General features: G+C 63.6%; 55 protein-coding genes and 1 tRNA gene (2 of these 56 cut by a window edge). 36 read left to right on the top strand and 20 right to left on the bottom strand.

From position 1 onward, the window contains the following. From NKH89_RS07950 to NKH89_RS07940, 3 genes are all read left to right on the top strand, one after another. Positions 1 to 306, top strand: partial view of an ABC transporter permease gene (locus NKH89_RS07950; RefSeq protein WP_023721361.1) — the 3' portion only. It extends 669 nt beyond the left edge of the window; 306 of the gene's 975 nt are visible here — the last part of the coding sequence; the start codon falls outside the window, past its left edge; it ends in the stop codon at positions 304 to 306. Between the two features lie 2 nt (positions 307 to 308). Further along, a complete protein-coding gene (locus NKH89_RS07945) occupies positions 309 to 1,256 on the top strand; it encodes an ABC transporter permease (protein ID WP_023721360.1) in 948 nt (315 codons plus the stop codon). A 120-nt stretch (positions 1,257 to 1,376) separates the two neighbouring features. Then, positions 1,377 to 3,446: a 3-hydroxyacyl-CoA dehydrogenase NAD-binding domain-containing protein gene (locus NKH89_RS07940; RefSeq protein WP_023721359.1), complete on the top strand. Its 2,070-nt coding sequence runs from the start codon at positions 1,377 to 1,379 to the stop codon at positions 3,444 to 3,446. Positions 3,447 to 3,454: 8 nt separating this feature from the next. Here the strand turns inward: NKH89_RS07940 and NKH89_RS07935 are convergent, their stop codons facing one another. After that, a complete protein-coding gene (locus tag NKH89_RS07935) occupies positions 3,455 to 4,267 on the bottom strand; it encodes a response regulator transcription factor (RefSeq protein ID WP_352481005.1) in 813 nt (270 codons plus the stop codon). A gap of 114 nt (positions 4,268 to 4,381) precedes the next feature. Here NKH89_RS07935 and NKH89_RS07930 point away from each other — a divergent pair, with 114 nt between their 5' ends. The 10 genes from NKH89_RS07930 (at position 4,382) to NKH89_RS07885 (ending at position 15,417) form a co-directional block, all read left to right on the top strand. Beyond that, a complete protein-coding gene (locus NKH89_RS07930; protein ID WP_023721357.1) occupies positions 4,382 to 5,512 on the top strand; it encodes an ABC transporter ATP-binding protein in 1,131 nt (376 codons plus the stop codon). Then, positions 5,493 to 6,656 (top strand): ABC transporter substrate-binding protein, encoded by a 1,164-nt coding sequence (locus NKH89_RS07925; RefSeq protein ID WP_023721356.1) that lies wholly within the window; start codon positions 5,493 to 5,495, stop codon positions 6,654 to 6,656. Before NKH89_RS07930 ends, NKH89_RS07925 begins: the two co-directional genes overlap by 20 nt. 76 nt (positions 6,657 to 6,732) lie before the next feature. Then, positions 6,733 to 7,596 carry an ABC transporter permease gene (locus NKH89_RS07920; RefSeq protein WP_352481004.1) on the top strand — a complete coding sequence of 288 codons (864 nt, stop codon included), beginning with the start codon at positions 6,733 to 6,735 and terminating at the stop codon, positions 7,594 to 7,596. After that, positions 7,596 to 8,408, top strand: coding sequence for an ABC transporter permease (locus tag NKH89_RS07915; RefSeq protein ID WP_023721354.1), 813 nt, complete (start codon positions 7,596 to 7,598; stop codon positions 8,406 to 8,408). Before NKH89_RS07920 ends, NKH89_RS07915 begins: the two co-directional genes overlap by 1 nt. Positions 8,409 to 8,419: 11 nt before the next feature. Then, a complete protein-coding gene (locus NKH89_RS07910) occupies positions 8,420 to 9,181 on the top strand; it encodes an SDR family NAD(P)-dependent oxidoreductase (protein WP_023721353.1) in 762 nt (253 codons plus the stop codon). Between the two features lie 140 nt (positions 9,182 to 9,321). After that, on the top strand, positions 9,322 to 10,527 hold the full coding sequence (pcaF, locus tag NKH89_RS07905) for a 3-oxoadipyl-CoA thiolase (protein WP_352908565.1): 1,206 nt from the start codon (positions 9,322 to 9,324) through the stop codon (positions 10,525 to 10,527). Between the two features lie 167 nt (positions 10,528 to 10,694). Then, the gene (locus NKH89_RS07900) at positions 10,695 to 11,726 is read left to right on the top strand and encodes a BMP family protein (RefSeq protein WP_352908564.1); all 1,032 of its coding nucleotides are present in this window, start codon (positions 10,695 to 10,697) and stop codon (positions 11,724 to 11,726) included. A gap of 183 nt (positions 11,727 to 11,909) precedes the next feature. Then, the gene (locus NKH89_RS07895; RefSeq protein ID WP_352908563.1) at positions 11,910 to 13,421 is read left to right on the top strand and encodes an ABC transporter ATP-binding protein; all 1,512 of its coding nucleotides are present in this window, start codon (positions 11,910 to 11,912) and stop codon (positions 13,419 to 13,421) included. Further along, a complete protein-coding gene (locus NKH89_RS07890; RefSeq protein ID WP_352908562.1) occupies positions 13,421 to 14,476 on the top strand; it encodes an ABC transporter permease in 1,056 nt (351 codons plus the stop codon). The genes NKH89_RS07895 and NKH89_RS07890 overlap by 1 nt, the downstream gene beginning before the upstream one ends. Further along, complete coding sequence (locus tag NKH89_RS07885) at positions 14,473 to 15,417, top strand: ABC transporter permease (RefSeq protein WP_352480999.1); 945 nt, start codon at positions 14,473 to 14,475, stop codon at positions 15,415 to 15,417. The genes NKH89_RS07890 and NKH89_RS07885 overlap by 4 nt, the downstream gene beginning before the upstream one ends. A gap of 14 nt (positions 15,418 to 15,431) precedes the next feature. Here NKH89_RS07885 and NKH89_RS07880 read toward each other — a convergent pair whose 3' ends face one another. Then, complete coding sequence (locus NKH89_RS07880) at positions 15,432 to 16,199, bottom strand: SDR family NAD(P)-dependent oxidoreductase (RefSeq protein WP_352908561.1); 768 nt, start codon at positions 16,197 to 16,199, stop codon at positions 15,432 to 15,434. A 266-nt stretch (positions 16,200 to 16,465) separates the two neighbouring features. On the opposite strand from NKH89_RS07880, the gene NKH89_RS07875 reads away from it, so the two are divergent. After that, positions 16,466 to 16,621: a hypothetical protein gene (locus tag NKH89_RS07875; RefSeq protein ID WP_023678176.1), complete on the top strand. Its 156-nt coding sequence runs from the start codon at positions 16,466 to 16,468 to the stop codon at positions 16,619 to 16,621. A gap of 130 nt (positions 16,622 to 16,751) precedes the next feature. Beyond that, on the top strand, positions 16,752 to 17,699 hold the full coding sequence (locus tag NKH89_RS07870; RefSeq protein ID WP_023721346.1) for an LLM class flavin-dependent oxidoreductase: 948 nt from the start codon (positions 16,752 to 16,754) through the stop codon (positions 17,697 to 17,699). A 36-nt stretch (positions 17,700 to 17,735) separates the two neighbouring features. Here NKH89_RS07870 and NKH89_RS07865 read toward each other — a convergent pair whose 3' ends face one another. From NKH89_RS07865 to NKH89_RS07855, 3 genes are read right to left on the bottom strand one after another with little or no spacing between them, the layout of a single operon-like run. Further along, a complete protein-coding gene (locus NKH89_RS07865) occupies positions 17,736 to 18,686 on the bottom strand; it encodes a dihydrodipicolinate synthase family protein (protein ID WP_280940428.1) in 951 nt (316 codons plus the stop codon). Beyond that, positions 18,676 to 19,671, bottom strand: a complete 996-nt coding sequence (locus NKH89_RS07860; RefSeq protein WP_023721344.1) for a Gfo/Idh/MocA family protein — start codon at positions 19,669 to 19,671, stop codon at positions 18,676 to 18,678. The genes NKH89_RS07865 and NKH89_RS07860 overlap by 11 nt, the downstream gene beginning before the upstream one ends. Beyond that, positions 19,668 to 20,639 (bottom strand): Gfo/Idh/MocA family protein, encoded by a 972-nt coding sequence (locus NKH89_RS07855; RefSeq protein ID WP_352480996.1) that lies wholly within the window; start codon positions 20,637 to 20,639, stop codon positions 19,668 to 19,670. The genes NKH89_RS07860 and NKH89_RS07855 overlap by 4 nt, the downstream gene beginning before the upstream one ends. A 97-nt stretch (positions 20,640 to 20,736) precedes the next feature. Here NKH89_RS07855 and NKH89_RS07850 point away from each other — a divergent pair, with 97 nt between their 5' ends. The 7 genes from NKH89_RS07850 to NKH89_RS07820 all read left to right on the top strand — a co-directional run bounded on the left by NKH89_RS07850 (position 20,737) and on the right by NKH89_RS07820 (position 27,901). Next, entirely contained in the window at positions 20,737 to 21,450 is a 714-nt protein-coding gene (locus NKH89_RS07850; protein WP_031194640.1) for a FadR/GntR family transcriptional regulator, read from the top strand. Between the two features lie 32 nt (positions 21,451 to 21,482). Then, the gene (locus NKH89_RS07845; protein ID WP_352908560.1) at positions 21,483 to 23,063 is read left to right on the top strand and encodes an ABC transporter substrate-binding protein; all 1,581 of its coding nucleotides are present in this window, start codon (positions 21,483 to 21,485) and stop codon (positions 23,061 to 23,063) included. A gap of 65 nt (positions 23,064 to 23,128) precedes the next feature. Beyond that, positions 23,129 to 24,088 carry an ABC transporter permease gene (locus NKH89_RS07840; protein ID WP_352908559.1) on the top strand — a complete coding sequence of 320 codons (960 nt, stop codon included), beginning with the start codon at positions 23,129 to 23,131 and terminating at the stop codon, positions 24,086 to 24,088. Then, positions 24,088 to 24,990, top strand: a complete 903-nt coding sequence (locus tag NKH89_RS07835; RefSeq protein WP_352857104.1) for an ABC transporter permease — start codon at positions 24,088 to 24,090, stop codon at positions 24,988 to 24,990. Before NKH89_RS07840 ends, NKH89_RS07835 begins: the two co-directional genes overlap by 1 nt. 18 nt (positions 24,991 to 25,008) lie before the next feature. After that, positions 25,009 to 25,926, top strand: a complete 918-nt coding sequence (locus NKH89_RS07830; RefSeq protein WP_352788032.1) for a dihydrodipicolinate synthase family protein — start codon at positions 25,009 to 25,011, stop codon at positions 25,924 to 25,926. Then, positions 25,923 to 26,933 (top strand): ABC transporter ATP-binding protein, encoded by a 1,011-nt coding sequence (locus NKH89_RS07825; RefSeq protein WP_352481116.1) that lies wholly within the window; start codon positions 25,923 to 25,925, stop codon positions 26,931 to 26,933. Before NKH89_RS07830 ends, NKH89_RS07825 begins: the two co-directional genes overlap by 4 nt. Continuing rightward, positions 26,933 to 27,901, top strand: coding sequence for an ABC transporter ATP-binding protein (locus tag NKH89_RS07820; protein ID WP_352480991.1), 969 nt, complete (start codon positions 26,933 to 26,935; stop codon positions 27,899 to 27,901). Before NKH89_RS07825 ends, NKH89_RS07820 begins: the two co-directional genes overlap by 1 nt. A gap of 16 nt (positions 27,902 to 27,917) precedes the next feature. On the opposite strand, the gene NKH89_RS07815 is transcribed toward NKH89_RS07820, so the two are convergent. From NKH89_RS07815 to NKH89_RS07805, 3 genes are all read right to left on the bottom strand, one after another. Then, positions 27,918 to 28,631, bottom strand: coding sequence for a haloacid dehalogenase type II (locus tag NKH89_RS07815; RefSeq protein WP_023721334.1), 714 nt, complete (start codon positions 28,629 to 28,631; stop codon positions 27,918 to 27,920). A gap of 290 nt (positions 28,632 to 28,921) precedes the next feature. Continuing rightward, positions 28,922 to 29,254 (bottom strand): DUF167 family protein, encoded by a 333-nt coding sequence (locus NKH89_RS07810; RefSeq protein WP_023721333.1) that lies wholly within the window; start codon positions 29,252 to 29,254, stop codon positions 28,922 to 28,924. Further along, positions 29,251 to 29,553: a YggT family protein gene (locus NKH89_RS07805; protein WP_023721332.1), complete on the bottom strand. Its 303-nt coding sequence runs from the start codon at positions 29,551 to 29,553 to the stop codon at positions 29,251 to 29,253. Before NKH89_RS07805 ends, NKH89_RS07810 begins: the two co-directional genes overlap by 4 nt. 164 nt (positions 29,554 to 29,717) lie before the next feature. Between NKH89_RS07805 and NKH89_RS07800 the strand changes: the two genes are divergently transcribed. From NKH89_RS07800 to NKH89_RS07775, 6 genes are all read left to right on the top strand, one after another. Continuing rightward, positions 29,718 to 29,793: transfer RNA gene (locus NKH89_RS07800), tRNA-Ala, on the top strand. Between the two features lie 629 nt (positions 29,794 to 30,422). Further along, entirely contained in the window at positions 30,423 to 31,322 is a 900-nt protein-coding gene (locus tag NKH89_RS07795; RefSeq protein WP_023721331.1) for a DMT family transporter, read from the top strand. Then, on the top strand, positions 31,319 to 31,948 hold the full coding sequence (locus NKH89_RS07790) for a LysE family transporter (RefSeq protein WP_352480989.1): 630 nt from the start codon (positions 31,319 to 31,321) through the stop codon (positions 31,946 to 31,948). Before NKH89_RS07795 ends, NKH89_RS07790 begins: the two co-directional genes overlap by 4 nt. 65 nt (positions 31,949 to 32,013) lie before the next feature. Beyond that, positions 32,014 to 32,853: a hypothetical protein gene (locus tag NKH89_RS07785; RefSeq protein ID WP_031194636.1), complete on the top strand. Its 840-nt coding sequence runs from the start codon at positions 32,014 to 32,016 to the stop codon at positions 32,851 to 32,853. Positions 32,854 to 32,904: 51 nt separating this feature from the next. Continuing rightward, positions 32,905 to 33,591 carry an LOG family protein gene (locus NKH89_RS07780; RefSeq protein WP_084642899.1) on the top strand — a complete coding sequence of 229 codons (687 nt, stop codon included), beginning with the start codon at positions 32,905 to 32,907 and terminating at the stop codon, positions 33,589 to 33,591. After that, the gene (locus NKH89_RS07775; protein WP_023721327.1) at positions 33,588 to 33,809 is read left to right on the top strand and encodes a hypothetical protein; all 222 of its coding nucleotides are present in this window, start codon (positions 33,588 to 33,590) and stop codon (positions 33,807 to 33,809) included. Before NKH89_RS07780 ends, NKH89_RS07775 begins: the two co-directional genes overlap by 4 nt. Here the strand turns inward: NKH89_RS07775 and NKH89_RS07770 are convergent. From NKH89_RS07770 to NKH89_RS07755, 4 genes are all read right to left on the bottom strand, one after another. Then, a complete protein-coding gene (locus NKH89_RS07770; protein ID WP_023721326.1) occupies positions 33,806 to 35,860 on the bottom strand; it encodes a M3 family metallopeptidase in 2,055 nt (684 codons plus the stop codon). The two genes, NKH89_RS07775 and NKH89_RS07770, sit on opposite strands and share 4 nt — an antisense overlap. A 90-nt stretch (positions 35,861 to 35,950) precedes the next feature. Beyond that, a complete protein-coding gene (locus NKH89_RS07765; RefSeq protein ID WP_023721325.1) occupies positions 35,951 to 36,361 on the bottom strand; it encodes a hypothetical protein in 411 nt (136 codons plus the stop codon). Between the two features lie 11 nt (positions 36,362 to 36,372). After that, complete coding sequence (locus NKH89_RS07760; RefSeq protein ID WP_023721324.1) at positions 36,373 to 37,017, bottom strand: carbonic anhydrase; 645 nt, start codon at positions 37,015 to 37,017, stop codon at positions 36,373 to 36,375. Positions 37,018 to 37,172: 155 nt separating this feature from the next. After that, positions 37,173 to 37,961, bottom strand: coding sequence for a 3-hydroxybutyrate dehydrogenase (locus NKH89_RS07755; RefSeq protein ID WP_352481115.1), 789 nt, complete (start codon positions 37,959 to 37,961; stop codon positions 37,173 to 37,175). A gap of 211 nt (positions 37,962 to 38,172) precedes the next feature. Between NKH89_RS07755 and NKH89_RS07750 the strand changes: the two genes are divergently transcribed. Next, positions 38,173 to 38,967 (top strand): acetoacetate decarboxylase, encoded by a 795-nt coding sequence (locus NKH89_RS07750; protein ID WP_352908558.1) that lies wholly within the window; start codon positions 38,173 to 38,175, stop codon positions 38,965 to 38,967. Beyond that, positions 38,960 to 40,117 (top strand): patatin-like phospholipase family protein, encoded by a 1,158-nt coding sequence (locus NKH89_RS07745; RefSeq protein WP_352480985.1) that lies wholly within the window; start codon positions 38,960 to 38,962, stop codon positions 40,115 to 40,117. The genes NKH89_RS07750 and NKH89_RS07745 overlap by 8 nt, the downstream gene beginning before the upstream one ends. 24 nt (positions 40,118 to 40,141) lie before the next feature. Here NKH89_RS07745 and NKH89_RS07740 read toward each other — a convergent pair whose 3' ends face one another. The 3 genes from NKH89_RS07740 to NKH89_RS07730 form a co-directional block, all read right to left on the bottom strand. Then, positions 40,142 to 41,167: a transporter gene (locus NKH89_RS07740; protein WP_352908557.1), complete on the bottom strand. Its 1,026-nt coding sequence runs from the start codon at positions 41,165 to 41,167 to the stop codon at positions 40,142 to 40,144. An 84-nt stretch (positions 41,168 to 41,251) separates the two neighbouring features. Beyond that, positions 41,252 to 42,856, bottom strand: a complete 1,605-nt coding sequence (locus NKH89_RS07735) for an inorganic phosphate transporter (protein WP_352908556.1) — start codon at positions 42,854 to 42,856, stop codon at positions 41,252 to 41,254. Between the two features lie 120 nt (positions 42,857 to 42,976). Next, on the bottom strand, positions 42,977 to 43,513 hold the full coding sequence (locus tag NKH89_RS07730; protein ID WP_352641294.1) for a TetR/AcrR family transcriptional regulator: 537 nt from the start codon (positions 43,511 to 43,513) through the stop codon (positions 42,977 to 42,979). Between the two features lie 150 nt (positions 43,514 to 43,663). Here NKH89_RS07730 and NKH89_RS07725 point away from each other — a divergent pair, with 150 nt between their 5' ends. Next, complete coding sequence (locus NKH89_RS07725) at positions 43,664 to 44,941, top strand: efflux RND transporter periplasmic adaptor subunit (RefSeq protein WP_502896878.1); 1,278 nt, start codon at positions 43,664 to 43,666, stop codon at positions 44,939 to 44,941. Next, the gene (locus NKH89_RS07720) at positions 44,938 to 48,021 is read left to right on the top strand and encodes an efflux RND transporter permease subunit (RefSeq protein ID WP_352480983.1); all 3,084 of its coding nucleotides are present in this window, start codon (positions 44,938 to 44,940) and stop codon (positions 48,019 to 48,021) included. The genes NKH89_RS07725 and NKH89_RS07720 overlap by 4 nt, the downstream gene beginning before the upstream one ends. Before the next feature lie 70 nt (positions 48,022 to 48,091). Here NKH89_RS07720 and NKH89_RS07715 read toward each other — a convergent pair whose 3' ends face one another. After that, on the bottom strand, positions 48,092 to 48,556 hold the full coding sequence (locus NKH89_RS07715) for a L,D-transpeptidase (RefSeq protein ID WP_023721319.1): 465 nt from the start codon (positions 48,554 to 48,556) through the stop codon (positions 48,092 to 48,094). 603 nt (positions 48,557 to 49,159) lie between these two features. On the opposite strand from NKH89_RS07715, the gene NKH89_RS07710 reads away from it, so the two are divergent. Further along, positions 49,160 to 49,327, top strand: coding sequence for a hypothetical protein (locus NKH89_RS07710; RefSeq protein ID WP_352641299.1), 168 nt, complete (start codon positions 49,160 to 49,162; stop codon positions 49,325 to 49,327). Between the two features lie 78 nt (positions 49,328 to 49,405). Here NKH89_RS07710 and NKH89_RS07705 read toward each other — a convergent pair whose 3' ends face one another. Continuing rightward, positions 49,406 to 50,092, bottom strand: a complete 687-nt coding sequence (locus tag NKH89_RS07705) for a winged helix-turn-helix domain-containing protein (RefSeq protein WP_352788012.1) — start codon at positions 50,090 to 50,092, stop codon at positions 49,406 to 49,408. A 46-nt stretch (positions 50,093 to 50,138) separates the two neighbouring features. Here NKH89_RS07705 and NKH89_RS07700 point away from each other — a divergent pair, with 46 nt between their 5' ends. Further along, positions 50,139 to 50,918: a response regulator gene (locus NKH89_RS07700; protein ID WP_352788054.1), complete on the top strand. Its 780-nt coding sequence runs from the start codon at positions 50,139 to 50,141 to the stop codon at positions 50,916 to 50,918. A 39-nt stretch (positions 50,919 to 50,957) separates the two neighbouring features. After that, positions 50,958 to 53,045 carry a PAS domain S-box protein gene (locus NKH89_RS07695; RefSeq protein ID WP_031194628.1) on the top strand — a complete coding sequence of 696 codons (2,088 nt, stop codon included), beginning with the start codon at positions 50,958 to 50,960 and terminating at the stop codon, positions 53,043 to 53,045. Between the two features lie 93 nt (positions 53,046 to 53,138). Here NKH89_RS07695 and NKH89_RS07690 read toward each other — a convergent pair whose 3' ends face one another. Continuing rightward, entirely contained in the window at positions 53,139 to 53,543 is a 405-nt protein-coding gene (locus NKH89_RS07690) for a hypothetical protein (RefSeq protein ID WP_352480982.1), read from the bottom strand. A gap of 419 nt (positions 53,544 to 53,962) precedes the next feature. Here NKH89_RS07690 and NKH89_RS07685 point away from each other — a divergent pair, with 419 nt between their 5' ends. After that, positions 53,963 to 55,165, top strand: a complete 1,203-nt coding sequence (locus NKH89_RS07685; RefSeq protein ID WP_352480981.1) for an aromatic ring-hydroxylating oxygenase subunit alpha — start codon at positions 53,963 to 53,965, stop codon at positions 55,163 to 55,165. Between the two features lie 31 nt (positions 55,166 to 55,196). Here NKH89_RS07685 and NKH89_RS07680 read toward each other — a convergent pair whose 3' ends face one another. Further along, entirely contained in the window at positions 55,197 to 55,949 is a 753-nt protein-coding gene (locus NKH89_RS07680) for a DUF429 domain-containing protein (RefSeq protein WP_502896312.1), read from the bottom strand. Between the two features lie 107 nt (positions 55,950 to 56,056). Then, positions 56,057 to 56,059 carry the end of a pyridoxal kinase PdxY gene (pdxY, locus tag NKH89_RS07675; protein WP_023721311.1) on the bottom strand. The gene runs 882 nt beyond the window's last position, so the window shows 3 of its 885 coding nt (coding positions 883-885); the start codon falls outside the window, past its right edge; its stop codon occupies positions 56,057 to 56,059.

The raw sequence follows: 56,059 nt of genomic DNA, 5'->3' as shown, positions 1-56,059 counted from the left end.
CTGACCGGCCTGTTCGGCGTTTTGTCCGGCATGGCGCTGATCGGCATCACCACCTCGGCCGACGCCAATATCGGCAATGGCTACACGTTGCTTTCGATCGCCGGCGTCATCCTCGGCGGCGGTGAGTTCGTCGGCGGCCGGGTGTCGCCGATCGGCGCCGTCATCGGCGCGTTGACGCTGGCGCTGGCCGCATCGCCACTGCTGACGTTCATGCACATTCCGCCCGACTGGCAGGTTGCCGCCAATGGCGCCATCCTGATCATCGTGCTGGCGGCCCGGGTGCTGATCAGCCGCAGGGAGAGGTGAGCATGGTCTCGCTGCGGACACTGCTCGCCAGACCCTGGATCTGGTCGTTCTTCGGGGCGCTGCTGGTGTGGCTGGCGACGATCGCCTTCACCGGCGGCTATGGCGGAGGCGGGATGATCACGGCGGCGCTGTCGCTTGCCGTCTTCACCGTCATCGTCGGCGTCGGCCAGATGTTCGTCATCACGCTCGGGCCGGGCAATGTCGACCTGTCGCTGCCGGCCAATATCGGCCTTGCCAGTGCTGTCGCCATGAAGGTCATGGACGGCAATGATGCGATGATCGCGGTCGGGCTGCTGGCCGCGCTTGCCTGCGGCATGGCGATCGGTGCCGTCAACTACCTTCTGATATGGGCGCTGCGCATTCCGCCGATCATCGCGACGCTGTCGGCCAGCTTCGTCATCCAGTCGGTCGACATCAGCTATGGGCGCGGCTTGCAGATCAAGCCGCCGCCGGGCTTTGCCGATTTCACCAACTGGCAGGTGTTCGGCATCCCGGTGCTGGCGATCCTGACCGTGCTGTTCACCATCGGCGCCGGCATCGTTTTGCAGCGCATGATCTACGGACGCTCGGTGCTGGCGATCGGCCAGAACATCCGCGCCGCCTGGCTGGCAGGCGTCAATGTCGGCCGCACCCGCTTCCTCACCTACACGCTGTCGGGCGCGCTCGGCGGCCTCGACGGTGCACTGCTCGCCGGTTATTTCCGCGGCGCCAATGTCGATATCGGCAATGAGTATCTGCTGGCGTCGATCGCGGTCGTCGTCATCGGTGGCACGTCGGTAGCCGGCGGCAAGGCCAATGTGCCGGGGGTCTGGGGCGCGGCGCTGTTCCTCGTGCTGCTGTTGACCATGCTCAACACGTTCGGCGTAAGCGTCGGCGTGCGCCTGGTGCTGACCGGGCTGATCATCGTCGGCGTCATCACCGCGGCCGGCGGGCAGAAGGCGCTGCGCTAAGGCAAGGCCACCCGGCGGCGAGAGGATATCGATCCGGCCCGCAAACATGTGGTTCCCATCCGCATGCCAGCGCTGTAAATCCCGTCGGGCTCCTGGCCAACATCATTGTATGAGGTTTGCGTGCCCGATTTCGTCAGCACTACAAGGCACGGCAACGTCGCGCTGGTGACCATCGACAATCCGCCGGTCAACGCGCTGAGCTTCCATGTGCGCGAGCCGTTGATGCGGGCGCTCGTTTCCCTGCGGGACGAGCCGTCGGTGGGAGCAATCGTGATAGCCTGCGCCGGGCGGACCTTCGTCGCCGGCGCCGACATCACCGAATTCGGCAGACCGGCGCAGCAGCCGGAATTGCGCGCCATTGTCGCCGTGCTGGAAACCATCGCCAAGCCGACGGTCGCCGCCATTCACGGCACTGCGCTCGGCGGCGGCCTGGAACTGGCGCTCGGCTGCCATTTCCGTGTTGCCGACCGAGCGGCAAGGCTCGGCCTGCCGGAAGTCAAGCTCGGCCTGCTGCCGGGCGGCGGCGGCACGGTTCGCCTGCCGCGCTTGGTTGGTCCGCTGAAGGCACTCAGCATGATCGTTTCGGGAACGCCGATCAATGCGGCCGAGGCGCGCGCCGCCGGTCTGGTGGATGCCGTCTTCGATGGCGACCTGACCGCGCAAGCGGTGAGTTTCGCCAGCGAAACGGCCGCGAAAGGCGGTCCGTTCACGCCGGTGCGCGACCGCAACGATCGCCTCGACCAGGCCGACTTGCCGGCCTTCGACAAGGAGGCGGCAACGCTTGCGGGCAAAGCGCGCGGTCTCGAGGCGCCGATAGCCTGTGCGCAGTCGGTCCGCAACGCCCTCACGCTGCCCTTCGACGAAGCGCTGGCGGCCGAACGCGACCTGTTCGTCAAGCTTGTCGCCGGCGACCAATCACGCGCGCAGCGGCATTTGTTCTTCGCTGAACGTGAGGCGGCAAAGCTTGCCGGCAAGGATGTCGTCAGGCGCAAGATCGCCCGGGTCGGCGTCATCGGCGCCGGCACGATGGGCGGCGGCATCGCCATGGCGTTCGCCAATGGCGGTCTTCCCGTGACCTTGCTGGAAACAACGCAGGAAGCATTGCAACGCGGGCTGGCGACGATCGACAAGAACTATGCCGTTTCCGTCACCCGCGGGTCGCTGAGCGAAGACGCCAAGCGCCAGCGGCTGGCTTTGTTCAGGGGCAGCACCGACTATGCAGACCTCGCCGATTGCGACCTGATCGTCGAGGCTGTGTTCGAGGAAATGGCGGTCAAGAAGGAGGTATTCGGCAGGCTCGATGCGGTGGCCAAACCGGGCGCGATCCTTGCCACCAACACCTCTTATCTCGACGTCAACGAGATCGCCGCTTCGACGTCGCGGCCGCAAGATCTCCTTGGCATGCATTTCTTTTCGCCGGCTAACGTCATGAAGCTTCTGGAAATCGTCCGCGCCGACAAGACCTCGCCGGACGTGCTGACGACCATCGTCGATCTGGCGCGGCGGATCGGCAAGGTGCCGGTCGTCGTCGGCGTCTGCCACGGCTTCGTCGGCAACCGCATGCTGGCGGCGCGGGGTGCGGAACTGGAGGCGCTTCTGCTCGAGGGTGCAATGCCGCGCCAGGTCGACCAGGTGTTCACCGATTTCGGCTGGCCGATGGGGCCGTTCCAGATGAGCGATCTCGCCGGCCTCGACATAGGCTGGCGCAACCGCAAGGCGCGTGGCCAGACGGCTGACATCGCCGACACGTTGTGCGAACAGGGCCATTTCGGCCAGAAGACCGGCAGCGGCTTCTATCGCTATGAGAACGGTTCGCGCACGCCGCTGCCCGATCCGGAGGTCGAAGCGCTCATCCACAACAAGGCTGCTGAACGCGGCATTGCACCGCGGGCAATCGGCGCCGAGGAGATCATCGAGCGCACGCTCTATCCGATGATCAACGAGGGCGCCAAAATCCTCGAGGAACAGATTGCCGCCCGCGCGTCCGATATCGACGTCGTCTGGGTCAACGGCTATGGCTTCCCGGTCGGCAAGGGCGGGCCGATGTTCTGGGCAAGCCGCGAAGGCGTGGACAAGATCATCCGGCGGTTGGATCACTGGCACCAGCAGACCGGCGAGGACGTCTTCCGGGCGGCACCTCTGCTCAGGCAAATGGCCGAAACCGGTTCCTGGGACGGCGCTGCCGGCTGAACTTGGGACTACCGAATCCGTGCATCCATGATCTCGACAAAACGCGCGAATAGGCCCGCCTGCGATTTGATCTTGAGCTTGCGGTAGATGTTACGGCGATGGACTTTTACGGTTCCCGGCACGATGCGCATCGCCCTGGCGATTGATTCCGTGGAATGGCCCTGAAGCACCAGGTCGACGACATGCTGTTCGCGCGGCGTGAGCGAAAGGCTCTTCCAGATGTGAGCACGTTCGAACTCGCTGACTGGAGCAATCGTTTCGTCCTGCTTCGTCTCTGCCGGTTTGTCGGCCGGAAGATCATGCCAGCGCAGCCTGATGAGATTGATCACCGCAGGCGCCATGTCGCGCAGCAACCTCGCATCGGCGGTTCCGAAAGGTCCCGAAGCGCGCAATCGCATCAGCGAGAGCACCAGTGCGTCCTTTCCCGGCAGCGGCACAAAAAAGCCGACCTCCTCCGCAAGTCTGGTCTGGCTGTAATAGGAGCGGTAATATTCGCTGGCATAGAAGCGATCCGGCGCCAATTCGCGCATGCGCCAAAAGCCTTCCTTGCGCTCGACCGCAGCATGGTGGAACGGATCGAGCAGATAAGGCCCTTCCTGATAGAGCGCGACGAAGACGTGGCTGTCGGCCGGCGAGAATGTCTCGAACAGCAGCGGCGGGCGTAAGGCGCCGCGATAGCCGAAGATCACGCAATGATCGAAGCTGACATGCTGCCGGAGCCAGGCCACCATTGCCTTGCCGAAAAGCTCGCCGCTGGTCTCCCGCGTCGCTGCGATGAGCGCAGCGAGCCGGCTGTATTCATCGCTGCGCGAAACGCCCAATTCATACCCCTCCAGACGAGAAAATAGACAAAATATACCACCTGGGAGGTATATACTAGCCGCCATTGGCTCTGATAGCGTTTCGAGATCAACTAGCCGCTGGAGCCCGCAGCTTTGACCGCAGTGCCCGACATCGAGTTTCGCGGGGTCACCAAACGCTACGGCAGCGTGATCGCGGTCAGCGGCATCGATCTTGCCATCCCGCCGTCTGCCTTTGTCGCCTTGCTCGGGCCGTCCGGCTGCGGCAAGACAACCTGTTTGCGCATGATCGGCGGCTTCGAACAGCCAAGCGAAGGCGCGGTATTCATCCGTGGCCACGACATGGCCGGCACGCCGCCCTATCGGCGGCCGGTCAACATGGTGTTCCAGCAATATGCGTTGTTTCCGCATCTGGATGTCGAGGACAACATCGCCTATGGCCTGCGCCAGGCGCGGCCGCGCCTGTCGTCGCGCGAGATCAGCCTGAAAGCAGGCGAGGCGCTCGCCATGGTGCGGCTTGCCGGCTATGGACGCCGCAAGATCCATGAGCTTTCCGGCGGCCAGCAGCAGCGTGTCGCCCTGGCGCGGGCGCTGGTCAACAAACCGGCGGTGCTGCTGCTCGACGAGCCCCTGGCGGCGCTCGACAAGAAGCTGCGCACCGACATGCAGATAGAGCTGCAGAACCTGCAGCGCGAGATCGGCATCACCTTCGTCCTGGTCACCCACGATCAGGAAGAAGCACTGTCGATGAGCGATTTCGTCTGCGTCATGAATGGCGGGCGTATCGTCCAGCTTGGGCAGCCGAGCGAAATCTACGACGAACCCGCCGACCTCTTTGTCGCCGATTTCGTCGGCAAGACCAATCTGTTGAGCGGCAAGGTCGTCGGGCTCTCGGGCAAGCTCGTCGAGGTGGCGCTTGCCGATGGCACTGTCATTGCCGCGCGCAAGCGGACTTCGATGGCTCAGGGTGAAGCCGTTTCGGTCAGCCTGCGCCCTGAATCGCTAAGCCTCGGCGCGCCCGGAAGCGGCCGGCTGAACGGGCTTGTCCGCAACCGGATCTTTCTCGGTTCGACCGCGGAATATGCAATCGAGGTCCAGGGCATCGGGACGCTGCTCGCAAAGGCCGATCATCTGATTGGCGGTGGAAATCTCTTCAAGCCGGGTGAACCCGTTGCCATCGGCTTTGCAGCCGGAACGCCGCTGGCGTTTCCGGAGAATAACGGGACCAACCAGAGGGAAAACAAAAATGTCGAAATCATATCGTGACGGACTGCCGATAAGCCCTGAAAAGTTCGTCGATCAATTGATGCGCCTCAAGCGGGGTTCCATCGGCCGCCGCGAGTTCCTTGGCCTTACCGGCCTGGGCATCGCAACGGCGGTGATGGCCCGCGAGCTCGGCATCATGCCGACGCCGGCTTTCGCCCAGGAAGGTCTTGGCGACCGCATGTCGATTGCCACCTGGCCCAATTATCACGACCCGGCGACGTTCGAGAATTTCCAGGCCGAGACCGGCGTTGCCGTCGAGGTCAATGTGTTCGGCTCAAACGAGGAGATGCTGGCCAAGCTGCAGGCCGGCGCCTCGGGCTGGAGCCTTTTCGTTCCAACCAACTACACGATCTCGACTTACAAGAAGCTCGGCATCATCGAAGCGCTCGATATGGCCAAGCTTGCCAATTATGACGGCTCGCAAGAAGACCCGCGCTTCACTGGGGAAGGCACCATCGACGGCGTGACCTACGCTGTGCCGAAGAATTGGGGCACCACCGGCTTTGCCGTCAACACCAAGAAACTGGCCAAGCCGATGACGAGCTGGAAGGAATTCTGGGACACGGCGATGGCGGAGGGCGACGGCCGGACCATGGTTCATGATTACCAGCTGACCACGATCGGCAACGCGCTGAAATATTTCGGCTTCTCGTTCAACTCGCTGAAGCCGGACGAACTCGCCAAGGCGGAGGAATTGCTGCTGAAGGTCAAGCCGCATCTGTTCGCGGTCTCCAGCGACTACCAGCCGTCGATGCGTGCCGGCGACGCCTGGATGACGATGTGCTGGACCAATGACGGGGCGCAGCTCCACCGCGACATCCCCGAAATCGCCTACGTGCTTGGCAAGGAAGGCGGCGAGATCTGGACCGACTTCTACGCAATCCCCAAGGATGCGCCCAACAAGCCTGCGGGTTATGCCTTGCTCAACTATTTGATGAACCCGAAAGTCGCGGTCAGGGAGCACCTGGCCAACGGTGCGCCTTCCACCGATGCGCGGGTCAATGCGCTGCTGCCCAAGGAGGTGCTGGAAAATCCGATCCTCTATCCGGCGGCGGATCTGCTCAAGCCACTCGAATTCGGTGCAGCCGCGACCTTGACCGACCCGGGCCGGGCCGAATTGATGGCACGCTTCAAGTCGGCTTGAACCGGGCGGACCAAAGGTCCGATGCAGGCAACTCCCCCGGCGGACAGATGTCCGCCGGCATCGGGGCGATTTTTCAATGCGCAGCAATGTTCTTCGTCACAATCTCCTGACCGCCCTGCTGCTCGGTCCGGCGACCGCATGGCTGTTGGTGTTTTTAGTTTTGCCGTTCGTGGCGATCGCCGTTTTCAGCGTCGGCGAGCGGGCGCCGGAAGGCGGCTATCAGGCCGCTTTCACCTTGGCGCAGTATGCCAATCTTCCGGCGCGGGCGACCGCCTTCTGGAACACCATGGTGCTGGCGCCGGCCGGTGCACTGGCCTGTCTTCTCGTTGCCTATCCGGTCGCCTATTACCTCGCCTTGCGCGCGCCGGAGCGGTGGCGGCTGATCCTGCTTGCGCTTGTCGTCATCCCGTTCTGGACCAGCCTGCTGATGCGGACTTATGCCTGGATGTATGTGCTTGGCGGGCGCGGCGTCCCAGCTCTGCTGGCCTATGTCGGGATGGAGGATGTGCGGCTGATCAATACGCCGGGAGCGGTTCTGCTCGGCATCGTCTATGGTTATCTGCCGCTGATGATCCTGCCGATCTATGTCAGCCTCGAGCGGCTCGATCGCCGGCTGCTGGAGGCCTCCGCCGATCTCGGCGCGACGCCGATCTCGACATTCCTCGGCGTGACGCTGCGGCTGTCGCTGCCAGGTGTGATGACCGGCTTCTCGCTGGTCATGATCCTGTTGCTCGGCGAATATCTGATCCCAACGCTACTCGGCGGCGGCAAGGTCTTCTTCATCGGCAACGCGCTGGTCGATCTGTTCCTGCAATCGCGCAACTGGCCGTTCGGATCGGCAATCGCCATAACCCTTGTAGCGGTTTCCGTGGTCGTGCTGCTTGCCGCGAACCGCATTTCGACACGGCTTTCGGGTGCCCGCCGGGTGGACCTGATCTGATGCGTGCCTTCGTCGTTGCGGTCTTTGCCTTTCTCTACCTGCCGATCGCGCTGGTGGTGCTGTTCTCGTTCAACGCCGGCCACCACGCCAGCGAGTTCACTGGCTTCTCGGTGCAATGGTACGGCAAGGCACTGGCGAACCCGTTCCTGGTCGAAGCGCTGAAGAACAGCCTGTTAATCGCCACGACCAGCGCCTTGCTCGCGGCACTCTGCGGCACCGCGGCGGCGCTTGGCCTGGCGCGTGTCGGCGCGCGGACGCGAGCCGTCTTCGATGCGCTTTTGGGTGCTGCGATCGTCGTTCCTGGCGTCGTCATCGGCATCTCGACGCTGGTCGCGCTGGTCCAGCTATTCGGGGTGGTCAACCCGTTTGTCGCTTCGCTGTGGCCGAACGATCAGCCACCGCGCCTGGCGCTCGGCTATGGCTCGATCATCGCCGCGCACGGGCTGTTTTCGATGGCGCTGGTGGCGATGATCGTCGGCACGCGCCTCGGCAGCCTCGACCGCAATCTGGTCGAGGCTTCGAGCGATCTTTACGCCACCCCGCTGACGACGTTCCGCAGCATCGTGTTGCCGCAGATCATGCCGGCGGTGGTCGCCGGCTTCCTGCTCGCCTTCACATTCTCCTTCGACGATTTCATCGTCGCTTTTTTCGTCGCCGGCGCGCAGACGACATTGCCGATCTATGTCTTTGCCTCGATCCGGCGCGGGGTCACGCCGGAGATCAATGCCATCGCGACGATCGTGCTCGTCGCCTCCGTTCTGCTCGTGGTGCTCGCCCAATGGCAATTGCGCCAGCGAAAACCATCCCACTGAAAGACAAAAACATGATTCTGAAAGATCGCATCGCCGTGGTGACGGGCGCCGGGTCGGGGATCGGGCGTGCCGGCGCCATGATAATGGCCAGGGAAGGCGCGCTCGTGGTGATCGCCGACAGGGACCAGGCGGCGGGGGAAGCAACCGCTTCCGACATTCGTGCGTCCGGCGGTCGGGCCGAAGCCGTCGCCACCGATGTCGGCGACGATGCGGCGGTCGAGCAGCTCGTCGCAGGAACGCTGGGCCGGCATCGGCGGATCGACATCCTGCACAATCATGCCGGGATCCAGGTCGGCGGCACGCTGACCGAAGTCGGCGCCGACGGCATGGATGCCTCCTGGCGGATCAATGTGCGGGCGCAGTTCCTCGCGGCCAGGCTGGTCATGCCGTCGATGATCGCGCAAGGCGGCGGGGTGATCCTGAATACCGCCTCGAATTCGGGTGTGTTCTACGACCGCGAAATGATCGCCTACGCGACCTCAAAACATGCCGTGGTGGCGATGACCCGGCAGATGTCGCTCGACTATGCCCGGCACAATGTCCGCGTCAACGCGTTGTGCCCCGGCTGGGTCGACACGCCCTTCAACGAACCGTTTATCGCGCAGATGGGCGGGCGGGCGGCGATCGAAAACTATGTCCGCACCAAGATCCCCATGCAGCGCTGGGCCAGCGCCCAGGAAATCGCCGAAGCGATCCTGTTTCTCGTTTCCGACCGCTCGTCCTTCATGACCGGGCAGGCGTTGGTGATCGACGGCGGTGAAAGCATCGGCTGATCCGCAGCTCCCGGCGGGCGGGAGCTGAAATTCCCTTTGGCCTAACGGCCGGCGGCAAGATGTGCTTTCGTCTCAAGGAGAATGCGGCCAACATGGCTGGGCCGGGAGCAGAAATCGTCAGCGCAAAGGGAAGCTGCATAATGGCCGAGGCCTATATCTGCGACTATATCCGCACGCCGATCGGCCGCTTCGGCGGTTCGTTGTCGGCGGTGCGTGCCGACGATCTCGGCGCAATCCCGCTGAGGGCGCTGGTCGAGCGCAATCCCGGCATCGACTGGGCTGCCATCGACGACGTCGTCTATGGCTGCGCCAATCAGGCCGGTGAGGACAATCGCAATGTGGCGCGCATGGTACTGCTGCTGGCCGGCCTGCCGAAGGAGATTTCCGGCTCGACCGTCAATCGCCTCTGCGGTTCGGGCATGGATGCCGTCATCATCGCAGCGCGCGCGATCAAGGCCGGCGAGGCGGAGCTGATGATATCCGGCGGCGTCGAATCGATGTCGCGCGCACCGTTCGTGCTGCCGAAGGCCGAGACCGCGTTTTCGCGCAATGCCGAAGTTCACGATACCACGATCGGCTGGCGCTTCGTCAATCCACTGATGAAGAAGCAATACGGCGTCGATTCGATGCCGGAGACGGGCGAGAACGTGGCGGAAGAGTTCGCCGTCTCTCGCGCCGACCAGGATGCGTTTGCCGTGCGCAGCCAGGACAAGGCGGTCGCCGCACAAGCCAATGGCCGGCTGGCAAAGGAAATCACGCCGGTGACGATCGCGCAGCGCAAGGGTGACCCGATCGTCGTCTCGAAGGACGAACATCCGCGCTCGGGTACCACGATCGAGGCGCTGGCCAAATTGCCGACGCCGTTCCGGCAAGGCGGCACGGTTACGGCCGGCAACGCGTCGGGCGTTAACGATGGTGCCGGGGCGCTGATCGTCGCCTCGGAAACCGCCGTGAAAAGATACGGGTTGACGCCGATCGCCCGCATCCTCGGCGGTGCCACCGCCGGCGTGGCGCCGCGCCTCATGGGCATTGGTCCGGTGCCGGCCACGCAGAAGCTATGCGCCCGGCTCGGCCTGGAGCCGCAACAATTCGATGTCATCGAGCTCAACGAGGCCTTCGCCTCGCAAGGCATCGCCGTGCTGCGCCAACTCGGCATTGCCGAGGATGCGGAGCACGTCAACCCGAATGGCGGCGCCATCGCGCTCGGCCATCCGCTCGGCATGTCCGGGGCGCGCATCACCGGCACGGCGGCATTGGAACTGCGCGAACGCGGCGGCCGCTACGGCCTCGCGACCATGTGCATCGGTGTCGGCCAGGGCATAGCGGTGGCGCTGGAGAGATTGTGAGCGAGCAACTCCGGCCGTTCTGAAGGTGCGGCTGCGCGAATTCCCACGTCGTTCCGCCCTTCAAATTTGACCATGTGGACAAAAGCCGGGCACCGTTCCATAGTTCCTTCGCTGATATTCCAGAGAAGAGAGCCGGCTCGACACGGCGCCAATCAGAGGGGCATGCAATGGACAACGGGAAGAGCAGAATCCAATCGAAACGCGAAGGGCTTTCGCGACGCAACGTGCTGGAGCTGGGCGCGCTCGGCCTTGCGGCGGCGATGCTGCCGGGCAGCGCCTTTGCTAAGACCAAGAAGCTGAAAGTGGCGGCGATCTTCGCCACGCCGATCGAGGAGCCGTGGGACAACCAGATCCACGTCGCCCTGCAGAAGGCCGAGAAGGAACTCGGCATCGGGTACAAATGGTCGGAGAAGGTGCAGACCGCCGATTTCAGCCGTGTCATGCGCGAATATGCGCAAGGCGGCTATGAGCTGGTGCTGGGCGATGCCTTCGCCGCCGAGCGCGAATCCCGCAGGACCGCCAAGCAGTTCCCGAAGACCGCCTTCCTGTTCGGCTCCGGCGCCGGGCCGGCCGAGCCGAACTTCGGCGTTTTCGACAACTGGATTCACGAGCCGGCCTATCTGTCCGGCATGATCGCCGGAAAGATGTCGAAATCGGGCACGATCGGCGCGGTCGCGGCTATGGGCATTCCGGAAGTGAACCGGCTGGTCAACGCCTTCTTTGCCGGCGCCAGGGAGGTCAATCCCAACATCAAGAAGAAGGTCGCCTTCATCGGCTCGTTCTTCGATCCGCCAAAGGCAAAGGAAGCGGCTGTTGCCCAGATCGACGCTGGCGTCGACGTCATCTATGCCGAGCGCTTCGGCGTCATCGAAGCGGCGGCGGAGAAGAAGATCCTCGCCCTCTCCAACATGTCGGACCAGTCGAGCCTCGGTCCCGACACGGTGATCACCGGGCCGGTCTGGGACATGTATCCGACCGTCGAGCAGGCGATCAAGCTGGTCAAGGCCGGGGTCTTCACCGCGCAGGATTACGGCGATTTCTCGCGCATGGCCAAGGGCGGCTCCTACCTCGCGCCGTACCACAAATTCGACAAGACGCTGCCGGCCGAGGTCAAGGAATTGGTCGAGAGGAAGAAGGCCGAGATCCTCGACGGCAATTTCCGCGTCGACGTGGACGAGAATACGCCGGTCTCGGACTGAGTGCGCCCGCCCCTCCCCCTTGAGGGGAGGGTGGCCCGCAGGGCCGGGTGGGGTCCTCCGCGACGCGCTCCGTCTCTTAAGTCAAAAGTCGAGGCGGTTGAGGCGACCCCTCCCGCCTCGCTTCGCTCGGTACCTCCCCGCAAGGGGGAAGGGTATCCGCGCCATCTCTCACCAGGAGTGCCCTTGCCCGCCCCTCTCATCGAAATGCGCGGCATCACCAAGAGCTTCGGCGCCGTCAAGGCGAACGAGGCCGTCGATCTCAGCGTCGCGCCGGGTGAAATCCTCGGGTTGCTCGGCGAAAACGGCGCCGGCAAGACGACGCTGATGAACGTGCTGTTCGGCGCCTATGCGCCCGACGCCGGCGAGATCCTGGTGCAGGACCGGCCAGTGGCGATCAACAGCTCGGCCGATGCGCTGGCCGCCGGCATCGGCATGGTGCACCAGCATTTTCATCTCGCACCGCGACTTTCGGTGCTGGAGAACCTCTTGATCGGCATTCCCGGCAGATCGGGCCGGATCGACCGCGCCGGGGGGCTGGCGCGGCTCGCCGAGATCGGCCGCCAGCATGGGCTGGCGCTCGACCCGGACCTTCCCGTCTCGGCGCTGTCGGTCGGCGAGCAACAGCGGCTCGAAATCGTCAAGGCATTGTTTCGCGGCGCAAGGCTGCTGATCCTCGACGAGCCGACGGCGGTGCTGGCGCCAACCGAGGTCGACGGACTGTTTTCGGCGCTGCGCTCGATGGCGGCACAGGGGCTCGGCATCATCTTCATCTCGCACAAGCTCAACGAGGTGCGGGCGCTGACGCATCGCTGCGTCGTGCTCAGGCACGGGCGCGTTGCCGGCCGCGTCGATACGCCGGCCAGCACGACATCTTCGGAGATGGCGCGGCTGATGTGCGGCCACGAGATCGTGCCTCCGGCCAGGGGACCGTCGACACCGGGTCCGGCGGTGCTGACCCTCGATGGTATCTCGACATCGCATCATTCCGGCATGGCGCTGCGCGATGTGTCGCTGTCGGTACGCGGCGGCGAGATCCTCGGCATTGCCGGCGTCTCCGGCAACGGCCAGCGGGCGCTTGCCGAGGTCATCTCCGGCGTGCGAGCGCCCGATGCCGGCCGCATGACGATAGCCGGCAAAGCCGTTTCGCGGTTCTCGCCGAGCGCAGTGCAGGCGCTCGGCCTCGGCCGCATCCCGGAAGACCGCATGACGACCGGCCTGGTCACCAATCTGCCGCTTGCCGATTCGATGGTGCTGCCGCGCATCGGCACGGTGGCGTTCAGCCGCAACGGCCTGCTCAGACAGGATGCGATCCGCGCCTTCACCGAGGCGCAGATCAAGGCCTATGACATACGCTGCCCCGGACCGATGACGCGCGCCGGGGCGCTTTCCGGCGGCAATCTGCAAAAGGCGCTTCTGGCGCGCGAACTCGCCTTCGACCCAAAGGTGCTGATCGTTTCGCAGCCGACACGCGGCCTCGATATCGGCGCCGCGCGCTTCATCCACGAAAAATTCCTCGACATGCGTGCCAAGGGCTGCGGCATCATCATCATCGGTGAGGACCTGGAAGAGTTGCTGATGCTCTGCGACCGCATTGCCGTAATGTATGAGGGCCGCATCGTCGGCACGCTGGACAGCACCGATGCCAGCGTCGCCAGACTCGGGTTAATGATGACTGGGGCGGAGGGAAAAGCCTGATGTTCCGTCTCGAGACCCGCACCTCAACGCCCGCGTGGTTCAATCTGGCGCTGCCGCTGCTCGCCGTCGGCGCGACGCTGATCCTGTGCAGCGGCCTTATCGCACTGGCCGAGGCCGGCGTCGTCGAGGCTTATGGCGTGATGTTTTCGGCGTCTTTGGGCGACAGCTACGCCATCACCGAAACGCTGGTGCGTGCCGCGCCGATGATCTTCACCGGCCTTGCCGTGGCGGTCGCCTTCCGCGCCAAATTCTGGAACATCGGCGCCGAAGGGCAATTGCTGGCCGGTGCGGTGGCGAGCTGTGCCGTCGGCGCCATCCCGATGCCGGGGCCGCTCGCCATGTTGCTGATGGCGCTGGCGGGCGCCGCCGCGGGCGCGGCCGTCGCCCTGATCCCCGCCACGCTGCGGGTGAAATTCAGGGTCGATGACGTGGTCAGCTCGCTGTTGCTCAATTCGGTCATTTTCTACGCGCTGATGGCGCTGATCGAGGGCCCATGGAAGGATAGTTTCAGCGGCTACCCGATCTCGCCGCCGATCGAGGATTCAGCGAATTTCCCAGTGCTGCTCGAAGGCACGCGACTGCATCTCGGCGTCGTCGCGGCGCTGGTCGCCGCACCGGTCATCTGGTTCGTGGTCGCGCGCACGACGCTTGGTTTCCGCATCAGGGTCACCGGCGAGAACCCGGAAGCCGCGCGCTATGGCGGCATCAATGTCGAGCGGGTGCTGATTTCGACGGCGCTGCTATCAGGCGCGCTGGCCGGCCTTGCCGGCGTCGGCGAGGTCGGCGGCGTGCATTTCCAGGTGATGAGCGACATCTCGCCGGGCTATGGCTATTCCGGCATCGTCGTCGCCATGCTGGCGAGGCTCAATCCGCTCGGCGTCGTGCCGGCGGCGATCTTCCTTGCCGCCGTCATGACCGGCGCCGAGGCGATGTCGCGGGCGACCGGCGTTCCGGCCTTCCTCAGCGATGTCATCCAGGGAACGGCGCTGCTCGCCATGCTGGTGGCGCTGCTGTTCACCGCCTATCGCATCCGTCGCGTGGGAATAGCCAAATGAGCGTGGTGCTGGAGCAGATATTCCAGGTCGGCTTCCTGGCCGCCATCATCCGCATCGCCACGCCGCTTGCCTTCGCGACGCTGGGCGAGATGTTTTCCGAGCGCGCCGGCGTGCTCAATCTCGGCATCGAAGGCATCATGCTGTTGTCGGCAATGACCGGCTTCACCGCGGCGAGCCTCAGCGGCAGCCTCTGGCTTGGCGTGCTTGCGGCGGTGCTGACCGGGGCGCTGATGGGCGCCGTGCACGCGCTGTTCACGGTGGCGCTCGGCCTCAGCCAGCATGTCTGCGGCATCGGCGTGACGCTGTTCAGTTCAGGTCTTGCCTATTTCCTCTACCGGCTGATCTTCGGCCAGCAATCGGTGCCGCCGAACATCAAGGGGTTCGAGACGCTGCCGATCCCGATACTATCCGGCATTCCGGTGCTCGGGCCGGCGGTGTTCAACCAGTTTTCGCTGGTCTACATGGCGATGCTGTCTATTCCCCTGGCCGCCTTCGTGCTCTACCGCACGCCGTGGGGTCTGTCGGTTCGCATGGTCGGTGAAAACCCGCGCGCCGCCGATTCGGCAGGCGTCAGCGTCATCGCGACGCGCTCCCAGGCGGTGATCCTCGGCGGCGCCTTGATGGGGCTTGCAGGCGCCTTCCTGTCGATGGCGCAATTCAACGCTTTCACCTTCGGCGTGGTTTCCGGGCGTGGCTGGGTGGCGATCGCACTCGTCGTCTTCGGCCGCTGGGATCCATGGCGCTCGGCAGGCGCCGCACTGCTGTTCGCCTTCGTCGACGCGCTGCAATTGCGCATGCAGGCAAGTGGGCTCGGCCACATTCCTTATGAGGCGTTCCTGATGCTGCCCTTCATCTTCACCATCGTCGCCATGGCGGTGATGTCGCGCAATGCGGTGGCTCCTTCGGCACTGCTCAAGCCGTTCCGGCGCGAAGAGCGGTAGCGGCGCGCCGTCCTTCACATCGCGGTAAAGCCGTTATCCACGAACAGATGGGCGCCGTTGACGAAGCTGGCCTCGTCGCTGGCCAGGAACAGGGCTGCCCTCGCCACCTCTTCCGGCTCGCCGATCCGGCCTTGCTGCGCGGCCATTGCCGCGTCTGAAACATCGACGCCAAGTTTGTCGAGATCGGCGACCTCGCGCAGGCCATGCGGTGTCCTGATGAAGCCGGGGCAGACCGCATTGCAGCGGACGTTGCGGTCGCGGAATTCGACGGCAATGGCACGCGCGAACATGTGGCAGGCACCCTTGGTGGTGTCGTAAAGCACCTCCATCGGCGTCGCCGCCACCGCCGAGATCGACGAGGTGCAGACGATGGAACCGCCGCCGGCGGCGATCATGCCGGGCAGCACGGCGCGCGTCATCAGGAACATCGAACGCACATTGACGGCATGCAGCCAGTCCCATTCCTGCAGCGTGGTCTCCAGGAAGGGTTTGATGACGATGGTGCCGGCATGGTTGAACAGAACCGTAACCGGGCCGAATTTTTCCATCACGCCCTTCACCGCCGCTTCGACCTGCCGCTCGTCCGATACGTCGGCGACCCAGTGCTCGGCGATATGGCCGCGTTGCCTGATTGCCGCTGCGGTGGCAGCCGCCGCTTCGCCGTTGCGGTCGACGATCGCCACCTTGGCGCCCTCGGCCGCGAAAAGCTCCGAGGTCGCACCGCCCATTCCCGTCGCGCCGCCCGAAATGATGGCGACCTTGCCGGCCAGTCTTGTGCCCATGTTTTGCTCCCTGCTGCCTTGCCGTGACGTCGCGGCTTCCGCTCAAGCAGCGATGCTATCCCGCATCCATTGGATGGCCAAGGAGCCACACACACATGGACCTGACGTTTTCTGCCGTCTTCCCCGGCACGCCCAAAAGCCAGCGCTAAGCAGCAAAAACACCAATTTGTCTGCGGTTTGGGGAAAATTGTTCTAAAGATCGCACGAAAATAGCACTCGACAAAGTCTACTGATTTTATAGATTAAGCGCCGAGACGGAGGTCGATATGTCCTATAGCCAGAACGCTCAGACTGCCCGCAAAGGCCAAAGGCTGGGTTCCGACCAGGTGTGGCGGCCGGCCTATGCCGGCGCTTTCGCCTATCTCGTCTTTGCCCTTGCGTTCGTATTCACCGGGGCAGTGGTACTGGGGCTGATCCCCTGATTAGTAAGGCTCTGATCGTCGAGGCTTGCTCGGGATAGCGGCCTGCCGTTTGCAGAAATTCCGGAGTTGAATGAACCGAATGCCGGTGCGCTTTTGCGTGCCCTGATTCAACGTGATGGAGGAGATGGCAATGCCGATCGAGTTCACGCATGTTCCCGGTAAGATCCACGCTGCCGACGCCAGCTTTTTCTACGACTTTGTCGAGACCGCGACGAAGCTGTCGCTGATCGAGGATGCCGGATTCCAGAAGATCGTCATCGACGACCAGGCCGGGCTGCTGACCAATATGGACCTTGCCGCCCAGACGCTGGACCGGACCTCCTCCCTCGAGGTCGTGCTCACCCATTGGGCAGGCGTGATCGAACCAACCGTGGCGGCGCGGCAGCTCGCTGCCCTCGACGCGAGAAGCCGTGGCCGGCTGTCGCTCAGGATGCTCAGCGAGCCGCTGAACGACGACGATGCCGAGGCACGTCCGGCCGGCCATACGGTGGTCTGGCAACGCATCGACGAATATCTGGTGCTGCTGAAGCGGTTGTGGTCGAACGACAGGCCGTTCGACCATGAAGGCGCCTTTTACAGCGTCAACGGCGGCTATGTGCCGCGCAAGGGGCTGCATGGTGCCGACGTGACCATCCGCATGGGCGGACAGTCGGGCACAGCGCTCAGGGTCGCGGGCAGGCATGCGGATGTGTTCGAGCTGGCGCCCGGCTCGCTTGCAGAAATCCGACAGTCAATGGAGCGCGTGCGCGGCGCTGCCGCCGAACACGGTCGGGCCGGCAAGCTGCGTTTCGCGCTTCCCGTCCGAATCCGTTCGGCAGACAAACCTGCCGCTTCCTGCCAGAAGGCGGTCGAACTTGCCGGGCCGCCGGCGCAGGTCGCGCTGTCGCTGCTTTCCTACGCCGCTTTGGGGATCAAGGAGTTCATGATCGTCGGCGTCGACAGGCCGCGCGAGATTGCGACTGCCGGCCGCGAGGCGATCGCACTGCTGCGCAACTCACTGGCACGGCGCGAGGCGGATGCCCCTGCATCGGGGACGTTTGTGTCACGCGCGATACCGGGCCTGCGAGCCGAGTGCTGAAGAGCCGCCGTCGTCACGCACCTTGGCTGACGGATCCTACCACCATTCCGGGAAAGCCGCGTGAGCGGCCCTGGCCAGCGTCGGGATTTCCTGATCGGGAACGGAGCTGTAGGGCCAGAGCAGTCGCGGGCCGAGTGGCGCCCAGCCGCCGGCCGCCGCCATCGCCTTGTCGAGCGCTGCATCGCTGACATTGTAACGGGTGCGAAACGGTAGGACATGTGCGGCGAGGAAGGCCTGTATGCGGGCCTCGACCTCGGCAGCGGCGGCCATGTCGGTGCGGATCATCTGCCACCACTGTACCGCACCCTTCGGGTTGAGGCAGGCAACGTTGGAATAGCTGCCATGGGCTCCCCCAGCATAGCCTGTCGCCAGCGTGTGGCCGGGGACGAAGACGGAGAATCCGTCCAGTTTGTGGCGCATATCGGCATACCAGTCGGCGTCACCGCCCGGCAGTTTGGCGCCGACCAGCGACGGCACGGCCGCGCGCAGCCGGGCGATGCCTTCGAGTGTCAGGCGACGCTTGGCGTGCGGCGGGTTGTAGAGCACCAGCGGCGTTTCGGGCGCGGCCTCGCAGAGGCGGCCGACAAAACGCATGACCTCGTCGTCGCTGGGCGGCCACCAGTCGGGCAGTGTGAATTGCACCGCCGCCGGGCCAAACGCCGAGACCCGCGTCAGCCGCTCCAGTGCGACGCGCGGATTGGACTGGCTGATGCCGATCTGGAAAGGAAGGCGCGCGCCGCCGGCTGTTGCGGCGACCAGCCCACAAAGCCGGTCGAATTCGGGCTCGGTCTGGCAATGGAATTCGCAGGCCGTGCCATTGGAATAGACGCCGTCGACGCCTGACGCGCAAAGCCGCGCGATCGTCTCTTCCGTCGCCTGCCAGTCGATCGCTCCGCGATCGTCGATGGCCAGCATCACCGCGCCCCAGACGCCGCGCGGTGCGTGTGCGGGCAAGCGGGCCAGATGGTCGTCGAGGTCAGCGTGCACCGGCGATCTCGTGTTCGTGGCGGGTTTCGTTCGACGCGAAGGCAGCCTCGATAATGCCGATGATCTTGCGTGCATAGAGACCGTCGACCGGCACCGGCGTGTCGTCGGCAATGGCATCGCGCATCGCGCTCCATTCGCGCACCAGCGCGTTGTGCATCCAGTTCGGTTCGAATGAACCGGGCAACTCGGTCCAGACCGTATCGCGTCCAAGCATCGTGCCGCGATCCATGTCGATGCGCAGCGTTCCCTGCTCGCAGACCAGATCCATGGCGTAGGTGGTAGCGCCGGTGCGATAGCCGATGCTCTGCACCTGGCCGATGCCGCCGCCGGCGAAGCGCAGCCCAAGCAAGGCGCTGTCGTCTGCTTCCTGGTCATGGAACTTGGCGCCGAGCATGCCGCTCACCGACACGACATCGTCATCCATCAGCCAGACCAGGCGGTCGAGCGCGTGGATGCCGGCCGTCAACAGCATGCCGCCGCCGGTCGACTTGCGCAGATGCCAGTCGCGGCGATTGTGCTCCATCCATAGCTTGATGATCCAGCTCGATCCGATGAGCGGCCGGCCGAGCTCTCCTTGCTCCAGCTTCTGCCTGGCTGCCATGCAGGGCAGGGCGAAATGCATGAGATGGGCGACCATCAGCTTGACGCCGCTATCGGTTACGGCGGCGTTGATCGCGTCGCAGGCAGCCGCCGTCGGCGCCATCGGCTTTTCGAGCAGGATGTGCTTGCCGGCGTTTGCTGCGCCGATGGCCATTTCGGCATGGAGATGGTGCGGGGTGGCAATGAGGACCGCGTCGACCTCCTTGTCGTCCAGCAGCTTGCGCCAATCAGTGTAGCCGCAGCCGCCATATTCGGCGGTGAAGCGCTGCAGCGCATCGGCATTTCCACGAGAGGCGGCGACGAGACGAATGCCTCCCACCTCACGGATTGCCCGCGCATGGGCTGCGCCGAAATCGCCGGCGCCGATAATTCCTATCCCAATCATGATCCTGCCTTTTCATAAGCGGCGTCGATCAGAGACATCGCCGCAACATAATCCTCGATGGACACCGGCGGAGGCGCCTTTCTGGCCAGCCGGTCAAGCGTATCGCGCATGAACAGACGATAGCGCGTTGCCGGCAGTTCGACCGGCAAATCGGCAACGGCCGCATCGTCGAGCGTTGCGCAGGTGGCATGGTCGCCATGATCGATGAGGGTGGCATTGGCACTGACGATACGCCACTCGAAGTCACCGCCGGGGCGCATCGAGGCAAAGGTGTAACCGGCCTCGACGATGAACACCGCGCCGGCCTCGTCTTCCAGCACCAGCAGCGCATGGTCCTCGACCGGGCCGGGATGAATGCGGTTCGCGATCGAAACGCTTTTCAGGCCGAGCTTGCCGGTTGCGAGGCTGAGTGCCGCGTCGACGCCGTGTATGCCGAGATTCCTCAACGCACCCCCGCCGCCAACCGCCGGATCGACGACCCAGGCGACACCGTCGGCGATGTAGCGTTGCGGCGGGCCGTTGACCAGCCGGAACTGGCAATGCGCCACCGGCCCGGCGCGACCTTGCCGGCGCAGCCGTTCAAAGCCGGCAACGGCCGGCCCGAAACGGTTGGGCAGGGGAACAGCGACAAAAGCCTGGTGCTGCCTGGCAAGCTCGCGCAGCGCCATCAGTTCCCTCGTATGGCTGGCCGCCGGCTTCTCCAGGATCAGCGGTATCCCTGCCGCGATGATCGCGCGTGCCCGCGCCGGCACCCTCGAAGGGTGCCCCATCAACAGGATCGCATCCGGCGGGCTGGAGAGTATCTCCGTGAAATCTTTGATAAACGGCAGATCGTGGTGCGCGGCGAACCCATGCGCTTGGCCAGGATCCTCGTCCCAGATGCCGGCGATCTCCGCACCGTAAAAGCGTGCGGCGTCGAGGTGCATTTCGGCGTGCCAGTGGCTCGAGCCGGCGAGGGTAATCTTCATTCGAAGGCAGCAGGTTTGTTATGGGCTTGCAGGATATCCTACAAGTAGCTATACGACAAGCGGGCAGGCTAATCCGGCGGATGATGAAAGCAGTGGGATGGCGGAACTGAAGTCGATCGAACCGTTGAGCAGACCGCCGCTTCTTCACGTCACCGTGCAGGAAAGCCTCAGGGCCTATATCGAAAGCAACCAGCTCAAGGCAGGCGATCCCTTGCCGCCGGAAACGTTCCTGGCGCAGCGGCTCGGCGTCGGCCGCAACTCCGTGCGGGAAGCCATCAAGGCGCTGGAATCGATCGGCATCCTGGAGACGCGGCGCGGCATCGGCGTCTTCGTCAAGGAGTTCTCGTTCAAGCCGCTGCTGGATAACCTGGCATACGGCTTGCAGGATTCGCTGCGCGATGTCGAAGAGCTGCGCGAAATCCGCCGCGTGCTGGAAACCGGCCTCATCGCCAAGACGATCGAGATGATCAGTGCCGAGGATATCGAGGCGCTGCGCCAGTTGACCGAGCGCATGCGGCAACGTGCCGAGCGCCATGAGAGCTTCGCCGAAGAGGACCAGCAATTCCACCAGCTGCTGTTCCGCTGCCAGAACAATCACATGCTGAGCGCACTGATCGACATCTTCTGGACGGCGTTCGACAAGGCCTCGAATTTCACCAATCTCGATAATCCGACGCCGCTGGCGACATGGCGCGACCATCACGAGATCGTCGAGGCTGTCGCCGCCAAGGATGTCGACCAGGCGCGTCGGCGGCTCGACGACCATTACCGGGGGATCCAGCAGGTTATCGCCAAAAACCGAGCAAGCTGAAGAACAACCTGAATATGCCAAGGGAGGAAACCATGCGCATCAGGACCATCGCATTCTCAGTCGCCGGGCTGCTGCTCGCCAGCATTGCCCCATTGACCAATGTCCAGGCACAAAGCGCCAAGACCATTGCGGGCGGCTTCGACGTCGGCCCGGGCGGTTTTCCCAAGAACTTCAACCCGCTGGTCGCGACCGGCGGCTACACCTGGCTCAGCACCTATTTCGAACCGCTGGTCATCTTCAATGCCGGGCTGACCGAGATCGAAGGCGACCTCGCCAAGGACTACAAGATCAGCGACGACCAGCTGAGCTATACGTTCAACCTGGTCAACGAGACCTGGCATGACGGCAAACCGTTCACCTCGAAGGACGTCAAGTTCACCCTCGAGCTTGCCAAGAACAAGGCCTCCGGCAGCCTGTTTGCCGCCCGCCTCGCCAACATCGCCTCGGTCGATGCACCGGATGACCACACCGCAGTGGTGAAGCTATCGAAACCGAACGGCTCGTTTCTATCCATCCTCTCGCAGCTAATGATCCTGCCGGAGCATGCCCTGGCCGCTCTGCCGCCGGAATCACTGGCGACAAGCACCTGGTGGTCGACCGCTCCGGTTGGCACCGGCCCGTTCAAGTTCAAGCGCTACGTGACCGACCAATATGTCGAACTGGCAGCCGATGACGACTATCGCAGCGGCAAGCCGAAGGTAGACGTGCTCATCAACCGCTATTTCGAGTCGCCGGCGGCGGCCGTCGCCGCGCTCCGCGCCGGCGAGATCCAGTTCACCTATGTCGAGCCCGACGATGCGGCATCCTTCAAGAGCGACAGCAATTTCAAGGTGATCGAAGGTGCCTCGTACGTGGTCAACTATATCGGCCTGAACCAGAAGGTCGACCTGTTTAGGGATATCCGTGTCCGCCAGGCGATTATGTATGCGATCGATCGCAACGCCATCATCGACAGCCTCTACGGCGGTGCCGCCAAGCCAGCCAATTGCGGCTATGTCGCGCCGCATCTCGTTCCGGCAGACCTCGAACCCTATGCCTACGATCCGGCAAAGGCCAAGGCGCTGCTGACCGAGGCGGGCTGGGACAAGCTTAACGGCGACAAGCCCATTAGCTTGCTGACCTATTACGGCTCGCCGCAAGCGGCCAATGTGATGGCCGCCATCCAGTCGATGCTGGCCGAGGTCGGCATCAATGTGGTGCCGCGCGTCGTCGATACGCCGACCTACAATGGCATCGTCTACAAGGAAGGCACGCCGGACTGGAATGCATTTCCGATGGTTTATGCCGGCCTGCAGAACGGCCCCAACCCGGCCGGCCTCAATCCCGGCCTCAACAAGTCGCAGATTCCGCCGGCAGGCTTCAACACCATGCGCATCGAGTTCGACGACCTGAGCACCGCGTTGGACGCCGCGCTCGGCCAAACCGATCCGGCCAAGCTCGATCAATCCTGGCAGGAAGTCTGTAAGGTGATGAACAAGGACCTGCCCTGGGCGACGTTGTGGGTGGCCAACCGCTATGGCGTAGCCTCCAACAAGCTGCGTGACTTCGTCTGGACGCCAGCGCCGGGCGGCGGTCCTTATGCGGCTCATCCCGAGCGCTGGGACATCCAGTAAGAACCCCGCAACCAAGCGAGCAGGCGGACCACTTTGGCGCCGCCTGCCACCGCCACGGAAAGCCCATGTTGAGCTTCATCGCCCGCCGCAGCGCTACAGGATTGCTGATGCTGGTCGCGCTCAGCGTCCTCATCTTCATCCTGCTGCGGCTGGCCCCTGGCGATCCGATCGACGCCTATATCAACCCGTCGGTCCCCATGTCTGCTTCCGACCTCGAGGGCCTGCGCGAACGGCTCGGGCTCGACCGGCCGCTTCCCGTGCAATATCTGGCCTGGCTTGGCGCGGCGCTGAGCGGCGACTTCGGCTTTTCGATCCAGCGCAGCGGCGTCGCCGTGCTGCCGCTGGTCATGGAACGCATCGGCCCGACCGCGCTGTTGATGGGCACGGGCCTGGCGATCGCCATAGTGCTCGGTATTTCTGCCGGCATTTTCAGCGCGGTGCGCCGCAACGCGCCGTCCGACATCGTGCTGTCAGTGCTGTCCTTCGTCGGCATTTCCAGCCCGGCTTTCCTGACCGCGCTGCTTGGACTCTATTTCTTCTCGGTGCTGCTGCGCTGGGCGCCGTCCGGCGGCATGCAGACGGCGGGCGCGCCTTTCTCGACGACGGATGTGCTTGCGCACCTCATCCTGCCCGCCTGCCTGCTGTCAATCGGCCATGCCGCGCTGATCATGCGTTATATGCGCGCCTCGCTGCTGGAAGTGCTCAACCAGGATTACGTGCGGACGGCGCGTGCCAAGGGCGTGCGCGAGTTCTGGGTGATCATCAAACATGCCACCCGAAATGCGCTCTTGCCGGTCATCACCCTGATCGGGTCGACCGTTGGCATCGCCATCGGTGGCGCCATCTTCCTGGAAAGCGTGTTCAACTGGCCGGGCATGGGGCTGCTTCTGGTCAATGCCGTCGGTACCCGCGATTACCCGGTGATCATGGGCGCCACCCTGGTGATCGGCGTTTGCGTCATCCTGGTCAATCTCCTGACCGACGTCGTCTATGCCGTCGTAGACCCGCGCATTCAGGTGGCGTGATGGCAATCACCGCGCCGGACCCGACAGCCGACCGGACAGCCGCGCCACAGACCAAAGGCCCGCTTCGCCGCGCGCTCGACCGCTTTTTTGAAAACCGCGCGGCGCGCGCCGGGCTTTTGATCGTCATTCCCATCCTGCTGGCGGTTTCGACCTATCCTCTGTGGTGGCCGTTCGGCCCGAACGCCATCGACCTCAGGGCGATGAACAAGGCCCCGTCGGCCATTCATTGGCTGGGCAGCGACGGCGTCGGGCGTGACGTCATGGCCCGGTTGCTGCAAGGCGGGCGGATCTCATTGCTGGTTGCCGTCTGCTCGGTCGCCATTTCGACCGTCATCGGCTTCCTGGTCGGCGCCGTCGCCAGCTTTGGCGGGCGTCTCGTCGACGGCACGGTGATGCGCTTCGTCGATCTGGCGATGACGCTGCCGCCGGTGATCTTCCTGCTGGTGCTGGCTTCGATTGCCGGCACCGGCATCGCCCCGACCATATTGGTGATCTCGCTGCTCTCCTGGCCAGTGCTGTCGCGCATGGTGCGCGCCCGGCTGCTCGAACTGCGCGAGCGCGATTTCGTCGTTGCGGCCCGGGGCATGGGCGCGGGGCTGCCGCATCTGCTGTTCCGGCATGGCCTGCCCAACTGCATCGATATCCTGGTCGTCTACGCCACCTTGCAGATCGCCAACGCTATCCTGCTCGAGGCCGGCCTGTCCTTTCTCGGCCTTGGCATCGCACCGCCAGAAGCCAGCTGGGGCAACATGCTCAATCTCGCCCGCTCCACCGTCGTGCTGGAAAATTACCCGTGGCAATGGATGTTCCCGGGCGCCGCACTGGTGCTCACCGTCCTCGCCATCAATTTCATCGGCGACGGCTTGCGCGATGCATTCGATCCTCGCTCCGATCTCAACTGACCTCAAAGGTTCATCAAAATGCCCCTGTTTACCGGCGTCGTGCCACCTGTCGTCACCCCGCTCAATGCCGATTTCAGCATCGACTTCCCGTCGTTCACCCGCACCATCGAGAACCTGCTCGACGGCGGTGTCCACGGGCTGTTCGTGCTCGGCTCGACCAGCGAGGTGGTCTTCCACGACGAGGCAGGCCGCAGGGCCATCCTCGAGCATGCAGTCAAGGTCAATAACGGCCGGGTTCCGATCTTCGCTGGGGTCATCGACCCGACGACCGATCGTGTCATCAACCACGCACGCATCGCCAGATCGGCCGGCGTCGACGCTATTGTTGTCACCGCGCCGTTTTATACCCGCACCAGCCAGCCGGAGATCGGCGACCACTTCCGCTATATCAAGGATGCGATCGACATTCCCGTCATCGCCTACGACATCCCGGTCTGCGTTCACGTCAAGCTGGAGCGCAAGACCACGGTCGGCCTCGCCAGGGAAGGCGCCATCGCGGGCATCAAGGATTCCAGCGGCGATGACGGCAATCTGCGTTACGTGCTCAAGGATATGGCCGACGATCCGGGTTTCTTCGGCATGACCGGCTCCGAGATCCTGGTCGACAGTGTGCTGGCCATGGGCGCGCATGGCGTCGTGCCGGGCCTCGCCAATGTCGACCCGCATGGTTACGTCAGGCTGTGGAAGCTGACGCAGGCCGGCCAGCATGCCGAAGCACGGCTAGAGCAGGAGCGATTGTTGAAACTGTTCGAGATCGTCTGGATCTCGCTCGGCAGGACAAGCGCCGGCTCGGCCGGCGTCGGCGCCTTCAAGGCAGCGATGAAGAGCCTCGGCATCATCGCCTCGAACACCATGGCGCGGCCGCAACGCAGTCTGAACGGGGAGGAAACCGCAAAGATCGACATGATCCTTCGCGACGTGGGGCTGCTCCGCTGAGTGTCGCGCCGATACTCTCGATTTCCGGCCTGCGCGCGGTGTTCCGCATTGCGGGGCGCGACATCGCGGCGGTAACGGATGTCGACCTGACGATCGGCTCCGGCGAGACGGTGGCGCTCGTCGGCGAATCCGGATCCGGCAAATCCGTCACCAGCCTGTCGATCATCGGCCTGTTGCCGAAAAGGGTCGGGCATATCGCTGAGGGGTCGATCGCGCTGCGGCGCAAGAACGGCACGGTCACCGAGCTGACCAGCCTCGATGCCGAGTCGCTGCGCAAGATACGCGGCAACGAGATCGGCATGGTGTTCCAGGAGCCGATGGCCAGCCTCAACCCGGTCTACACGATCGGCGAGCAGATTGCCGAGCCGATCCGCATCCATCTCGGCAAATCGCATCGCGAGGCAGAAGCAGACGCGGTGCGGCTGCTGGAGCAGGTCGGCATTCCCGATCCGAAGCGGCGGGCGCGACAGTATCCGCACGAGCTGTCGGGCGGGATGCGCCAGCGCGCCACTATCGCCATGGCCCTGTCCTGCGATCCAGGCTTGCTGATCGCCGATGAGCCGACAACCGCGCTGGACGTCACAATCCAGGCCCAGATTCTCGATCTTTTGGCCGAGCTGCAGGCGCAGCGCGGCATGGGCATCCTGTTCGTCACTCACAATCTCGGCGTCGTAGCCGAAATTGCCGACCGGGTAGCGGTGATGTATGCCGGGCGTATCGTCGAAACAGGTCCGGTGAGCGAAGTGTTCACCCGCCCGCGTCATCCCTATACGGCGGGGTTGATGCGCTCGGTGCCGAGGCTCGGCGAGGCCACGGCGCTGAAGATAGCGGGGACGCCGCTGCCGACCATTGCCGGAAATGTTCCGTCGCTCGCCTTGCTGCCCAAGGGCTGTTCCTTCGCGCCGCGCTGCCCGATGGCTATCACTGCCTGCCGCGCCGCGGTGCCGCCATTGTTTGCGGCGACGCCGACCCAGCAAAGCCGCTGCCTGCGCTGGGAGGAGCTCTGATGGAGGGCGCCCCGTTCCTATCGGTCAAAAACCTGACCAAGCATTTTGCGCCGACCGCGTTTTCGCGCGGCCCCATCGTCAGGGCACTGGAGGATATTTCGTTCGAGGTCAGGCGTGGTCAGGTGGTCGGGCTGGTCGGCGAATCCGGCTCCGGCAAGACCACGATCGGCCGCTCGGTGCTGCGTCTGATCGAGCCGACATCCGGCCAGATCAGCTATGGCGGCACCGACATCACCAGGCTGGGTGCCGCCCAGTTGCGCCGCCAGCGCCGCAAGATGCAGTATATTTTCCAGGATCCCTTCGCCAGCCTGTCGCCGCGCATGACGATCGGGCAGATCCTCACCGAAGGCTTGGACATTCAAGGCATTGGCAGGAAATCCGAGCGGCGGGCGAAGGCCGAGAAGGCACTTGCCGCGGTCGAGTTGCCGGTCGACGCCTATGATCGCTACGCCCATGAATTCTCGGGCGGCCAGCGCCAGCGCATCGGCATCGCCCGGGCGCTGACGCTCGAGCCGGAATTCATTGTCGCCGACGAGCCGGTCTCGGCGCTCGACGTCTCGATCCAGGCCCAAATCATCAATTTGTTGCGCGACCTGCAGCTCCGGCTTGGGCTGACCATGCTGTTCATTTCGCACGATCTGGCCGTGGTCGAGTACATCTGCGACACGGTCATCGTGCTCTATCTCGGGCGCATCATGGAGGTTGCGCCGGCGGCCGAGCTCTATGCCCGGCCGCAGCATCCCTATACGCGCGCGCTGCTGTCGGCCATTCCGTCGCTCGATCCGTTGGCCAGGCAAGACCGGCAGGTGCTCAAGGGCGATATTCCCAGCCCGGCAAACCCGCCGTCGGGCTGTGTTTTCCGGACCCGTTGCCCGTTTGCGCTGGAGGCTTGCGCCGGGGCTGTGCCGCCGCTGAGGGCGACAGCCGAGGGTCATCTGAAGGCCTGCATCCGCGACGACATCGCTTAGGTTTTTTGCCCTGTGCCTACGCGAGAACTTGGGCGAGATGGACAAGGTCGTCGGCCACAAAGTCCCAGCTCTCAAGAGGCGAGAGATCGGTCGTCTGCGCCGGACCATGCTCTTTCGGCCGAGCAACAAAAGCGGTTCCGATACCGCACCTTCGTGCCGCAGCCAGGTCGTCGTTATGCGCGGCGACTAACACGGCCTCCGAAGGTCGCACCCCCAGGATCTCCACTGCGCGGAGATAAGCCTGTGGCGCAGGCTTGTAGGTGCCGAACACATCCGAGCCAAGGACGGTGTCCCAAGGCAGGCCGGCGCGCTTGGCAATATCCAGTAACAGCCGGGTATTGCCCCCGGACAACGGCGCGATGATGAAGCGTTCCCTCAGCCTCGCAAGGCCTTTCAGCGAATCGGGCCACGGCTCCAGCCGATGCCAGGCGAGATTGAGTTCCTCAACTTCGGCGGCCGGCAGCTCGGATGGGGTCAGCCCGAACTGGACGAGAGCGGCGTCCAGATTCTCCCGGTTTATCCCGTCGAGTGAAACGAAAGGCCGGTGCCCTGTCCGCACCGCTTCGGTCGAGGCGTCATAACGCAACGCCCATGCATCGGCGAATTCACCGGGATCGACCTGCTGTGCACCATTTCGCGCGAGGAAGGCGCCGGCCTCCCTTGCGATACCGCTGCGCCAGTCAACGACGGTTCCCAGAACATCGAAGAATAGGACTCGAATAGTGGTCATATTGAGCTTCCGGTCGGGGTTGCGGTGCGTGTCCTGCCGCATCGGTCGCGATAGGACGGATCGACCTCGTAGAGCTGCTGATCAGATAGTCGAAATGTTTAAAAGCCTGATCGCGAAGGTGGTTCCCCCAACCTCATTGAAACGTCATCGACGCCAACCCATATGCAATCGGCGTCGGATGTTTCCTCCCATTCGTCCGGCGCGTTCCCCTCTGAAGGTTTTCGACCTTCACATCTGGCCGGGCTTGCAGCCCGGCCTTTTTTCTGCCGGGCTCGGTGAGCGAGCCGAGATCATGGCGCAGGCGTGCCGGGCGTATCGATGCGTTTGGTCAGCGCCGCGGGATCGCCAAGCACGCGCAGCGTCTTCAGTCGCGCGGTGCCGCCGGCGACGACCGAGACGGCTGATGCGGGTACGTCAAGCGCCTTGGCGACCAGCCTTTCCAGCGCTCGATTGGCGGCCCCGTTTTCCGGCACGGCGCGGACACGGGCTTTTAAATAGCTTCGCCCATCCGCCGATGTCTCGATGCCTTCCAGCCTGTCCATCGCTGATTTCGGCGTCAGCCGGACGAACAGGTCGATGCCGTCGGCGCGAAGTCGAAAGAAACGGTTCGTCCCGTGACTCACATCGATCCGATACCGAACATCGGCTGAACCGTCGTGTCTAGGAAGACGCTGATAAATGTCAGCGCCAGCAACAGGATGATCGGCGAGATATCGATGCCGCCAAGGTCCGGGAGAATGCGGCGGATCGGCCGCAATGCCGGCTCGGTCAGTCGATAGAGCATGTTGCCGATCGAGTCGACAAGCTGGTTACGCGAATTGACGACGTTAAAGGCGTAAAGCCAAGAGAAGATAGCCGCGCCAATCACAATATACCAATAGATATTAATCGCGGCATGCAGCGTGTAAAAGACTGCGATCATCGGTTGCTCCTTGCGAACGCCCGACATGTAGCCACTGCAGGGGAAAGCGGCAAGAGCCGCCTCTGCCGCATGGCGAAGCCGGACCAGCGGCAGACGAGAATTCGGCGACACGCACAGCCTTGACAGGAAACCTCAGCGGCCGATAAAAGCCCCATCCGCTGGACGGGGCTGTAGCTCAGCTGGGAGAGCGCGTCGTTCGCAATGACGAGGTCAGGAGTTCGATCCTCCTCAGCTCCACCAGCGGATTTTTCGAATCCCCTTGCCTGGTTGCATGCCGAAGACAGCGGCCTTGGGCGCTGTTCCGCTTGCGCAAGCTTACTCGGGCAGGGGCGATTTCGCGACGCCGAGAGAAGGCCGCTCGCGACTTGCGGCCATCGACCGGCGTTTACGAACGCGTTAGGCATCGGGCGGCAAAGATCAGCCTCTCAGGTCGCTCGTCCGGCAGGCCAGAGGGCGTTGCCTCCTTCTCCAACCTTCCGAACGACCCCCTAACCTTGCTGCGCTGAGCGTCGCTTCGGCACCATGACCACCTCGAAAAACGCCCCGTAAGCCATCCGTAAGCCACGTTATCGGAACCTCACCCCGTCGATAAAAGTCGATTGCCGCAGGCCCTTCGCCTGTGTCCATCGATCAGGCGGCGGGGGTTTGAAATGGCGGCTACTTCAGCACTTCGAGACAAAATCCGCGACGCCGGACCGAGCGCGCAGAGCGGTTCCAAAGGTTCTCAGCGCAGCCGGCACACAGCACCACCGGCAGCCTGCAAGCGCAGTTCCAGCGCGTCTTCAGGGCGTGCCGGCCGAAGCCCGCCAGGCTCTCGCAAACAGCTTGAATCGGCACATGCCTGCAATCGGCTCTAGGGGGAAGAGCCGATGTCGAAGCTTCACGCCAACCTGCTTCTCCTGCTTGCCGCCGCTTTGTGGGGTTTCGGCAATGTCTCGCAGAAGACTGTGCTCGGATATCTCGACCCGCTGAGCGCGGCCGGCATGCGCTGCCTGATCGCCGGACTTCTGGTGCTGCCGCTGATGATTGGAGAAAGCCGGGTAGCGAAGACCAAAGGTTTTCGCGCCAGCTTGGCAAGGGTCGGCGCGCTATTCGCCATTTCGATCGTTCTGCAGCAGATTGCCTATCTCGGCACCTCGGTCACCAATGCGAGCTTCCTGATCAGCACCGCGACCGTGATGACGCCGGTTGCAGCGTGGGTTCTGGTCGGGGAGCGGCTGACCGCGACGGTCGGGTTTGCCGCCGGCATGACCCTGATCGGCGCGCTGCTATTGTCTGGCGGCATCGCCGGCTTCAATGGCAGCGACACGACGGTGGTGCTGTCGGCCGCATGCTATGCATTGTGGACGGTCGAGCTCGGCCGCCACATGCAAACCCATGGGCGCCCGTTTGCCACCATGGCGGCGCAGTTCCTCGGCACTGCGGCGGTCACCCTGCCGCTAGCCCTCTCGCATGGCAATTTGTCGGTCGCGACGGCACTCGATGCCTGGCCGCAACTGCTTGTGCTCGGCGTGTTCTCGACTGCCGCCGGCTTCGGCATCCAGACCGTTGCCCAGCGCTTTACCTCTGCCAGCCACGCAGCGGTGATCGTCAGCGCCGAAAGCCTGTTCGGCGCGACTGGCGCCGCCCTTTTTCTCGGTGAGCGGATCTCGCCCATGGGGGCTCTCGGCGCGATGATGATGCTCGGCACCATCCTCTATCTCGTCACCTCGCCCGGGCCGGCGAATCCGGCCGATCCCGTCATATCATCGCTGGAGGGAGCTCCATGAGCTTTGCCGACGCGAGCGGATTCCAGGCTGGGCTTGCGCTCGGCATGGCCTCGATGGCCTCGATAGGGCCGAACAACCTGATGATGATCAGGGAAGGCTTGCTGCGCGGGCGGGTGATGTTCGTGGCGAGCCTGGTGTGGGCGACCTATGTCGCCCTGATCGCCATCTCCTATATGCTCGGCAGCTCGATCGCCGGCCTCGATCCCTCACTCGGAACGGCGCTCTCCTGGCTTGGCCTGGCGGCGGTCTCCTGGTTTGCGGTGAAATCCTTTCGTGCAGCATTGGCCGTCGGCGAGGCCGAGGACCGCTCCGGCAAGGCCGAGACCAGCCGCTCCTGCGTAGCCCGCGTCATGGGCGTGGTCGGGATGAACCCGCTGACCTACGTCGAGCGGCTGTTCGTGCCGGCGGCGTTCGGCCAGTCTTTCGCTGCGAGTGGTACGCAGCTCGAATTCATGGTGACGCTGATCCTGATGTCGGCGCTCGGCTGTTACGGCTATGCGCTCGGCGGCGGCCTCTTGGCGCCGCTGCTGCGCAGCCGTGCCAGCCTGCGCATCTTCGATCTCATCTCCGGGCTCATCCTGTCCACCGTCGCATTGGTCATGGCCGTGGGGCTCGTCTCGCCATGACCGCCCGTAGCAAACGCCCGCTCATCGTGCCGTCAAATGCCACCGCAGCTGAAAAGGAGGATCCAATGCAATTCGACAACGACCGTGCGCCGTTCGGCCGGCATTTCGCGCTTTCAATCTGGAACGACGCGCCGGCCAGCTGGCGTGATGCCTCCGGGCTGGTCGATCGCCTCTCCTTCGAGCCGTCGATTATCGACTTAAAACCGAAATCTGCCGGCCCCAGTCGGACCGCCCGGGCGGTGTCGCGATTTGCGGCTGCCATCCGGGCGCGCATTTCCGGTCCGGGCGGCTACTACAATCTTGGCAACGCGCTGGGGCTGGCAATGGGCGTGGCGATGCAGCTCGCCACCGGCCCTGAATGGGGTGCCGGCACCCTGTTCGACTATTTTGCCGGCAGCGGCAGCGCCGTGGCGTTGACGCTGGCGACGTCGATCTTCTTCTGCAGCGGCGAAGTCTATCACCGCGCCTGGGCTGGCCGCGATGTCCCCGATCCGGCGCTTAACCGGCGCGCCGATCTCCTGTCGGGGCTCGGCGCGATCGGGCTCGGCGTAGCGCTGTTCCTGCTCGGCCAACCGGTGCTGGCTGCGACTGCCGGACTGCTGCATGCGTTGGGAAAATTCGGCAGCGCCGTGTCCGGCATGATTGTGCCCGGTTGGCCGGCCAGGTGGCCCGATCCGTTCCGCAGCGCAGTGTTGGCCAGCCGCCTGCCTGCGGCATTGGCGGCAGCCCTTTCGGCCGGCTCCGCCGTGCCTGAAGTGTGGTCGGGGGCCTCACCCGCCCTTGTCACCGCGCCGCTGACATTGCTCGCCTGCTACGCGCTGTGGGCGAGGGCCGACCTTCTGCTGTTTGCCGACGCCGGCGAAAGCCCACCAACCCGTTCCGCCGCGGCGGGGCAGGGCGACTAGAGCCGCGCCCGCAGGACCATCGTTCAACTGAAGCCAAATGGAGACAGAGCCATGTTCGGAATTTTCAATGACGACGATGCGCCTTCCCTGGAGGGGCTGTTCTATCCGACGCAGACCCGTATCGGCACCGTCTGCGTGTTCGGCGGCGCCCGCGCCGGCAACGACCGGCGCCTCGCGCAAGCGGCCGCGGCGCTGGGCCGCGAAATCGGCAGTGCCGGCATCCGCCTCGTCTATGGCGGCGGCGGTGAAGGGTTGATGGGCGCCGTGGCTTCCGCGGCGGCAGACGCCGGCGGCGAGGTGATCGCGATTGCGCCGCACTTCCTTCTGGAGCGGATGCGGATGCCGCGCGGCGTCGCCCAAATCATAGCGGTTCCGTACATGCACATGCGCAAGCGGCTGATGTTCGACTATGCGGATGCATTTGTAGCGCTGCCGGGCGGAATCGGCACCATCGAGGAACTGGCCGAAGTGATGACCTGGCGCAAGCTCGACCGGCACGACAAGCCGATCCGGGTCGCCGACTTCTTCGGTTTCTGGTCGCCCTGGCTCGACCTGCTCGATCATCTCGAGGAGCCGGGGTTTCTCAGCGGCCACGTGTCGACGGCATGTCTTGTTGCCGACGTGCCGGCGGCAATCCTGCCGATGCTGCAGCGCGGCGTCTGCTTCACGCAAACGCAGCAAGGCGCGAGTACCGTCGGGCGCACCGCTCAATCTCTGGCACCCGTGGCGACACCATGACCGGAGCTGTCGATATGAAGGACCGCTTCGAAGCCATAGCGAACCCAAGCTGCCGGTTCGATATCTGGGACAATGAGAGCGGCGAGCCCGTGGTCCATCGCGGCCGATTGCTCTCCTTTGCCACGACCAAGACGGCGGAGCGGATCGCCGGCTTCCTCAACGAGACAGCCGCGGCCGGTGAGGCCGAGCCGGCCCGAGAAGGGCCGGGCAAGGCTTAGACCAGTCCGCGCTTGGCCATCATTGCTTCCGGTGAAGGCATCTTGCCGCGGAAGGCGGTGTAGAGTTCTTCGGGGTCCTTCGAGCCGCCGGCGGCGTAGATGTTCTTGCGCAGCCGCTCGGCCAGCGCCGGGTTGAACGGATCGCCTGCTTCCTCGAAGGCGGCGAAGGCGTCGGCGTCGAGCACTTCCGACCACATGTAGGAATAATAGCCGGCCGAATAGCCATCGCCGGCAAAGATATGGCCGAAATGCGGAGTGCGGTGACGCATCGCGATGGTGTCCGGCATATTGAGCCTTTCGAGCGTTTCGGCTTCGAAACGAAGCGGCTCTTGCGGCGCCTCCGGGCGCGCGTGGTAGGCCATGTCGACCAAGGCCGAGGCGGTGAACTCGACCGTGGCGAAGCCGGCGCCGAAGGTGCGCGCCGCCAGCATCTTGTCGACCAGCGCCTTTGGCATCGGCTTGCCGGTCTTGACATGCAGCGCATGTTTTTCCAGCACCGCCGGTACCGTCAGCCAGTGTTCGTAGAGCTGCGAGGGCAGCTCGACGAAATCGCGGCTGACCGAGGTGCCAGCGACCGATGGCCAGGTGACGTCGGTCAGCATACCGTGCAGGGCATGACCGAATTCGTGGAACAGCGTCTTGGCTTCATCGACCGACAGCAAGGCGGCCTCGCCGGCCGGCGGCTTGGCGAAATTCATGATATTGTAGATGACCGGCTTCGAGCCAGGACCAAGCTTATAGCCGGATTTGAGTGCACTCATCCAAGCGCCGGAGCGTTTCGAGGGTCGCGCGAAATAATCGGCGAGGAAAAGGCCGCGCTCGCTGCCGTCGGCATTCTTCACGACGAAAACACGTGCGTCCGGATGCCAGGTGGCAATGCCCTTCTTTTCCTCGAAAGAAATGCCGAACAATCGTGTCGCCACGTCGAAACAGGCGTCGATGATGCGGTCGAGCTGCAGATACGGCTTCAGTTCGGCCTCGTCGAAAGCGAATTTCTCGGCGCGCAGCTTCTCCTGATAGAAGCGCCAGTCCCAGGCGGCGAATTTTTCATTGCTGCCGGCCTCGGCCGCCAGCCGCTGCAATTCGGCCTGGTCGGCGGCGGCCTTCTCCAATGCCTTTTTCCAAACCGGGTCGAGCAGCGTATGCACCGCCTCCGGCGTCTTGGCCATTGTGTCGTCGAGCTTCAACGCGGCATATGATTCGTAGCCGAGCAGCTTCGCCTTTTCGGCGCGCAGGCGCAGCATGTCGCGCACTACGTCCGTGTTGTCGGTGGCGCCGCCATTCTGGCCACGCATGATGAAGGCGCGGAACGCCGTCTCGCGCAGGTCTCGGCGTTCTGAGAAGGTCGAGAACGGCTCGTAGATCGAACGCGACAAGGTGACGGCGTAGCGGCCCTTCTGGCCGCGCATCTCGGCGGCTTCCGCCATCGAGCTTTTCAGGAATTCCGGCAGGCCGGCAAGGTCAGCCTCGTCGAGGAACAGCGCCCAGTCGCGCTCGTCGGCAAGCAGGTTCTGGCCGAAATTGGTGCCGAGCGACGACAATTCCTCGTTGATCGACGCCAGCCGCTTCTTGCCTTCGGCGTCGAGCTTGGCACCGGAGCGGACGAAGTTTTTCCAGGTCTTTTCCAGTACGCGCAGCGTTTCGGCATCGAGCTTCAGAGTCTCGCGGCGTTGATAGAGATCGTCGATGCGGGCAAAGAGGCGCTCGTTCATCGAGATCGCCGAGAAATGCCGCGACATCTTCGGCGAAATGTCGCGCTCCAGCGCCTGGATTGCCTCGTTGGTGTGGGCGCCAGCGCGGCACCAGAAGATCGACGAGACATGGTCGAGAGCCTCGCCGGCGAGTTCGAGCGCGGCAAGTGTATTGTCGATGGTCGGCGTCCCGGTGTTGCCGGCAATCGCCTCGATCTCGGCCTCATGCGTCTTCAGGGCGGCGTCGAACACCGGAGAAAAATCACCGTCGCCAATGCGCGTGAAATCGGGCAGGCCGAGCGGCCCTTGCCATTCAGTCAGCGGATGGGCGGCGAGGTCGACGGCGGACGGCATGGGCAAACTTTCGCTGGATGGCGGGAGGAGGCGGATCGTCACCGATGTAGGACGCCGGCCGGCTCCACGCAACAGCACGCCCCGTTCATGATTTCCTCAGTAGCCGTCGCAGTTTTCCGCGATCGCGGCTTGCGAACTGGCGGTGATCTGGTCGTTGGCGACCGCAAAGGTCTCCTGCATCAGCATGTCGTTGCTGGGAAAATCATAGCAGGCGATCACAGTGGTGACGCCGCCCTCGGTCTTCTCGATCCGGTGGCGGATTTCGGCGCCGGCGACGGCGCCTTGCCACTCGGCGATCGAAGCGATGAATTCCTGCTTGCTTTGCACGACGCCGAGGTCGTCGAGCTTGATGCGGACGTCGTCGGCGAGCAGGTCCGACAATTCGGTGCGGTCGGCGACGAGCAGTGCCGAATACCAGCGGTCGATGATCGCGCTGTCGTCGGCGCGGGCGAAATCTGCCGAGCACAGCAGTGCTGCCGCCGCGAACGCGACCGGAATTCGCACCATGCCCTTGTCTCCTACTCCGTCTCCGGCCGCTCGAAATCGCCGGTCTCCTTGTTCATCACCCAAAGCTCACCGGTCGAAATATCGAACCAGGCGCCGTGCAGCGATAGCCGCCCCTTGCCTTCGAGGATCGAGACGCAAGGGAAGGTACGCAGATTGGCGATGGAATATCGGATCGATATGCGCTCCAGCGCGGTCTGGCGCTCGGTCGCGGTCATGAAGGTGCTGGACGATACGGTCTCGGCCGCCGGCGCGATCAGGCTCATCCATTTGCCGATGAAATCACCCGGCGACAACGGCGCGGCCGTGGTGTCGAGTGCCGCGCGGATGCCGCCGCAGCGGCCGTGGCCCATCACCACGATGTTCTTGACCTTGAGGCTCTGCACGGCAAATTCGAGCGCTGCCGATGTCGAGTGGAACTGATCGTCGGGCGCATAGGGCGGCACCAGATTGCCGACATTGCGCAGCACGAACAGTTCGCCCGGCCCGGCATCGAAGATCGCTTCGGGCGCAGCGCGGGAATCGCAGCAGGCGACGATCATAGTTTCCGGTGCCTGGCCTTCCCGGGCCAGTGCGCGATAACGCCCGCTTTCGGTGAGATAGCGGCCACTCATGAAATTGCGGTAGCCGGTGAGAAGATGCTCGGGAAGATGGGGCATGGGCAGCGGCGGGAGCCTTTCCGGGTTAAAGGCACGGTTCAATCCCGAAAGGCTCTAGCGCATCGGCCCGAAAATCGGAACCGATTTTCGGAGGCGCGGAGACGCAGGTTCAAAGCATTGCAGCGTACTTTGTAGGCAGGCTCTCTCCAGAGTGCCTATTGCGCCGTCCACCCGCCATCCATCGGCAAGGTCGTGCCGGTGATCTGCTTGGCCGCATCCGAGCACAGGAACAGCGCCAGTGCCGCAAGCTCCTCGACGGTGACGAATTCTTTGGTCGGCTGGGCCGCGAGCAGCACGTCGTGCTTGACCTGTTCCTCGGTCATGCCGCGTGCCTTCATGGTGTCGGGGATCTGCTTTTCGACCAGCGGCGTCCAGACATAACCAGGTGCGATCGCATTGACGGTGATGCCGGCTTGCGCTGTCTCCAACGCCACTGTCTTTGTCAGGCCAGATATGCCGTGCTTGGCCGCCACATAGGCGGACTTGAAGGGCGAGGCGACCAGCGCATGTGCCGACGCGGTGTTGATGATGCGGCCCCATTTGCGCGCCTTCATGCCGGCCAGCGCCGCCTTGATGGCATAGAAGGCCGCAAGCAAATTGATGCGGATGATGGCTTCCCATTTTTCGTCGGGAAATTCCTCGATCGGCGCGACATGCTGGATGCCGGCATTGTTGACCAGGATGTCGAGGCTGCCGAAGGCTTCCTCGGCCTCGCGGACCATGGCAGTCACCGCCGCGCCGTCCATCATGTTGGCGCTGGAGTAGCGGCACTGGACGCCGAAATCGGCTTCGATGCCGGCGCGCTCCTGTTCGATGGCGGCCGCATCGCCGAGACCGTTGATGGTGATGTTGGCGCCTTCGGCGGCAAGGGCGCGGGCAATCGCCAGACCGATGCCGCTGGTCGAGCCGGTGACGAGGGCGTTCTTGGAAGACAGGAAACCCATGATGATCTCGCGAAAGGTAGGAGGGAACGGCGATGCTGGTGTGCGTCGCAGCATGACCATGCCATCGCCGTGTGTCGGCGCGATTACAGCGCTGTGGCAGTCCAACGGCCTTCAGCTGCTGGCGGCAGGCTGACACGGCGTTGTCATGGTGCCGTGCAAGATAACCGGTGCGCACTCGCGCGGTCATTCCTGCAGTACATGGGGGAGCAGCTTGGAAATCGCCGATGTCGTGAAGCGCGCCTATGCGATGCCGCTCACCAACCCGTCCTTCCCGCCCGGGCCCTACCGTTTCTTCGACCGCGAATACGTCATCATCACCTATATCACCTATCGTACGACGCGCGAAGCCCTCGAGGCCGTCGTGCCGGCGCCGCTGGAAATCGACGAGCCGCTGGTCAAATACGAGTTCATCCGCATGCCGGATTCTACCGGCTTCGGCGATTATACCGAGACCGGGCAGGTCATCCCGGTCCGCTTCCAGGGCCAGCATGGCACCTATGTCCACTCGATGTTTCTCGACGACGATGCACCGATTGCCGGCGGACGCGAGCTCTGGGGCTTTCCCAAGAAGCTTGCCAGCCCGAAGATCGTGCATGAGGGCGAGGTGGTTGTCGGCACCTTGCATTACGGCAGCGTTCTGTGCGCCACCGGCACGATGGGCTACAAGCACAGGCCGGCCGATCACGGCCAGATTCTCGCCTCGCTCGCGGCGCCCAATTTCCTGATCAAGATCATCCCGCATGTCGACGGCACGCCGCGCATTTGCGAGTTGGTGCGCTATCACCTCACCGACGTGACGTTGAAGGAGGCCTGGACAGCGCCGGCGGCGCTCGATCTCAGGCCCCATGTCATGGCCGACGTGGCGCGGTTGCCAGTGCTCGAGATCGTCTCGGCGGTTCACTTCATCGCCGACCTGACGCTCGGCCTTGGCGAGGTGGTTTACGACTATCTCGCCGGACGCGAGCGGTCAGTCAGTCCAAATCTGGAGGCATTCAGCCGTGCTTGAACGCAACACCAAGAGGGCCGTCGCCACCATCGAGGAAATCTCGGCGCTGTACGACCGCGTCGCGCTGGTGTTCCAGGGCGGCGGTGCGCTGGGCGCCTACCAGGCCGGGGTGTACCAGGCGTTGGCCGATGCCGGCTGCGAACCGACCTGGTTCTCCGGCGTCTCGATCGGCGCGATTAATGCAGCGATCATAGCCGGCAACGAGCCGAGCCGCCGGCTGCAGCGGCTCGAGCAGTTCTGGCAGACCATTTCCGGCCGCAAGATCTGGGCCTATATGCCCGAGGGCGACGTCTACCGGGACATCCGCAACCGCACCAGCTCGTGGATGACGATGACGATGGGCCAGCCCGGCTTTTTTAAGCCGCGCCATCCCAATCCGTGGTTCGAGCAGCCAGGCGCCGAGGGCGCTACCAGCTTCTACGACACCGCCGAGCTTAAAGAGACGCTGGAGAGCCTGATCGATTTCGACGTGCTCAATGACGGCAAGAAGCGGCTCAGCGTCGGCGCGGTCAATGTCAGGACCGGCAATTTCGTCTATTTCGACACCGAGAAGGTGCGCATCGGGCCGGAGCACATCATGGCAAGCGGCGCGCTGCCGCCGGCCTTCCCGTCGATCCGCATCGAAGGTGAGCATTATTGGGACGGCGGCATCGTCTCCAACACGCCGCTCCAATATTTACTCGACCAGGAAGAGGACCGCAGTTCGCTGGTGTTTCAGGTCGATTTGTTCAGCGCCCGCGGCGCCTTGCCGCGCGGCATGGCCGATGTTTTGTCACGGCACAAGGACATCATGTATTCAAGCCGCACACGCCAGAATACCGACAACTTCCAGCGCATCCATGCGCTGAAGATGAAGCTGCTCGATGCGCTGAAGCGCGTCCCCGTCGAGTTACTGAAAGAAGGGGAGCAGGAATTGATCGCGGACTATTCGGATGCCGGCGTGGTCAACATCGTCCACCTGATCTACCAGCATAAAGGCTATGAGGGGCACGCCAAGGATTACGAATTCTCGGGCACCTCGATGCGCGAGCATTGGGAGATGGGGCTGGAAGACACGCAGCGGACGCTGCGCCATCGCCAATGGCTGACACTGCCGACCAATGTCGAGGGCGTCGCCATCCACGACCTGCACCGCGAAGATCCGACTTAAAGCGCGCCGCGCGCTTGACCGGCCTCAGAACCGCAGTTTGGCGCCGGCGCGCAGCAAAAGCCAGTAGAACAGGCCGGTCGCGCCGACCGCGAGCAGCATCGCCAGGATGAAGCCGCTGGGGCTGTCGGTGAATGGCAGCCCGCCGGTGTTCATGCCGAATATGCCGACGATCAGGGTGCCCGGCAAAAGCAGCGCGCTCATCACTGCCAGCGCCTTGAGGCTGCGGTTCGATTCGTCGGCAAGCTCGGCCGCAAGCTCCTCCTGCAGCAGCCTTGCCCGGTCGTTGATCATGACGACCTCGCGGTCGAGCCGTTCCAGGCGGGCAGCAAGCCGGCGCAGAACTTCATGTGCGCCGGCGGAAAGGTTCCAGGCGGAACGGTCTTCATCCTGGAAAAGTGCTGCCAGGGCCGAGATCGGCCGATGCAAGGATACGGCAAGGCGGCGCACATCCTTCAGCTGTCGTCTTTCGTCGGCAAGCCGCTCGGTCACGAGATGGTCCTCGACCGCATCGAGCCGCTTCGTCGCCCCGGCGAGCCGCAGGCTGGTGGTCTTGCAAAAAGCCATGACCAGCGTTTCGAACAGCTCGAATGCTGTGGTGGGCCGCAGCCCTGCGGCAAGGGCGGTGTGCACTTCCTCCACCGCCGCCAGCGGATGGCGCCGGCCGGTGACCAGCAGCCGCTCCGAGACCGCAAAATGCAATCTGCCGATGGTCGTCGACTGATGGGCGATCTCGCCATGCAGGTCGGCGGAAATGCCGTGGACGACGCCATTCTCATGCGCCAGCACCAGGCTGTCCTCATGTCCTTCGAGGATTGCGTGAGCCGACGCCGGCAGCGCGCAGGCATGGCTGACCCAGGAATGGGCGCGCCGGTCGACAAGGTCGACATGCAGCCAGACCCAGCCGTCCAGTGAGGCCAGCGCGGCCTCTATGTCCCGGGGCGCCAGCGATTCGGGAGCTTTGCCGGGAGCGGCATGATAGGCCCAGACCAGCCCGGGGGCATGATGCTGGTCGTCCGCGGCAAGCAATGTCAGATGCGATGCGTCATTCATGGCCGCCGCCGAGACAATGCACGTTCAGGATCCGGGCGGCGCCGGAGCCGGCGCCGCGACATTCTGGCCAAGTCCTATCCCCGCTCAGAATATCTGGCGGAAGATGACGAACAGCACGAAGGCAAGACAGATGGAGACCGGAAGGGTCAGTATCCAGGCCATCAGCATGTTGCGCACTGTCGACCATTGCAGGCCCGAGCCGTTCGCCGCCATGGTGCCGGCAACGCCCGACGACAGCACATGGGTGGTCGAGACCGGCAGGCCGAGATAGTCGGCCGATGCGATGGTCGCCATTGCAACAAGCTCTGCGGACGCACCCTGGCCGTAGGTCAGATGGCTTTTGCCGATCTTCTCGCCGACGGTGACGACGATGCGCTTCCAGCCGACCATGGTGCCGAGGCCGAGCGCCAGCGCGATGGCGACCTTGACCCAGAGCGGGATGAACTTCGTCGCGTTGTCGACCGCCTTGTGATAGGTCGTCACCGCCTTCAGGTCGTCGACCTCCATCGGCAGCAGCTTCTTCTTGTCGATCAGTTTCAGCGCTTCACCGATAAGATAGATGTTGTTGCGGGCGTTGCTGACCAGCGTTGTCGGCAGCTTTTCCACGGACGGATAGGGCGACAACATTGCGCTAGTGTCGTGGATGAAGCTCTGCAGCGCAGGCGTGGTCTCGTCCTTCCAGGTCTTGGTGCGAACGGCGTCACCGACCACGGTCGCCGCGTCGGTCACGGCGACGCCGGGCTTGACGTATTTGCCGAGTACCGTTTCGACCTGCGTCGCCGCCGATTTGTAGGCTTCGAGATAATTGATATCCGGCGTGCGGTTCAGCGCGAAGGCGGTCGGCACCACGCCGATCAGGATGAGCATGATGAGGCCCATGCCCTTTTGCCCGTCATTGGAGCCGTGGGCAAAGCTGACGCCGGTGCAGGTGAAGATAAGCAGCGCCCGGATCCACAGCGGCGGCGGGGCGCTCGACTTCGGCGCCTCGTAAAGCTCGCGGTTCCTGACCAGCAGCTTCATCACCAGAAGCAGCAGCCCAGCCAGGCAAAACCCGACCAGCGGCGAGATCAGAAGCGACAGGCCGACATTGCTTGCCTGCGACCAGTCGATGCCGCTGGTGATGGAACCGGCCGGCGCCGTGAACTGGTTGGCGAGGCCGACGCCGATGATCGAACCGATCAGCGTGTGCGAGCTCGAGGCAGGCAGGCCGAGATACCAGGTTCCGAGGTTCCACATGATCGCTGCGACCAGCAGCGCAAAGACCATGGCCAGCCCGGAGCTCGATCCGACCTGAAGGATCAGTTCGACCGGTAACAGCGAAATGATGCCGAAGGCGACCGCCCCGCTGGCGGTGAGCACGCCGAGGAAGTTGAAAAAGCCGGACCACATCACTGCAAGCTCGGCCGGCATGGAATGGGTGTAGATCACCGTTGCCACCGCATTGGCGGTGTCGTGAAAACCGTTGACGAATTCGAAGCCGAGCGCGATCAGCAGCGCCAGGCCAAGCAGAATCCACGGCACCGCGACGGTGCTGGTCAGGTCCTGGCTGAGCGCGTAGCCGACATAGGCAAGGCCGCCCAGGATGATGACGGCAAAGGCCGGCAGAAACCATTTGCCGGTGCTGTTTGGCCGGTCGAGCGGATGCTCCGGCCTTGGAATTCCTGCTTCGCTGGAAACAATATCGACCATACCCCACTCCTCTTGCGTTGCAGCAAAGAATGGGAGGACGCTATGTCGGCACAATGAAGCCTGTGTGACGGCAGAGCACTTTGAGATTGGAGCAGATAGTGCTGGACGGTGGTTCCTGATCTATTCCGCGATCTCCAGCAGGGTCGATATCAGCAACCGGCGCTCGTCGGCGGAGAGAATGTCCGAACCGAACAGGTTCATGCTGCGAAGCCCTTCGATAGCGAGATAGCAGACCAGCAGCGCCTTGAGATTCGGCGTCTCCTCCTTCAGCCGCTCGAACACTTGCCGCCTGAACGATTTTATCGGCGTCAGGAAATCGGGATCCTCGGCAATCGCCGAAAATATCCAGGTCGCCGACGGTTTCGACTCCTCGGCATGCTCGGCCGAAAGCCTGATATAGGCCGCAAGCGGGCTCTCACCGCTGACGCCGTTGGTGCGGGCGGCCTCAAGCGCCTGTTGGAACGCGCTGAGATAATCCTCCACCAGCGCCTGCATCAATTTCGCCTTGGTCGGGAAATTGTAGAGAAGACCACCCTTCGACACGCCGGCACGGCTGGCGACCGCATCCAGCGACAGGCTGCCGGGACCCGTCTCGCGCGCCACGTCGGCGGCGGCGGCGAGGATCTTCTCGCGCGAATTTGTTCTGCGGGCCTTCATCAATCGTTCCCCATTCATTAGCTTAAGCGGAATTGACAAGACCGTCCAGACGGTACAGTAAGATTGCCGTCATTTGAAATTGGGACCAGTCACAGGTATGTGTTCCGGTCATCCGACCGTTATGCTGGGCCATGGCCGAGGGGACTGTTCGTGATCAAGCGCTTCATCATCGCCTTCATTCTGCTCGTGCTGGTGTGCGGCGGCATCGTCGGCTTCAACCTGTTCCGCGACAATGCGATCAAACAGTTTTTCGCCACCATGAAGCCGCCGGCCGCGACCGTGTCGACGGTCATCGTCAAACCGATGTCCTGGACGCCCGGCGTCGAGGCGATCGGTACTGTCAGTGCCGTGCGCGGCGTCGACCTGACCGTCGAAACCGCGGGTATCGTCAAGGACATCCAGTTTCATGCCAATCAGAAGGTCGCCGCCAACGCCGTGCTGCTGCAGCTCGACGATGCCGTCGAGCGGGCCGACCTCGTGGCGTCGAAGGCGCAAGCCACATCCGACCAGACGACGCTGATGCGCGCTCTTGAGCTGCAGAAGCGCGGGGTCGGCACCGACGCTACGCTGGACACGGCGCAGGCGGCAGCATCGGTCTCCTCCGCGCAGGTAAACAAGCTGCAAGCGGTGCTCGACCAAAAGCAGTTGACGGCCCCTTTCAAGGGCACCGTCGGTATTCCGAAAATCGACATTGGCCAGTATCTCACACCCGGCACCGCCGTGGTGACCTTGCAGGACATGGACACGATGCGTGTCGATTTCACCGTGCCGGAGCAGCAGCTTCCGCTGCTGAAGATCGGACAGACGGTGCGGCTGGGCATTGGCGGCGGCGACATGCCGTTCGCCGGCATCATCCGCGGTATCGATCCGAAGATCGACCCGACGAGCCGGCTGGTGACGGTGAGGGCGGAGGTCGCCAATCCTGAAGGCAAGCTGACGCCCGGCCAGTTCGTCCAGGTGCGTGTCGAACTGCCGGAGGAGAACAACGTGCTGGCGCTGCCGCAGACTGCGCTGACCTCCAGCCTGTACGGTGACTTCGTCTTCGTGGTGCGCCCGGCCAAATCCGCAGAAGTCAACGGCGCGGCTCCCGAGGCAAAGCCGGAAGAAAAACCAGCCGCGGATGCTGCCACGCCCGCTGCCGAAGCACCCGCGGCAAAACCCGAAGAAAAGCCGGGCGCTACCCCAGCCAAACCGGCAGCGGAAGCCAAACCGGCAGCGGAAGAACAGAAGCCGCAGCTCGTGCTCGCCCAGGTGTTCGTCAAGCCAGGCCGCCACAACGCCGGCCTGGTCGAGATCCTGGAAGGCATCCAGCCCGGCGACGAAGTCGTTACCGCCGGCCAGAACCGGCTCTCCAACGGCATGTCCGTTGCCGTCGACAACACAATCGATCCGAGCAAGCCGGGGAACCAGCAGGCAGCCCAGCAATGAGCTTTTCCGACCTCTTCATCCGCCGCCCGGTCCTTTCGACCGTGCTTGCCTGCATGATCCTGCTTCTGGGTTTTCAGGGCATCTTCAACCTTTCGATCCGGCAGTATCCAGAGGTTGAAGAAACGGCCATCACGATCACCACGGCCTATCCCGGCGCCAGCGCCGACCTGATCCAGGGGTTCATTTCCGCGCCGATCGCGCGTGCTGTCGCTTCGACCGAAAACATCGATTATGTCACGTCGGCGAGCCGGCCGTCATCCAGCACCGTGACAGTGCAGATGAAACTCGGCTCCGACCCCGACGTTGCGCTGAACGAAGTCCTGTCGAAGGTTCAGAGCGTTCGCGGCGATCTGCCGGACGAAACCAAAGACCCGGTGATCGTCAAGGGCACCGGCCAGCAGTTCGCGATGATGTACATCTCGATGCAGAACCCGAACATGACGCCGGAACAGCTCACCGAATATATCGAGCGCGTCGTGCGGCCGCGTATGTCGACGGTCGAAGGTGTTGCCGACGTGCAGATTTTCGGCGCCGCCGAATATTCGATGCGTGTCTGGATCGACCCGATCAAACTGGCGGCGCGCGGTGTGACGGCGGCGGAAGTGCTGACCGCCATTAACGAATCGAATTTCCTCTCCGCGCCCGGCGATACCGAAAACGAATATGTGGCTTCCTCGATCACGGTTCGCTCGACCCTGCAGACGCCGGAGGCTTTCGCTGCCCTTCCGCTCCGCTCGAAAGACGGCAATGTGGTGAGACTGCGCGACGTGGCCCGCGTCGAACTCGCCGCGGTGAACACCGACACCAGGGTCACCTTCAACGGCAAGCCCGGCATCTTTCTCGCCATCTTTCCGACGCCGGCCGCCAATCCACTGACCACCGCGGCGGCGATCCACAAGATTGTGCCGACGATCCAGGAGACGCTGCCGCTCGGCATGACGATCGAGATCGTCTATGACTCGACCGAGCAGATCAGCGCGTCGATCGAGGAGGTGTTCAAGACCATCGGCGAGGCGGTCGCCATCGTCATCGTCGTCATCCTGCTCTTCCTCGGCTCGTTCCGCTCGGTGCTGATGCCGATCGTGACCATTCCGCTGTCGCTGATCGGCGTCTGTTTCCTGCTGTTTTCTTTGGGTTATTCGATCAACCTTTTGTCGTTGCTGGCCATGGTGCTGGCGATCGGACTGGTTGTTGACGATGCCATCGTGGTGGTGGAAAACATCCACCGCCACATGGAGGAAGACGGCTTGTCGCCGATGCAGGCGGCTTTCAACGGCATGCGGGAGATCTCCTCCGCCGTCGTCGCCATGACGATAACGTTGGCCGCCGTGTTCGCGCCGCTGGCCTTCACCGGCGGCCTGACAGGCGCACTGTTTCGCGAATTCGCAGTGACGCTTGCCGGCTCGGTGGTCCTTTCGGGTGTCGTTGCCCTAACCGTCACGCCGATGATGTCGGCACGCATCCTGAGGGCCGGCTCGCACAGCCGCTTCCAGCGCATTGTCGACAACACGTTCGGGCGCGTCGAAAACGTCTATGAGCGGCTGGTCAGCGGCTCGCTGAAATATCGCCCGGTGACGCTGATGATCGTCATCGCACTGGTCGCCACGACCGGCTTCATGTTCACCAAGACCGCGAGCGAACTGGCGCCGGAAGAAGACCAGGGCTTCTTGCTGTCTATTGTGAACGCACCGCGCTATGCGACGTCGGACTACACCGAGACCTATGTGAACCAGATTCTCGGGCTAGTGAATGATATCCCCGAAACCAGGGCGCGGTTCTCCGCCGTCGCGTTCCAAGGCCCGACGAACAGCGCTTTCGTCGGCTTTGCGTTCAAGGACTGGGCCGAGCGCGCGCGCAGCTCGAAGGAACTTCAGGAAGACATCACTGCCCGCCTTGCCAAGGTGGCGGGCGTCGAGGCTTTCGTCTTCGCACCGCCGACACTGCCCGGCTCCGGCGGCGGCCTGCCAATCACGATGGTGGTGCGCTCGACCGGCGAGGCCTCCCAAGTGTACGAGGCGGCCGAGAACATCAAGAACAAGGCGCAGGCCTCCGGTCGCTTCCTCGCGGTGCAGAATTCGATGTCCTACGATGCGCCGCAAGTGACGGTGACGATCGACCGCGACCGCGCCGCGGCACTCAACCTGCCGATCGCCGATATCGGCCGGACGCTGACCCTCTTGGTCGGTGGCGCCGAGGTGGCGCAATTCGACCGCGAATCCAACAGCTACGACATCATCCCGCAGGTGCCGCAGAGCTTTCGCGACAATCCCGAAAAACTGGGGGAGTATTTCGTGCGCAGCGTCTCGGGTGAGATGGTGCCGCTCTCTGCGGTGGTGAAGATCTCGACCAACGCGTCGCCGGCGGCGATCGAGCAGTTCAACCAGTTGAATTCCGCAACGATTTCCGCCCTGCCGCTGCCTGGCGTCACCACCGGCGACGGTTTGAAAGCGATCGAGGATATCGCCAAGGAGAGCCTGCCCGACACTTTCTTCATCGACTATACCGGCCAGTCGCGGCAGGAGAAGCAACAGGGCTACACGATCATCATCGCCTTCGCGGCAGCCGTTCTCGTCATCTATCTGGTGCTGGCGGCGCAGTTCGAAAGTTTCCGCGATCCGTTGATCATCATGATGGCGGTGCCACTCTCGATCTTCGGCGCGATCGTGCCGCTTAATGTCGGGCTCGGCACCCTCAACATCTACACCCAGGTCGGCTTGATTACGCTGATCGGCCTGATCACCAAGCACGGCATCCTTCTGGTCGAGTTCGCCAACCAGCAGCGTGAAATGCACGGCATGCGGCGGCGCGATGCGATCATCGCGTCGGCCAAGGTGCGGCTGCGGCCGATCCTGATGACGACGGCGGCGATGGCGCTCGGAGTGGTGCCGCTGATCATCTCCAGCGGCGCTGGTGCCGCGGCACGCTATTCGATGGGCCTGGTGATCTTCACCGGCATCCTGGTCGGAACCATGTTCACGCTCTTCGTGGTGCCGATGTTCTACACGTTTATCGCCAGCAAGGACCTGCCGCATCACGCCGAAAAGCCGGACCCCAAGCTGATGCCGGTGATGCCGGATTAGATTGTACTAACATTGCACAATAAAGAAGGCCGGATTTCCGGCCTTTCTTGGGAGCTACGAAAAGCATCGCTCATTTGACGATGACGATGCTGGTGTTGGCCGGGCCGAAGACCTCGACGAGCTGATAGAAATCGGCGGCGTTGTCCGGATGCAGACGCACGCAGCCATGCGAGGCCGGCTGGCCGAGGCGCTTGATGGCGCTTGTCGCATGTACGGCGTAGCCGCCGCTGAAGAACACCGAATGCGGCATCGGGGCGTTGTCGTATTTCTTCGAATACCACATTTCATGCATGCGGGTCGGCTTGAACGAACCGGTCGGCGTGACGTGCGTCCTGTCGCCGGTCGAGACTTTCCAGGCGAATGTCGGCCGGCCGTCGACCAGGATTTCCATGGTCTGCTGCGATAGCGACACACGCGCGACGATCTTGTTGGCGGCGGCGTGGGCTGCGCTGTTGCCGGCACTGACAAGCAAGGCAGCACCGGTGATGACGGCGGCGGCGATGTTGATGAGCTTGGCGGAAATGGCGGTGTACATGATGTCTCCCCTATTCTGCCGGTCGGGGCCGGCTCAATTCGATGACCGGCTTATCGGGGCGTCATGTTTCGAGCCGATTTCGCTAGATGCTCGTTTGTGTTTCGATTCTGTTTCCCCCGGGTTAACAGAAAACGCCGTGCAAAGCGGCTTACAGCTGTTGGACGTCGTCATGACAGCGGCGGCGTGTTTGCCTAAGCGGATCAGCCAAACCGCGGCACGAATACGCGATTGTCTTTCGTTTGAGAGGAATTCCACCTGACTCCGAAACCGAGCTGCAACAAAGCGCGGCCTCGGCGGCATGATCCGGATACAGCGAACGGGCAAAGTTGACGTAACGAAAACAGCGGGCAACGAACGATCGGAAGCCAACACTGTTTTCGCTACGGTCTGGATTGTCTGGACAGTTTCCAGCCTGCGCGTCGACCGGCTCAAGCCCCTCTGGCGGGGGCGGCTTAGAGCCGTTGAGGATGCGCGGCGCCTCCGGCAACTTGCAGCCGAGAGGACCGAAGGCCCGCGCCGCAACGGGGGGCTCCGCTGGCGGCGCGGGCGCTTCGGGGGTTCCCCTGAAGCGCCCGTAAATCCCAATTTTGAGGAAAGAACAGGATGAAAACGAAATTCGCCGCTTCCGTGCTTTCTGCCCTGCTCTACGTGCAGGGCCTGCTCGGCATTGCCGGCCTCGCAACCGTGCTGCTGAAGGAACGTGCGCATGCCGGCGAGGTCAGCACGAACAGTGACATGCCGTCAGGCCCGTCGCTTCTCGTGGCGCGCTGAGGAAAGAGCATCGGACCCAAAAGCGGGAACCGGTTTTAGGAAAATCCGATACTCAAAAAAGGGGTGGCTGTCCTGCATTCAATCGGCGAATTGCGTTGGCGGATCGAACCGGTAACCCGCACCCCGTATGGTGGTGATGGTTTCGGTGTCGAGCTTGCGGCGCAGCCGCACGATGCGCGAATCGATCGACCGGTCGAAGGCTTCGGCATTTTCGGCGGGCGCGGCGGCGATGATGTCGTCACGCGTCAGCACCTTGCGCGGGCTGGCCAGGAACAGCCTGAGCAGCGCCACCTGCCCGGCGGACAGCTGTTCTTCCGTGCCCGAGCGGTGCATGACGATGGCCGACCGGAGATCGACGGTCGCGTTCTCCAGCACGATCAATTCCCCGGCGTTCCTGCCGCGCCGAGCCAGCAGGCCGCCAACGCGGGCGGCAAGCTCCCTGACATTGAGCGGGCTTTCGACGACGTCGGCGGCGCCGAGCTCGAGCGCCAGCACCTTGTCGACCAGATCGGCCGGGCGGCAGATCAGGATGAAATCCGGTCCACCTTCGCCGCCATGTCGCCTGAGCAGGTCGCGCCCCTCCGCCTGGCTGACGCTGTCGCCGACAACCACGACATCGATACCCTTTTCAGAAAGCAGCGATTCGGCTTCCCACGGCTGTCGCGCGGCGCGGACGTCATGACCGCGTCGCTTGAGATGATCGGCGAGATCGGTCGCAATTACTTCAGCGACGGAAACAAGCGCGATGACGGATCGTGCAGCCATGTTTTTCTACCCCGCATACGGCAACCCAAGAAGAGTGCTGGACATCATGTTTATACCCAATCTACTTTCCGCTGAAAGCGGGAGCGAACGCATCGTGCGGGCACGAATTGTCATTGTCGAGGACGAGCCCGACCTGAGGGACGCGGTCGCCGAGTATCTCGGCGCCAGCGGCTATGATGTGGCCACGGCCGAAAGTGCGGTGGCGGCGCGCGACCTGTTGGAAGCCCAGTCCTTCCATCTGGCCATTCTCGACATCGCCATGCCGGGCGAGGACGGCCTGTCGCTCGGCCGCTGGATGCGGTCGAAAATGCCGATCGGCATCATCTATGCGACGGCCGCCGGTACCGCGCTCGACCGCATCGTCGGACTGGAGCTCGGCGCTGACGACTACATCGTCAAGCCTTACGAGTTGCGCGAAGTGCTGGCCAGGGTGCGCAGCGTGCTGCGCCGCGTTCCGGAGCCGACCGAACCACAAAAAGCCAAGGCTGAAACATCCGGTGGCCGCCGGTCCGTGAGCTTCGGCGCCTTTCACGCCGACCTCGACGGCAGGCTCGTCACCGGCGCCAACGGTGCGGTCATCGACATGGCCAAGAGCGAGTTCGACGTGCTGGAGGTGTTCCTTACCCGCGCCAACCGGCTGTTGACGCGGGCGGCGATCTCCGAGGCGATCGGTTTCGTCGAGGACGCGGAATCGTCCCGCGCCGTCGACATCCGCATCATGCGGCTGAGAAAGAAGATCGAGGCGGATCCGGCCAATCCGAAATTCCTGCGCACGGTGCGCGGCGAAGGCTATATCTTCTCGCTGCCAGCCGGCGAAAATAACTGAGGCCTGGCGGCTTGAGCAAGCCACGGCCAGGAAATGACCATGACGGCTGAAACAGCACGCGCGGACTCGCAGGGCGCCAGGCAGGGCGCGGCGATGGCGGCCGTGCATGTGGTTCGCCGGCTGCGCGAAGCCGGCGACTGGCAGCGCGAGATGGAGGGTATCCTCCAAACGCTTTGCGAAGCCATGGATTGTCACCGCGGCATCCTGTTTCGCCTGCGCGAACTGCCCGGCCAGGGCTTCGCCCAGTCGGTCGCCGCTTATTGGATCGCCCCCCGGTTTGGCGGCGAGCTGGCGTCACCGACCGTCATCATGCAGTCGGTCGTCGATTCGGACCCATTGCTGGAACAGCTGGCGGAGGACGAGCGCCAAGGCAAGATATTCGCCGGGCACACACGCGATCTCGAAGGCTTTCTGCGGACCGATTTCGAAAAGCAGAACATCAAGTCGTTCCTGTCGGTGTCGGTCTTTTCGCACGGCAATTTGTGGGGCACGCTGGCGGTCAACGACTGCGTCAACGAACGCGAATGGACCGACCAGGAAGAGGCGGCGCTGCACATGGTGGCACTCGCCATTGGCGACGCCATCGAACGGTCGCCCTCCGACGCGCATGCCAGTGACGTCATTCGCCGCACCATGCTGCAGGCCTCGCTCGACGCCATCATCGTCATCGACGAGACCGGCTCGATCATCGAATTCAATCCGGCGGCCGAGAAGATGTTCGGCTATCGACGCAGCGATATCCTCGGCAAGGACCTGCTCGACACGGTCGTGCCGGAATATTACCGCAAAGGCTATGCGTCGGGCGCCGAATACATGTCGGGCCGCGGCGCGCCGATGGTCGGCCAGCGGCTCGAAACGGTCACCCAGAATGCCGCCGGCGAGGTTTTTCCGATCGAGCTGACGGCGACCGAGATGCGGGTCGCCGATCGCCATCTGATCTTCGGCTCCATCCGCGACCTGCGCGACAGATTGCGCGCTGAGGAGGAAATCAACCGTCAGCGCGAAAAACTGCACCAGAACGAGAAGATGGCGGCGATGGGCTCGCTGCTTGCGGGGGTTTCGCACGAGCTCAACAACCCGCTGGCCGTGGTCGTCGCCCAGTCGACGCTGCTGCATGAATTCGCCGCCGATCCGCAGACCAAAGTACGCGCCGAAAAGGTGCGCGCCGCTGCCGAGCGCTGCGGCCGTATCGTCAAAAGCTTCCTGTCGATGGTCCGCCTGCACCCGACGGCGCAGGCCGAGACCGACCTCAACCAGGTGATCCGCGCGGCACTCGAAGTGACCGCCTATGGCGCGCGATCAAGCGGCATCATCATCGACACCGATTTCGCCGGCGGCCCGCTGCTGGCCATGGCCGATGCCGACCACGTGACGCAGGTAGCCGCCAACTTCCTCATCAACAGCCAGCATGCCTTGGCCGGCATTGCCGGCGACCGGCGGATCAAGGTCCGGACGTTTCGCAGCGACCGCGGCAATCCCGGATTCTCGGTCGAGGACAACGGGCCAGGCGTGCCGGAAGCGATACGCTCACGCATATTCGAATCCTATTTCACCACCAAGCCAGTCGGCGTCGGTACCGGTATCGGCCTGTCGATTTCCAAATCGATCATCGAGCGGCACAATGGCAATATCTGGTTCGAGGAGGTTTCGCCGAGAGGCGTGCGTTTTGTCGTGCAGTTGCCGGCGATCGCTGCCGGCGCGGTCGCCGCCGGCGACAGTCCGTCGCGGTCGAGCGGCTTGCGTCACGCGCTGATCATAGACGATGAGCCGGATGTCGCGGCGTCGCTGTCCGACATTCTGGAGTTGATGGGCATCAAGTCGCGGATCGTGCCGGCCTGGGTCTCGGCCGCCGCGACCCTGAGCGGCCACATGCCGCCGGACATCGTGTTTTCCGATTTGCGCATGCCCGGCACCAGCGGCATAGCCGCCTATCGCGAGCTGCTTGCCGAAATGCCGGATCTGGCGCGGCGTTTCGTGCTTGTCACCGGCGATCTGATCGGCGCAAAAGGCGAAATCGAGGCGCTGCCGGCGCCGCAGCGGCCGCCAATCCTCGAAAAGCCGTTCAGCACGCTGGATGTGCGCGGCGTGCTCTCGGCCATTGCCGAGCAGGTCGCTTTGGGCGGCTAGACTCCCAGAGAGACAAAAAGGAAAGAAAAAAGGCTCCCAGCCGACATTGCGGCGGGAGCCTGACTGGAGTGCTGGAGGGCGCTCGCGAAAAGATCAAAAAACGTTCGGCGTATCGGCCAGCGGGGCGGCGTTGGCGATCATGCGGACGGGCCGTGCCTTGCCCGACTGGGCAGCGATGGCGCGCAGGCAGTCCAGGCTCTCGGCGCCCCAGGCCTGACCCTTGCAGGCAAAATCGATGTCCGGGATCGGCAGGCGCGCCGTCTTGGTCGTGGTCGTCGCGCCGTCGATGAGGTTGACCGGCGGGTTCAGCGAGGCGAAGGCCGGACCGACGGTCGGCGTGAACGCCATGCCGGCAAACGCGGCAGCGGCAAGCAGCAGGAACATCGCCATCGGGTGATCGCTGGCGCGCTGGCGCAGCGCCAGCTTCGGGCGCCGGTCGTTGCGCTGCGGACCCTGCAGGCGATGGTCGTTGTCGGTGATCTGGGTTTTCGTAGGCATCGTCGTTTCCTTCGGTGTTCTTCTTTCCCTGTTGAAACGAACTTAACCGCACCTTGTAACGGGCCAACGATGATGGATTAACGATTGTGTAACCGGCATGAAACCAGGCCCGCGGCCATTCCGGGGGCAAACCGACGATGCGTAGCTGGCCGCACCGGTGACATTCAGCGCTCGTTTTCCGCTATCCACGGCACCGGATCCACGTCGACTTTTCCGGTCCACGGAGGGCTGGGCGCTCAACAAGCGTAAGGGGATTAACGCCCGGAATTCCCGGGATTTTCCCGGCTTCGATCGTTCGAGCTCGGCTCTCAATTGCCGATCGGTTTCGCGTCGGGAATTCGCCCTATTCTCGCAAGCTATTGCATTTCAACAGAAAATATGCTTGTATTGAACGGCCATTCAATAAATAAGAGCCTTTTATGAACCCGCATCTGCGTGACGTGGCAATCCCCAACGATTGGGATCGGCGGGGCCTGCCGGGCTGGAGCTATCATTCCGACGCCTTGCTCGAACTCGAGAAAGAGCACGTCTTCCGCAATCACTGGCAGATCGCCGGCCATGTCTGCGACCTGCCGAACGCCGGCGACTATCTGACGATGGATGTGGTCGGCGAGCGGGCGCTGATCGTGCGCGGCAAGGATGGCGTGGTGCGCGCCTTCAACAATATGTGCCGCCACCGCGGCAGTCGCGTCGTTGCCGATAGCCAAGGCACTTGCAAGAATGCGCTGGTCTGCCCCTTTCATGGCTGGGTCTACAATCTCGACGGCACGTTGCGCGGCGCTGCCCGCCCGCGGTCCTTCCCCGACCTCGACAAGACCGAATTCGGCCTGATGCCGCTCGAGCTCGAAATCTGGATGGGCTTCATCTTCATCCGCTTCCGCAAGGGTGGCCCGCAGCCATCCGTGGCCGAGCTGTTGAAGCCGATCGAAGCCGAGATTGCCCATTACGGCGTCGCCGAGATGGTGCCGTCCTGGGGCATCTGGACCCAAAAGACGCCGGTCAACTGGAAGTCGGTGCGCGACGTCGACAATGAAGGCTACCACGTCGCCATGGCGCATCCGGCGCTGCAGGATCTTTATGGCGCGACCTACTTCGACGAGCCGTTCGTCAACGGCGTGTCGCGCTCGTTCGCCACTTACAACCCGCATGCCGGACGGCGCTGGAGCGTCGCGCAATACATCAAGCTCGCACCCGAGGCGAAGCAACTGCCGGAGCACCTGCGCAAGGCCTGGATCTATTACGGCATCTTCCCGAACAACGCGCTGTCGATCATGCCGGAGTCGGTGCAGTTCTATCAGGAGTTCCCGCTGTCGACGGGTGAGACGCTGCTGCGCGGCGCCATCTACCGCTATCGCGACGAGAGCAGGGAGCAGGCGGCTGCCCGCTACCTATCCTACCGCATCGACCGCGACACGCTGGCCGAAGATGTACAGCTTTCGATATGGTCCAACGAATCCATGCTGTCAGAAGCCTTCGGAGGTTTTTACCTCTCCGATCTCGAATATGGCGTGCGCACCCACCACGACCATTTGCGCAAGCAAATTCCCGTGCTCGGATTGGAGACCGCGCCCGAGGAGAAGGATATGTGGGCGCTCAACGAGGCGCTCAGATCACGCTCCTGACGCATGCCACCTAAAACGTTAGCCCTGGTCCTCAAGACCAGATGGCGACGGGAATGCCGAAACGATCGGCGAGCGGCGGATCCGGAAACGGCATTGCCTCGCCTCTGGCGATGCGGCCGGCAATCAGCATCATCGCCGCGGCATCGAGGAAATCGTCGGTGGCCGCGCCGCGCGGCGGCCTCTGGTCGAGAAAATGCTGGCCATAACCATGCCGGGCAAGCAGCGCCTTGCGTTCGGCCATGCCGGCCGGATTGATGTTGCCCTTGATCTTCTTCGGCAGACGCATCGCCCGGTCGCCGTTCAGTCTGCAGAAGGCAACTTCCGGATGCGATTCGAAGACGCGGCTGCGCAGTTCGGGCCGCGCGATCAGCAGCGAATCGATCTCACGGATCTTGGCAAAGATGCCGAAGGCCTGGATCGAGACACCGCGCGGCGGATCTGAGGTCGTCTTGGCCACGTCACTTGCCCTGCGATGTGCCGCGTACCAGGCTTCGACCGTGGTGAAGGCTTCGATCTCCGCATAGAGCGCGGCGCGGGAGGGGATGGCAAAGACACTGGATTGCCGGGCGCCAAGAAATGGCCGCACCAGCGCCTCCGGACCGCGACCGCCTCTTTGCGAGAAATCGGGCAGGCCGATCGGCATATCGACCGCTACGATTGCATTGACGGGTAGCTGGTCGAGCAACGCCGCGAAGCTTGGGAAAACGGCTGTCGACGGTGCGGCACCGGAATCGCGGCGGACGGCTATCCAGCCGGTCTTGCAACCGTCGACGCCGACAAGCACAACATCCCTAGGCGCAACATCCTCGGGCACAACATCCCCAGGCACAACATGGTCGGGCGCAGCACCCTTGGGCGCATCATCCTGGGGCACGGCGTCTTCGGCCTGCGTCA

This window comes from Mesorhizobium sp. M0923 (genome assembly GCF_040319365.1).
Classification (GTDB): Bacteria; Pseudomonadota; Alphaproteobacteria; order Rhizobiales; family Rhizobiaceae; genus Mesorhizobium.
This window is presented reverse-complemented; position numbering and strand designations above follow the sequence as displayed.

Coding starts and splice junctions, on each gene's coding strand:
- NKH89_RS07945 (WP_023721360.1), top strand. CDS start 309: ATGGTCTCGCTGCGGACACTGCTCGCCAGACCCTGGATCTGGTCGTTC.
- NKH89_RS07925 (WP_023721356.1), top strand. CDS start 5,493: ATGTCGAAATCATATCGTGACGGACTGCCGATAAGCCCTGAAAAGTTC.
- NKH89_RS07920 (WP_352481004.1), top strand. CDS start 6,733: ATGCGCAGCAATGTTCTTCGTCACAATCTCCTGACCGCCCTGCTGCTC.
- NKH89_RS07915 (WP_023721354.1), top strand. CDS start 7,596: ATGCGTGCCTTCGTCGTTGCGGTCTTTGCCTTTCTCTACCTGCCGATC.
- NKH89_RS07910 (WP_023721353.1), top strand. CDS start 8,420: ATGATTCTGAAAGATCGCATCGCCGTGGTGACGGGCGCCGGGTCGGGG.
- pcaF (WP_352908565.1), top strand. CDS start 9,322: ATGGCCGAGGCCTATATCTGCGACTATATCCGCACGCCGATCGGCCGC.
- NKH89_RS07900 (WP_352908564.1), top strand. CDS start 10,695: ATGGACAACGGGAAGAGCAGAATCCAATCGAAACGCGAAGGGCTTTCG.
- NKH89_RS07890 (WP_352908562.1), top strand. CDS start 13,421: ATGTTCCGTCTCGAGACCCGCACCTCAACGCCCGCGTGGTTCAATCTG.
- NKH89_RS07885 (WP_352480999.1), top strand. CDS start 14,473: ATGAGCGTGGTGCTGGAGCAGATATTCCAGGTCGGCTTCCTGGCCGCC.
- NKH89_RS07880 (WP_352908561.1), bottom strand. CDS start 16,199: ATGGGCACAAGACTGGCCGGCAAGGTCGCCATCATTTCGGGCGGCGCG.
- NKH89_RS07875 (WP_023678176.1), top strand. CDS start 16,466: ATGTCCTATAGCCAGAACGCTCAGACTGCCCGCAAAGGCCAAAGGCTG.
- NKH89_RS07870 (WP_023721346.1), top strand. CDS start 16,752: ATGCCGATCGAGTTCACGCATGTTCCCGGTAAGATCCACGCTGCCGAC.
- NKH89_RS07860 (WP_023721344.1), bottom strand. CDS start 19,671: ATGATTGGGATAGGAATTATCGGCGCCGGCGATTTCGGCGCAGCCCAT.
- NKH89_RS07855 (WP_352480996.1), bottom strand. CDS start 20,639: ATGAAGATTACCCTCGCCGGCTCGAGCCACTGGCACGCCGAAATGCAC.
- NKH89_RS07850 (WP_031194640.1), top strand. CDS start 20,737: ATGGCGGAACTGAAGTCGATCGAACCGTTGAGCAGACCGCCGCTTCTT.
- NKH89_RS07845 (WP_352908560.1), top strand. CDS start 21,483: ATGCGCATCAGGACCATCGCATTCTCAGTCGCCGGGCTGCTGCTCGCC.
- NKH89_RS07840 (WP_352908559.1), top strand. CDS start 23,129: ATGTTGAGCTTCATCGCCCGCCGCAGCGCTACAGGATTGCTGATGCTG.
- NKH89_RS07835 (WP_352857104.1), top strand. CDS start 24,088: ATGGCAATCACCGCGCCGGACCCGACAGCCGACCGGACAGCCGCGCCA.
- NKH89_RS07830 (WP_352788032.1), top strand. CDS start 25,009: ATGCCCCTGTTTACCGGCGTCGTGCCACCTGTCGTCACCCCGCTCAAT.
- NKH89_RS07820 (WP_352480991.1), top strand. CDS start 26,933: ATGGAGGGCGCCCCGTTCCTATCGGTCAAAAACCTGACCAAGCATTTT.
- NKH89_RS07815 (WP_023721334.1), bottom strand. CDS start 28,631: ATGACCACTATTCGAGTCCTATTCTTCGATGTTCTGGGAACCGTCGTT.
- NKH89_RS07805 (WP_023721332.1), bottom strand. CDS start 29,553: ATGATCGCAGTCTTTTACACGCTGCATGCCGCGATTAATATCTATTGG.
- NKH89_RS07795 (WP_023721331.1), top strand. CDS start 30,423: ATGTCGAAGCTTCACGCCAACCTGCTTCTCCTGCTTGCCGCCGCTTTG.
- NKH89_RS07790 (WP_352480989.1), top strand. CDS start 31,319: ATGAGCTTTGCCGACGCGAGCGGATTCCAGGCTGGGCTTGCGCTCGGC.
- NKH89_RS07785 (WP_031194636.1), top strand. CDS start 32,014: ATGCAATTCGACAACGACCGTGCGCCGTTCGGCCGGCATTTCGCGCTT.
- NKH89_RS07780 (WP_084642899.1), top strand. CDS start 32,905: ATGTTCGGAATTTTCAATGACGACGATGCGCCTTCCCTGGAGGGGCTG.
- NKH89_RS07775 (WP_023721327.1), top strand. CDS start 33,588: ATGACCGGAGCTGTCGATATGAAGGACCGCTTCGAAGCCATAGCGAAC.
- NKH89_RS07765 (WP_023721325.1), bottom strand. CDS start 36,361: ATGGTGCGAATTCCGGTCGCGTTCGCGGCGGCAGCACTGCTGTGCTCG.
- NKH89_RS07760 (WP_023721324.1), bottom strand. CDS start 37,017: ATGCCCCATCTTCCCGAGCATCTTCTCACCGGCTACCGCAATTTCATG.
- NKH89_RS07755 (WP_352481115.1), bottom strand. CDS start 37,961: ATGGGTTTCCTGTCTTCCAAGAACGCCCTCGTCACCGGCTCGACCAGC.
- NKH89_RS07740 (WP_352908557.1), bottom strand. CDS start 41,167: ATGAATGACGCATCGCATCTGACATTGCTTGCCGCGGACGACCAGCAT.
- NKH89_RS07735 (WP_352908556.1), bottom strand. CDS start 42,856: ATGGTCGATATTGTTTCCAGCGAAGCAGGAATTCCAAGGCCGGAGCAT.
- NKH89_RS07730 (WP_352641294.1), bottom strand. CDS start 43,513: ATGAAGGCCCGCAGAACAAATTCGCGCGAGAAGATCCTCGCCGCCGCC.
- NKH89_RS07720 (WP_352480983.1), top strand. CDS start 44,938: ATGAGCTTTTCCGACCTCTTCATCCGCCGCCCGGTCCTTTCGACCGTG.
- NKH89_RS07715 (WP_023721319.1), bottom strand. CDS start 48,556: ATGTACACCGCCATTTCCGCCAAGCTCATCAACATCGCCGCCGCCGTC.
- NKH89_RS07710 (WP_352641299.1), top strand. CDS start 49,160: ATGAAAACGAAATTCGCCGCTTCCGTGCTTTCTGCCCTGCTCTACGTG.
- NKH89_RS07705 (WP_352788012.1), bottom strand. CDS start 50,092: ATGGCTGCACGATCCGTCATCGCGCTTGTTTCCGTCGCTGAAGTAATT.
- NKH89_RS07700 (WP_352788054.1), top strand. CDS start 50,139: ATGTTTATACCCAATCTACTTTCCGCTGAAAGCGGGAGCGAACGCATC.
- NKH89_RS07695 (WP_031194628.1), top strand. CDS start 50,958: ATGACGGCTGAAACAGCACGCGCGGACTCGCAGGGCGCCAGGCAGGGC.
- NKH89_RS07690 (WP_352480982.1), bottom strand. CDS start 53,543: ATGCCTACGAAAACCCAGATCACCGACAACGACCATCGCCTGCAGGGT.
- NKH89_RS07685 (WP_352480981.1), top strand. CDS start 53,963: ATGAACCCGCATCTGCGTGACGTGGCAATCCCCAACGATTGGGATCGG.